The organism is Duganella sp. S19_KUP01_CR8 (assembly GCF_036688705.1).
Classification (GTDB): domain Bacteria; phylum Pseudomonadota; class Gammaproteobacteria; order Burkholderiales; family Burkholderiaceae_D; genus Rugamonas.
The window spans coordinates 1-57229 of sequence record NZ_JAQQPR010000024.1 but is presented as its reverse complement, the minus strand read 5'-3'; the positions used below and the strand labels follow the sequence as shown (position 1 = coordinate 57229).

Below are 57229 nucleotides of genomic sequence, written 5' to 3'. Positions count from 1 at the left end.
TCTTCGTCTTCCTGCATGACCTCAACAGCGGCAGCAAGAACGTCATCCTCGGCGCCACGCTGGTCACCGGCTCGGCCGCCGCGTATTCGGTCTACCTGCTGCTGTCGGGCGAGATGGTGCGGCGGCTGGGCGCGCTGCGGCTGGTGTCGTATGCGATGTGCGTCTCCAGCGCGGCCTGCATCGGCCAGTTCTTCCTGCTGCGGCCGGCGTCCGGGCTGATCCAGCCGCTGCCGGTGTATGGGCTGTCGCTGGTCAACGGCATCGTGTGCACGGTGATGCCGGTGTTTATGACCATGACGGCGGTCCAGCGCATCGGCGCCGGCACCGCCTCGCAGGCTGGTATGATCGGCCCCGTTTCAACGCTGTTCCTGGGCGCGCTGTTGCTGGGCGAGCCTGTCACGTCCTGGCAGTTGGGAGGCACCACGCTGGTGCTGGCCGGGATTTATCTGCTGTCAAAAAAATAGGACCATGACATGAAAACCCGCATTGCCCTGATTGCCCACGACAAGAAAAAAGACGACATGATCGCGCTGGCCGGCGAATACAAGGACTTCCTCGCCACTTGCACGCTGACCGCCACCGGCACCACCGGCGGCCGCCTGATCAACGAGCTGGGGCTGACGGTGGACCGCAAGCATTCGGGCCCGTTCGGCGGCGACTTGCAGATCGGCTCGATGCTGGTCGAGGGCGAGATCGACTGCGTGATCTTCCTGCGCGATCCGATGACGCCGCAGCCGCACGAACCGGACATCAACGCGCTGGTGCGCGCCTGCGACGTGCACAACACGCCGTGCGCCACCAACATCTCGTCGGCGCACCTGGTGCTGTCGCAGTTGCAGCTGCGCGCCGCGTCGACCTGACAGGCGCTACACTTTCCGCATTCCCCACAACGGAGCTCGACATGACCAAGGCAATCCGCATCAACCGCACCGGCGGCCCGGAAGTAATGGAACTGGTGGACGTCGAGCTGGGCCCGCCCGGTCCCGGCGAGGCACAGGTGCGCCACGAGGCGATCGGCCTGAACTATATCGATGTGTATTTCCGCAGCGGCCAGTACACACAGCCGCTGCCGGGCGGCCTGGGCATGGAGGGCGCCGGCGTGGTCGAGGCGGTGGGCGAGGGCGTGACCGAGGTGCAGGTGGGCGACCGCGTGGCCTACGCCGGACGGCCGATCGGCGCCTATGCCGAGGCGCGCAATATGCCGGCCTCGCAACTGCTGGTGCTGCCGGATAAGATCGGCTTCGATACGGCGGCCGCGATGATGCTGCAAGGCCTGACGGTGCAATACCTGTTCCACCGCACGGTGCCGTTGAAGGCCGGCGATACCATCTTGTTCCACGCGGCGGCGGGTGGCGTCGGGCTGATCGCCTGCCAGTGGGCCAAGGTGATGGGCGTGACGCTGATCGGCACCGTGGGCTCGGAAGAGAAGGCGGCGCTGGCCACCGAGAACGGCGCCCACCACGTCATCAACTACAACACGGAAAACTTCACCGAGCGGGTCAAGGAGATCACCGGCGGCAAGGGCGTGTCGGCGGTGTACGACTCGATCGGCAAGGATACCTTCATCGGCTCGCTGGACTGCCTGCAACCGCTGGGCACGATGGTCAGTTTCGGCAGCGCCTCGGGACCGGTGCCGCCGTTCAGCCTGAGCGAGCTGGCCAACCGCGGTTCGCTGTTCATCACGCGGCCTTCGCTGATGTCCTACACGGCCAGCCGCGAGGACCTGGAGGCGGCGGCCAAATCGCTGTTCGGCGTGGTCGCCAGCGGCGAAGTCAAGATCGACATCCGCCAGCGCTACGCCCTGGCCGACGTGGCCCAGGCCCATATCGAACTGGAAGCGCGCAAGACCAGCGGTTCGTCCATCCTGCTGCCGTGATGGCTTTGTGTACGGAAGCGTACTGAGTTAACCGCGCCGCGCCGCTATGCTGTTCTCCATGCCCCAGCTATTCCAGCTTGGGCCCCTCAAGGAGCAACATCATGAACAAAGACCAAGTTGAAGGCAAACTGAAAGACATCGGCGGCAAAATCCAGGAAGAAGTTGGCGATCTGATCGACAGCCCTGAACAGGAAGCCAAAGGCCTGCAGAAGCAGGCTGAAGGCAAGCTGCAAGAGAAAGTTGGCGACCTGAAGGAAGCCGTGCACATCGCCACCAAGTAATTGGCGAGCACAAATGAAAATGCGCCGGCTTTTGCCGGCGCATTTTTTTTGGGGATTTCTTTTTAGCCTGCTTTAGGCGGCGTCGCCTGGACCGTTTCCGTTTTCGGTTCGATCGTCAGGTCGACCCTGCGCGGCACGCCGCTTACGCCGGGGAAGCCGGTGAAGGCGCTTTGCACCAGCGCCGGCATCACGTGCGGCGTGGCCTGCACCCGGCTGGTGTTCTGCACGGTGACGTCGTACAGCTTGCGGCCGTCGATGCTGTTGATGGTCACGCGCAGCTGGCGCTGGTATTCATGCTTGACGCGCTCTTCCACATACATCGGTCCGAAGCGGTAAGGGTCGTAGAAGAACGGACGATAGCCCCAGCGCGAATAACCCCAGCCGTAACGGCCAAAGCCCGGACCCCAATACGGTCCCATGAACGGATCGTCCGCCTCCAGCACCCGCACCGGATGGTCGATGGTGCTGAATTTCATTCCGATGAGCAACTTCGGCTGCTGGCTGTCGGCGACCTGGCGGAAGCCCAGCTTGCCCAGTTCGTTACCCACCAGCACTTGATAGCTGCGGTACTCCAAGGTGTCGTCCGCGCCCTGCGGGGCCTCGAACGCATAGGATTTGTCCTGGATGTCGGCCGGCCAGGCGTTGAAGGCCGTGACATCGCTACGGATGGTGGTGGCGCAGCCGCTCAGCAGTACTACGGCGGCGGTCGCCAGCATGGCAAGGTATTTCATGATAGTGGCCCTCTCAGTTCAGACGGTATTTTTCAGTACTAAGTCTACGACGGTCGCCCGCACCCTGCACGATTATTACAGAATGTTACGGCAAGGTGGAAACCAGCAACTTATATGCGCTAATCGGCCTCCTTTGCCGGCAATTCGCCCGTCCTCCTGCTGCTGGTATTGGTAAAATAGGCTTTTGCTCACGTCACCAGAGTCCTCCAATGCGCACAGACAGCAGTCCTAAGACGATATTCCGCAAAGATTACACCGCGCCAAGCTACCTGGTCGATACCGTAGAACTCGGTTTCGACCTCGATCCCGACCGCACCGTGGTCGCCAACCGCATCACCATGCGGCAGAACCCGGCCAGCCGGGGCCGCGCGAGCCACGACATCGTGCTGCACGGCGAGGAGATCGAACTGGTGGCGCTGCGCCTGAACGGCAAGCCGCTGGCGCCGACGGAATATCAACAGGACGGCAGCACGCTGATCATCCGCAAGGCCCCGGCCAAGGTGGTGCTGGAAATCGAAACGCTGTGCGCGCCGGTGCAGAACACCAGCCTGTCCGGCCTGTACGTCTCGAACGGCAATTTCTTCACGCAGTGCGAGGCCGAAGGCTTCCGCCGCATCACCTACTTCCCGGACCGTCCGGACGTGATGGCCAAGTACACCGTGATGCTGCGCGCCGACAAGGCCGCCTATCCGGTGCTGCTGTCGAACGGCAACCTGATCGAGGAGGGCGACCTCGGCGACGGCCGCCACTACGCCAAGTGGGAAGACCCGTTCAAGAAACCGTCCTACCTGTTCGCGCTGGTGGCGGCGCGCCTGGTGTGCCAGGAAGAAAAATACACGCTGCAGTCCGGCCGCGAAGTGCTGCTGCAAGTGTGGGTGGAAGAGGGCAACCTCGACAAGACCGACTACGCCATGCAGTCGCTGAAGAACTCGATCCGCTGGGACGAGGAACGCTTCGGCCTGGAGCTGGACCTGGACCGCTTCATGATCGTCGCCGTGGGCGACTTCAACATGGGCGCGATGGAGAACAAGGGCCTGAACATCTTCAACACCAAGTTCGTGCTGGCCAACCCGCGCGTGGCGACCGACGTCGACTACGCCGGCATCGAGGCGGTGGTCGGCCACGAATACTTCCACAACTGGACCGGCAACCGCGTGACCTGCCGCGACTGGTTCCAGCTGTCGCTGAAGGAAGGCCTGACCGTGTTCCGCGACCAGGAGTTTTCCGCCGACATGATCGGCACCGACAGCGGTCGCGCCGTCACCCGCATCGACCAGGTGCGCACCTTGCGCCAGGCCCAGTTCCCGGAGGACGCCGGCCCGATGTCGCACCCGGTGCGGCCTGACTCCTTTGTCGAGATCAACAACTTCTACACCGTCACCGTGTATGAAAAAGGCGCCGAAGTGGTGCGCATGTACCAGACCCTGGTGGGCCGCGACGGCTTCCGCAAGGGCATGGACCTGTACTTCAAGCGCCACGACGGCCAGGCCGTCGAATGCGACGACTTCCGCGCCGCCATGGCCGACGCCAACGGCCGCGACCTGCGCCAGTTCGAACGCTGGTACTCGCAGGCCGGCACGCCCATCGTCACCGCGCGCACACGCTACGACGCCGTCAAGCGCAACTTCGACATCATCCTCAGCCAGCGTGCGGCCCCGTCCTCGTCGGCCTCCGCCGGCCAGGCCGACAAGCTGCCGTTCCACATTCCGGTGGCGGTCGGCCTGCTGAGCGCCAGCGGCAAGGACCTGCCGCTGACGCTGGAAGGCGGCAAGCACGCCAAGGGCGCCACCACGGTCGTGCTGGAGCTGACCGAGCAGGAGCAGATCTTCCGCTTCCGCCACGTCGACGAACGGCCGACGCCATCGATCCTGCGCGACTTCTCGGCGCCGGTGATACTCGAATACGACTACACCGACGACGAACTGCTGCACCTGTTCAGCCATGACAGCGACCCGGTCAACCGCTGGGAAGCGGGCCAGCGGCTGGCGATGGAACGCCTGCTGAAGCTGACCGCGCAAGTGGCGCTGGCAGGCGGCAGCGACGCCGGCCTGAAACTGGACGCCACCTTCATCAACGCCCAGCGCGCCGTGCTGACCGACGAGTCGCTCGACCCGGCCTTCCGCGAACTGGCGTTGATACTGCCGTCGGAAATCATCGTCGCCGAGCAGATGGACGTGGTTGATCCGCAGGCGATCCACGTGGCGCGCCAGTTCATGCGCCGCACCATCGGCGCGGCCCTGAAGGCCGAGCTGCTTGCGCAATACCACGCCAACCAGACGCCCGGCGCCTACAGCCCGGACGCGCTGTCGGCCGGCAAGCGCGCGCTGAAGAACCTGTGCCTGTCCTACCTGATGGTGGCGCCGGACATGGCGGAACTGAAGCTCGCGCAGCAGCAGTTCGAAAAGGCCGGCAACATGACCGACCGTTCGGCCGCGCTGGTCTCGATGATCCACAGCGGCGCCGAAGCGGGCCCGTACCTGAAGGCGTTCTACCAGGACTTCGAAAACGAGGCGCTGGTGATCGACAAATGGTTCGCCATGCAAGCGGCCGCGCCGACCACCAACGTCGCCGCCGTGCGCAAGCTGATGCAGCATCCGGCCTTCACGCTGAAGAATCCGAACCGCGCGCGCAGCCTGATCTTCAGTTTCATCAGCGCCAATCCGTCGCAGTTCCACGCGGCGGACGGCAGCGCGTATGAATTCTGGGCCGAGTTCGTGATCAAGCTGGACGCGATCAACCCGCAGGTAGCGGCACGCCTGGCGCGCGGCATGGACCGCTGGCGCCGTTACGCACCGGCGTTGCAGGCAAAGATGAAGCGCGCGCTGGAGAAAGTCGCCGGCCGCGCCAAGCTGTCGAACGACGTGCTGGAAGTGGTAACGAAGGCACTCGCAAACTAACCAACGTCATCCCCGCTAACCAACGTCATCCCCGCTAACCAACGTCATCCCCGCGAAAGCGGGGATCCATGCTGACTATCCGCAGCCAATAAAAACAATCTAAACAGTTTATCTTCACCTCAAGGGAAACCATGAAACGCATCAGCCTCACACAATATCTGGTGGAAGAACAGCGCCAGAACAATACGATCCCGGCCGAACTGCGCCTGCTGATCGAAGTGGTAGCACGCGCCTGCAAAACCATCAGCCACTCGGTAGGCAAAGGCGCGCTGGGTGAAGTGCTCGGCACCGCCGACACCGAAAACATCCAGGGCGAAGTGCAGAAGAAGCTGGACATCATCTCCAACGAAATCCTGCTGGAAGCGAACGAATGGGGCGGCCACCTGGCGGCGATGGCGTCGGAAGAGATGGAGTCGATCCACCCGATCCCGAACCGCTATCCAAAAGGCGAATACATGCTGCTGTTCGACCCATTGGACGGCTCGTCGAACATCGACGTCAACGTCTCGATCGGCACCATCTTCTCGGTGCTGAAGGCGCCGGATGGCATGGGCCAGCCGACCGAAGCGGACTTCATGCAAGCCGGCACCAAGCAAGTGGCCGCAGGCTACGCCGTGTACGGCCCGCAGACCATGCTGGTGCTCACCACCGGCAATGGCGTCAACTGCTTCACGCTGGACCGCGAGATGGGTTCGTGGGTGCTCACGCAGCGCGATATGCAGATCCCGGCCAAGACCAAGGAATTCGCGATCAATATGTCGAACCAGCGCCACTGGCATGCGCCGGTGCAGCGCTACGTGAACGAACTGCTGGCCGGCGACACCGGCCCGCGCGGCACCAACTTCAACATGCGCTGGATCGCCTCGATGGTGGCCGACGTGCATCGCATCCTGAACCGCGGCGGCATCTTCATGTACCCGGCCGACACGCGCGACACGTCGATGCCAGGCAAGCTGCGTTTGATGTATGAGGCGAATCCGATGGCCTTCATCGTCGAGCAGGCGGGCGGCGCGGCCACCGACGGCCAGAACCGCATCATGGAGATCCAGCCGCACAAGCTGCACCAGCGCGTGCCGGTGTTCCTGGGTTCGCGGGATGAAGTGGCGGTGGTGACGGGCTACCACGCAGGCTGAGAAGCTTCAAAATCGCACAAAGCAATGACATTTTTGCAGCATGGCTAAAATTTATCGTGTTGGGACTAGCGTGTAGCAAGAAATATTTGTTAGAATGTGCGACTTCGCCGCTTTAGCTCAGTTGGTAGAGCAGTTCATTCGTAATGAAAAGGTCGCCAGTTCGATTCCGGCAAGCGGCACCAGAACTCAGCAGTAAGAAATACCAAGAAGTACCGAAACCCGCTTTTCCCATAGGAGAAGCGGGTTTTTTGTTGTCCCCGGACGTTTAATGAATTAGCATGAAATACCAACATCTGGTTGGTATTTTTGTTGGTACTTACCTCAGCAGGTAAAAAAGTACCAACACCGGAGTCAACCATGGCACTGACAGACACCTTTATCCGGCACGTCAAGCATAGTGGGGCGGCAGCTGGAGACAAGCATTCCGACGGGCAGGGCATGTTCTTGCTGGTCAAAAAGACGCACAAGTACTGGCGTATGAGCTACAGATGGCTCGGTAAGCAAAAGACGCTGGCGCTTGGTGTTTATCCTGAAGTTTCGCTGGCTCAGGCCCGCAAGCTTCGCACCGAGGCCCGTGAGGCCCTGGCGGCTGGCATCGATCCGAGCCAGCTTAAACGCGAGACCAAAGCAAACAAGGTTCAGGAGGCAGCCAACACCTTTGAAGGACTGGCATTGGCATGGCTGGCGATGATGTCGCATAGCCGCTCGGCCAGCACCCAGGAGAAGGTGGAGGCCTGGTTGAGGCATGACTTGTTTCCCTACCTTGGCAAGCTGTCGGTGACGTTGATCAAACCGCGTGACATCCTTACGGTGGTGCAGAAGGTCGAGGCGCGAGGCGCAATTGATTCTGCCCATCGCATCAAGCAGGTCTGTGGCCAGATCATGCGATACGGTGTGGCGATCGGCGTGGTGGAGCGTGATGTGACGGCGGACCTGAGGGGAGCGCTGATCTCTGTGCCCCGAACTAATTTTGCCGCGATCACGGAGCCGAAGAAGCTCGGGGCCCTTATGCGTTCCATATACGGCTACAACGGCCATTTTGTGGCCGTGGCGGCGCTTAAGCTTTCGCCGCTGCTGTTTGTACGTCCGGGCGAATTGCGGACCGCAGAATGGCGCGAATTCGATCTGGATGCGGCGGAGTGGCGCATCCCCGCAGCGAAAATGAAGATGAAGGTGGAGCACATGGTGCCTCTGGCGCGGCAGGCAGTGGAGATCCTGCGTCAACTGCATCGTGTGACAGGCCATGGAAAATTTGTGTTCCCAAGTTTTCGTACAGGCGACGCTTGTATGAGCGAGAACACCATCAACGCCGCGTTGCGCGGTATGGGCTACGCGAAAGAAGTCATGACCGCGCACGGGTTCCGTGCGACGGCGAGGACCATCCTCGATGAAGTCTTGGGTGAACGCGTCGATCTGATTGAGCATCAACTGGCGCATAGAGTGATCGATCCGAACGGGCGCGCATACAACCGCACCGCACACCTGCCGGCGCGCCACGCGATGATGCAGCGCTGGGCCGATTATCTGGATAAGCTGCGCGTCGATGGCGAAGTCATTCTTTCGAGACCGCAGCATGAGTGAATTTCCGTAACTGCCTATGGTGTGGTGACTCAGATTGGACCTGACAATAAATGTCAGTTGAGTTAGAGTTGCCGGGAGGCCGCTATCGGCCAGAAGGTACACCTGTAATTTCTATTTCGTTCAACCGATGGATGCTTCACTCGGAACCTCAACTTCTTGCTTGGTCATATGCTGAAATCATCGGAATTGTCTACTCGCGCAGCATCGTGGTCGGCCGCTCAATGCGTTCGGCATTTTTGCGTTATGCGCGGCATTTCGGACCCTGATGTCGAAGCGTTCTGTCAGTATTTAGAAGACGTAGTTACAGCAGATTCGATAGTGGAGTGGGACGCACGTTCCAAGGCATTGGTGGTAACAGGGTTGGGTGAAACGCTGCCATCGTCACTCGCATCGGTTCAAGGACTCGAAGATCTTCTATGCTACGCCCACGAGATAACTGCGTCTGAAATGTATGCTGCCTGGACACCGAACGAGGTTATGAAAAATTTGTGCGAAACCGCAGAGCGCGCCGGTCTTGATGCTGCTCTAGTGGTTTCAACGGCATGTTCATTGCACGCGCCGGGTCCTCATGGCTGGGGGCTTCCGGTAACGGAGGCTGAACGGAAAACTTGGCTAGAGCGAATCAGCTATCTAACGGCCGCGCGCTAGTGCATCCGATGTCCGCTACGGGGTGCGGATTCAACCGCACTTTTTACACGTCCTGTCAGAGCTAACTTGAGCTAGCACACCTGTGATGACGATGATGCGTAGCTGTGCTGCTGTCCCGTAGGGGGGGGCTGATGTTACCAGGTGCGCGACTTCGACCGATTCTCCACCCATTCAAGCACCTCGTCCTGGCGCCACCCAATTGATCGAGCGGACAGCTTGACCGGAGCGGGGAATTCATGCGCTTTCATCACGCGATACAGCGATGTTCGGGACAGCCCGCAGATGTGAAGGACTTCGCGTAACCGCATCAATCTGCACGCTGTGGGTTGGTTATCGTTGTTGTTCATGTGGACCTCCACTGGTCGGTATTCAATTCAGAGAAAGTTGGCTTGGCTTGGCCCGGTTGCGTAGCACTTTTTTGTGCATTTGGAGAAAGGCTAGTGCCTGGTCGAAGTTGAGGTGTGCATGGTGCGAGGCCTTGCTGGGGAAAGGCGCCGCGCCGTTGCGGCTACCTGTTGCTATTCTGGTAGGTGGCGTAGTGAAAACGTTGAGCGAGCGCAGCGGCCGTCGAGATTCCACAGCGCATTTGACGTGCCGCAAAGTGGACGTCGCGCAATCTGCCATGGTGCGGCTGTCGTATCGGAAACTTTGCGGCATTGCGTGCTCTGCTGTGGTGGCGCCTTGGGTGCTGCGAACGGTGCGATACCTCCGACGTTTGATTCGGCTCAGCGTGTAACGGCACAGTCCGTTTACAGTGGTAGAGGATGCGCCGTCGGGCTAGGAGCAAGCCATGTTTTCGTTTCACTCAAACGTGGCTTGCCCTGCGGGGCTGCTCTCGCTGCGCTCGCCTGACTGCATTCGCTTCGCTCACCAAAGCCTGGCCGGTCGCGTGATGAATACCGATCTCACTCCTCGCAAGTCCAAGGGCGGCCGCCGCAAAGGCGACCCAGCCGCCGTGCGCACGGCCGTCATCGGCGTGCGCGTCTCCTCCAGCGAATACGCCACGTTGTGCGAACGCGCCGCCGCCATGCACATGAAACCGGCCCAATGGCTGCGGGCCGCCGCGCTATCAAGGCGATTGCCATCGCCGCCTGTCGCCGCGATCAATCGAGAGCAGTACGTCGAACTGGCGCGCCTGGCATCGAACCTGAACCAGCTCACGCGCCTGGCCAACGAAGGGCGCAAGGTGACCGTGGCCGATGCTTTGCTGGCGCGCTTGCTGATGGAGACGCAGCGCTTGCGCCAAGCCTTGCTCGGTGTGGAGGTGGCCGACGATGATCGCTAAGGCAGTCAAAGGAAGGGGCTTTCGTGGCGCCCTCGATTACGACTTGAACAAAGAGCAGGGCCGCGTCATCGACACCAACATGAGCGGCACGACACCGCGTGAACTGGCGAAGGAGTTCGGCGAAGTGCGTAAGCTGCGGCCCAAGCTGGGCAAGGCGGTACTGCATGTGTCGCTGTCGGCGGCACCAGGCGAGCATCTGAGCGACGAACAGTGGCAGCAGGTCGCGCAGCGCTATTTGCACGGCATGGGACTGGAGAACAACCAGTACCTGGTGACGCGGCACACGGACACGGAGCATGAGCATATTCACTTGCTGGTGAACCGCATTCGCTTTGATGGCGGCGTTACCTCCGACAGCCATGACTATCGACGCCAGGAGACGCTGATGCGCGCCATCGAGCGCGAATTCGATTTGCAGCGCGTGACGCCGTCAATCGAGGTGCAGCGCCACGCGCTTACCAAAGGTGAGATCGAGGAAGGCTTGCGCACCGGCGTGCCATCAACGCGCCAGCGCTTGCAGCAGTTGTGCGATGGCGCGGCTGCCCACTGTGACAGCTTCAGTGAGTACGCGGAGCGCCTGGCGGCGGTTGGTGTCGAGCTGGTGCCGGTTACGCAGCTGGAGGGGCGCAAGATGTCGGGCCTGTCGTACCGGCTGGATGGTGTGATGATGAAAGGTAGTGACCTGGGGAAGGGTTACAGCCCGATGGGGCTGGCGAAACGTGGGGTGAGCTATGACAAAGAGCGAGACGGTGCGGCAGTTGGCCGCTGCCTCGAACGCGGCGCGGGTGGAAGCGCTGAACCAGCAGATCGAGAGCCTGCGCCAGGCGAAGCTGACCAGCGCGGAAGAACTTGCGACGCTGTTGGAGCCGCTGGCACAGGCGATGGCTGCGTTGACGGACGAGACGAGGGCAAGCCTGGAGCAGATCGGGCAGCACAGCAAGGAACAGAGAGAACAATTCCGGGCGCAAGTGGAGACGGCGATCACTTCCTGGCGCAACGCGACGGTAGCGGCCGAGAAAGCAGCCGAACGACTGGACCAGGCGGGGCAGCGGATGGAGGTGAGCCATTACCTGCTGGCTCTGCTGACGGGGATAGTGACGGGGCTGCTCGTGAGCGTATTCTGGCTTTGGCTGGCGCCAGCGCCGACCGTCCAGAACACGCTGGATGCAAAGGCGGTAGCGGAGCTACTGCGACCAGAGATCGCAGCACTGAAGCCGCGCAAAGGCAAATGACGGCGATGGGCGTGGATCGCTTCGTGGTGACGCTGGTGGACGCGAAGCAGGGCAAGCAGGAGGAACGGCGATGGCGCAAGGCGGAAGTGCTTAACAGCATGGCATGGCTCAAGCGCATGAATGCGCGAGGCTACGATGTCTGGATACGGCCCGATGGAGAACACGGGTTGGTGCTGCTGGGTGGTTTGAAAAAGAGGGATGTGCAGACGTTGCGCGAACGAGGCTTTGCCCCGGCGACGGTCGTGGAGACGGCGCGTGAGCAATACCAGGCGTGGGTGAAGCTGTCACAGGATGCGTTGGCTGAGTCTTTACGTGGACGGGCTGCAGAGGTGCTGGTTCAAGGGCTTGGTCGTCACGGGGCGAATGCCATCAGCCGCGCTGATGGGCGACTGGCGGGATTCACTAATCAGCAAGTACAACGGATGGGGGGACGACACCCTTATGTGCTGTTAACGGAAGACCAAGGTAAGCTGGCGCCGGCTGCACCGACCTACTTAGATCGCTTTCAACATGAGCAAGCTAGAGTTTTGGCGGTCTACCGCGATAGGTCGCATGGAGAGTGGCGTGGGCCTCAGCGGTGAAGAAATTTGGGCAGTAACGGAACTTGTACGAGCTCTTGAATACCATCAGCACGAGTGTGGCGGGGGAGTGGAATTGCAATTTCTCCCTCCATCGAATGTCCATGTTGCCAACGTCGGTGAGTTTGCAATTCTCTTGGTATTTCGCTGGTACATATTTTTTCTGAATTTTGCAAGAAATCTGCGAGGTTCGGATAGGATGTAGCTGTTGCAGCGGCGTATTTTGGACGTAGACGCAGGTAGATGATTGGGGACTGTGTGCAAAGTCAATAGTGTATTCTTCCTTGGAATCGTTACTCTCCAGAATATTTTAGGCCGATAGCGATGTTTTGATACGTTAATCCAATGCCATTTTTAATAAAAATTATTTTACATTATAATGCCATATATTAAAACTACAGCGTTTATTGACTGGAACTCACAGTTACTTCAATCAGGTTTGTCAATAAAGAAAAATCCTATCGGTGCCGCAGAAATTGCATTTAAAAATATAACAAGAAAAATAATAAGGACCCTAGACGAAATAAATTCTGAGATGCCCTTCAAAGTTAATTTGAGATTTTACCATGGGTGGCATAAGGGATATGAAGAAACGGTGAATAGTAAGGCTATTCGATCAGTAGTCGCAAAAACGGATTTTTCTACTCTCTCCACAAAAAGAAATATAGTTTTTGATGCCGAGGTAGGTTACGGGAGCTGTCTTTTGTCTGCTTTGCCAAGTCGGTTACATGACAAACAGGGTATTCATCTCCCTAATACATTGCGAGACAAAATAGAAGGACGAGGACTTGAGGAGAAGATGGTTGACACGGCGCTTGCGACTGATATTTTAGTAACCGCATATGCAGAACCAACTACGTGGATAATTGCGGCATTCGAGGATGATGACTTGATTCCATCATTATTCTCCGCAGAAGCAGCAATACATCGAAGCGGCTCAAGAATTCTTCTGATAGGTTTGAGGAAACGTTCAAAGAATTTTTTAAAATTAGATAACATCTGCGTATAGGAAGAATTATGGATCGCGCTAAAATATTAGAGGAATTAGGGCCATTTTGTGATATCGGTGACACTCCAAAAATAACTGAAAAAGATGGAAAGTTTACATTGCGGATGAATCGAGATGGTCGTCCGCTTAAAGTAATAATTGATGGCGGCAGTCAGAAAGTTCAGACTACTTGGGGGGTGACGACCCCTCGGAGCCACTCATCCATAGCTGCAATGTTAAGTTCGGAAATATTTAGTAATCTGAAACGGTGGTCAGAAACGCAGTATGACTTACTAAAAAGCATTTCTGTTACAGCTAAAAAATTGATTCCGATTAACGGAAAAACCCATGATAATCGGCACATTTCCAATGTGGAAGAAACCAGTGCCCTGTTGAATTATCTTCCGAGAAACCAGAATAGCACCGAAATTTTGTTGATCGATGGTGCGGCAGGCATAGGAAAGACAAATTTAATTGAACAGCTGGCCTTGTTACGTTCAGAAAATTACAAGACTTCTTTAGCGCCATTAATATTGCATGTTAAGAGTCGCGGCCGCGTCCTGTCGAATATTCAAGATTTAATGGCTTTTAGTTTGCAAACTATTCGATCTAATATCACGTACGATCAATTACCTATACTTGTTCGGTATGGGTTGGTTATAGTCGCAATTGATGGATTTGATGAGCTTGGTGACCCTAATGGTTATGAGCTCGCCTGGACTCAATTGGGTGAGCTGATAAATTTTGTGCGTGGTAATGGAACCATTATTCTGTCTGGACGAGACACATTTATGGGCCGTGAGCGTCTAATGAATGATGTCAAGGAGATAAAGAAGGACATTGATGTTGTTACTGGACTTACTCTCGATTCCCCTAATCCAGATCAAGCGCGAACTTATTTGCGAACCTGTCAATGGAGTGATAGCGATTTTTCTTTACCTGCCGTCTCAGTGCTGCTAGAAGAAGGATCGTTTGCCATGCGCCCAGTCTTTCTTCGGTTGCTTGGCGATGTTATAAAGCCAAAACAATTACGTGAGAAGACCGAAAATTACCTAACTTCGATGCTCGTCACTCATATGGTTGAACGTGAGGCGAAGCTTTTTGGTAAGGCGGTCGATGCAGTTATAAGTCCAGATAAAATGGAGAAATTCTTGATGGCTTTTGTTCGGGAAGCCGCTCGCGACATGGCAGATTCGCAGACGGAGTCATTGGATGAAAGTACTTTTAGCTGGATTGCTGAGGCTGCCTTAGAGGAAGGATATCCACAAGAAGTTATCGGATTAATTAAAAATAGAGCTAATGTTGTGGGCTTCTTGATTCCAGATGAACGGGCAAGATATCGGAAATTTATAAATTCTCAGCTAATGAATTTTTTCCTAGCTCAAACTACTATTGATTTAGTACTAAAACTTGAGTTGCCGAAGTATTTGCGCAGAAATCTTCTTGGGTCTGAATATTTGTCAATATTTATTGATGTTATTGCAGAGGAGGGTGCCTCCCCTGAGTCCAGAATGAGTAAGTTTATTGAAAATGCTGTTTGGTTAGCGCAAAATCATTCCTATGTTGATCGAGGGATAAGAAACTTGGGAGCGCTTCTATTTGCATCCCTTCCTTATTTTTCGATGGCGGAAGATGCGGTATTGGAAGATTTTGAAATTGATGAGGCATTAATTCGTGGCACTGCAAGTGCCGTATCAATTAAAGATGTAATGATTAGCCAGCTTGACTCGCGAGGCGGCGACCTCGGGTTGCTTAAATTTACTAACGTAAGTATTGTAAATTTAATAGCCAATAATTCGTCGCGTTTTCCAGAGTCGTTTCCAAATCCGAAATTCATTACCGAAGGAGATGGTAAGCAAATCTCTGATCCAAAAGAGATTGAAGAATGGCTTAATGCACGAGGCCGTAACCATAGTGAAACTTTGAGCCAAGGCCTTGCTTCTGTTGCTGTTAGTCGGCATCCAGTATATAAATTATTAGGAAGGGCTTGCCGAATTCGGCAGTATTGGTTACGTGCGGAAGATGATATTTATGGTGAGCGTGTATTAAAAGATAAAGACTGGCCTCTATTAAGAAACATTTTGGTGAAGAATGATTTGTTAAGAGAGGAAGTGCGCCAGGCGTCTGGGCGGCCTTCTGCTTTCTATCATATTCGGATGCGTGATAGGATTCTGGCTGAAAATCATAATGATGTTGAGATTGCAAAATTCTTTAGCGATTTGTCAGCCAGTATCTAAGCTCTTGATTATTCATGCCTGAAGAATCTAAGATAGATCATTGTTCAGGTGTGCGAACTTGTTTTTGAATAATCTATTGATCTCTAGCGTAGGAAAGTTGCTGGTGGTGCAACTGGCCGGAATCGAACTCAAGAACCAATAGGTTTTGTTGGTACCTATGTTGGTACTTTTTGGCAAATTTGTACCAACATTTCATAGGTAATTCGATTCCGGCAAGCGCACCAGAACTCAGCAGTAAAAAGTATTAAGAAGTCTAAAAACCCGCTCTCCTCATAGGAAAAGCGGGTTTTTTGTTTTCTAGGGGGAATTCGACGTGAGGTACATACATGAACGTCATGCAATGACGACCCGCGTTTGTCCTGGTGCGCTTTCGCCATTCTTCCTCACCACGATGTCGACATTGCAGCCCAGTCGGTTCAGGCACTCGATCATCTTGGCCTGGCTGATGTCTCGGAATTTTCCGCATAGCATATCGGAGAGTTTGGGTTGTGGCATGTCGAGTAGCTCTACTGCGCGTTGCTGTGTCAAGCCTCGACTCTCGAGGACAAGTGTGATCTCATGCGCGAGCCCGGCCTTCACCAGCATTTCGCCGGCATCCGGGTGGGCGAGATCGGCGTAGGGATTGTCGCTGCCTGCTTCGATGGCAATGCTGTCGGTGATTTCAGGCGTTTTCATGTTTAGTGATCACTTTCCAAGTCAGTGATCAGCTTATTTCACGGACGCCTGTTTCGCGCGGATAGTTTGCAGTTCGCCCTTAAGCCATGCGCTGCTAGGCACTGCCTGCGCCGTGCCGCACTTCACCAGGTAATCTTTGCCGGACATGCTGCTGGTGCTGGCCGCCAGGGCAATGAACTGCTCGGTTCCCGCTACCTTCTTCTTGTCGATCAGGTAGTCCAGCTTGCTTGCCAGATGCGCCTTGGCTTCGGTCGAGCTATACCAGCTGCCATTGCGGTTGAACTGGCAACCCGAACTGCCCAACCGGTTCAGCAGCGCATCGATCTCCGCGCGCGATGCGGCCGGCAATTCGGCGGCCATACTGGATGTCATCGCCAACACCAACAGAGGAACGGTAAAACGTAATTTCATATCTGCTCCGGAGCTTCACAAGATCCTCAATGGTACGCCGATTGATTGCATCCTGGCGCCAACTGGAAATGGATGCAGGCGCTCGGCGATCTAACATTCTTGACAGCGGGATGATATCGGCGTTATTCTTCGTTCGTCGATTAACGAATAAGAGTGCAATGACAAGCTGTTGCGATGTGGCGCTCCCGGGCGCGGTACCGGAATTGGATGCCAACGAGATTGCCATGCTGTGCAAGGCGCTCGCGCACCCGGCCCGCGTCCAGCTGCTGCGCTACCTGGCTGCTTACGGCGCCTGCTACTTCGGCAGCCTGGCCGACGTGCTGCCTCTGGCGCCGTCTACCATCTCGCAGCACGTCAGCATCCTCAAGCATGCCGGACTGATCCTGGGCTCTTCGGATGAGCAGCGCGTGTGCTACTGCGTCAATCCCGAACGGATAGCGCAGCTGAAGCAATTGATCGGCGCTTTGTAGTTGATTTTTTTTGCCTGATTATTCGTCATTCGACGAATAACAAATAAAGGAGAAGAGCATGCATAGCAAACATTCCCATCTGCCCATCGCCGTGCTGGGAGCCGGCCCAGTCGGTCTGGCCGCCGCCGCCCATCTGCTGCAACGTGGCTTCACACCGATCGTCTTCGAAAGCGGCGATCAAGTCGGCGCCAATCTGGCCAGCTATCGCCATGTACGGCTGTTTTCGGCTTGGCAGTTCAACATTGACAAGGCGGCGCGCGCGCTGCTGCTGGAGCACGGCTGGACCGCGCCGCCTGATGAGGAGTTGCCCACTGCCGGTGCTTTGGTGGACGCCTATTTGAAGCCGCTGGCGGCGTTGCCTATCCTGGCGCCGCACATCAAGCTGGAACACCGGGTGGTGCAAATCAGCCGCGCCGGCGTCGACAAGGTCAAGACGCGCGACCGGGAGAGCGCGCCGTTCCTGATCCGCGCCGCCTGCATCGACGGTAGCCGCGAATATCTGGCCCGCGCCGTGATCGACGCCACCGGCACCTGGTCGCAGCCGAATCCGTTGGGCGCCAGCGGCCTTCCCGCATTGGGCGAGGCAGAGGCGTCCGCCCGGATCGCCTATGGCATGCCGGACGTGCTCGGAGGCGAGCGTGACGTCTACGCGGGCAAACGCGTGCTGGTGGTTGGTGCCGGTCATTCCGCCGCCGGCACGCTGCTCGCATTGGCCCAACTGGCGGTCGAGGTGCCGGGCACGCGCCTGGTGTGGGCGATGCGCGGCAATCAGCTGGCCAAGGTGTTCGGAGGCGGTGAAGCCGACGGCTTGCCGGCACGCGGCCAACTGGGCATGCGATTCAAGGCGTTGAAGGAGTCAGGCCAGTTGGAGCTACACACCAACTTCCGCATTCAGGCGCTGCAGGCGGGCCTGCACGGCGTTGATGTCGTCGGCGCAGGAGGCGATGGCAGCCGCGTCGTGATCGAGGCGCTGGACCGGATCGTGGCCGGCACAGGTGCTCGACCGGATCTGGCGCTGACGCGCGAACTGCGCGTGCGCCATAATCCATGGCTCGAAAGCACGGATGCGCTGGCCCCGCTGATCGATCCGAACGAACATAGCTGCGGCACGGTGCGTCCGCATGGTCATCGCGAACTGGCGCATCCCGAGCCCGGTTACTACGCCGTCGGCGCCAAGAGCTACGGCCGCGCGCCGAACTTCCTGATGATGACCGGCTATGAACAGGTGCGTTCGGTGGTGGCGGCGTTGGCCGGCGACCTGGCGGCGGCCGACGAAGTGCGGCTGGAGCTTCCGGAAACAGGCGTGTGCAACACCCGGTTCTCCGAGGCTGCTCCCGTCACCGGCGCATGCTGCGGTGGCCCTGCGCCGGTGGGCAGCACCAGCTGCTGCGCACTCGACGTGGCCGAGAAGGCGAAAGGCGCCTCCGGCTGCGCCACGTCGGCGGCATGCCGCCCTAATGTGCCTGCAGCTTCCGGCTGCTGCGCCTGACCACGGGGGGAGGCCACTATGCGATTCATCATTTCCCTTGCGCTGTTGCCAGTGTCGTTGCTCGCCAGCTGCCTGACCTTCTGGCACGCACGAGAAACTGGCGGCGACCTGGAGCTGGCCGTCATCGTCCCGGCCGTCCTGATACTGCTGGCCGGCATGGCGTGTGAACGGCTGCTGCCTTACCGTGACGACTGGAATGTCGCCCGGAACGATACGCGTACCGACGCCACCAGCGCCGCCGTGCTGTTCGGCGTGATAGACCCCCTGATGAAGTGGCTGGTGCCGGTCCTGCTGGCGACGGAGCTGGCCCCGGCGGCGGCGGGGTGGGTCGCTGCTTTGCCGTTCGCCGTGCAGGTGTTGGCGGCGACGTTGCTGGCCGAACTCACCAGCTACTGGGCGCATCGCCTGCACCACGCGCTGCCCGGCTTGTGGTGGCTGCATGCGCTACACCACGGCAGCGAGCGCCTGTACACGCTGAACAATTTCCGGATCCACCCGCTGAACTATGCGATCAACTACCTGTTCGGCATCGGGCCGCTGTTGCTGCTCGGCGTGCCTGCGGACGTGATCCTGGCCTACCTCGCGCTGACCTATCCGGTGCTGATGCTACAGCACGCCAATCTGCCGTTGCGCAACGGCTGGCTGAACCACGTGTTCAGCACCAACGAGGTCCACCGCTGGCACCATGCCGACACGCCAGGTGAAGGCGATCGCAATTTCGGCCGCGCGCTGGTGCTGTGGGACAAAGTTTTCGGGACATTCCGCCATGTGCCAGGCCATAACGATCCGCGCGGCGTCGGGCTGTACCCGGGCGACCGTTACCCGGCCCGCGCGCCGTTCCGCGCGCAGGTGCTGTCGATGTTCCTGCCCGGCTGCTGCCGCGCGGCGGCTTGAGGGGAATGTGATGGCTGTCGGCTCGCTGGCATGGGGAATCGGCCTGCTGTGGCTGGACTCGTTGCCTTGCCTCGTATCGCGATAGTGCGCCAAGGAAATCTTCGACCTTGTCCGCAACAGCTATCGTATCGTGCGCCGCTGTTTCATGACTTAAAAGCGATATGATAGTTATCCGCTGCGTAACTGTTCAGTTTGCGCCACCACGTGAAGATCATTGTCCACCATGAAAAAAACCGAGACGAGTTCCGTTACCCCGGAAGAGCTAGAGATTCTTCGCCGTACAAAGTTCATGGTTGAAAAGGTGGCTGACTACGCCATCTACATGCTCAACGTCGATGGCACCATCGCCACCTGGAACGCTGGCGCCCGCCGTTTCAAGGGTTATCTCGATCACGAGATTATTGGACAGCATTTCTCGCGCTTCTACAGCGAGCAGGACCGGAGTTCAGGCGTTCCGGCGCGTGCCCTGCAGACCGCCCGCGATCACGGCAGCTTCGAAGACGAAGGCTGGCGTGTGCGGAAAGACGGCACCAAGTTCTGGGCGTCGGTCGTCATCGACGCCCTGCGCGATGACGATGGCGAACTGGTGGGCTTTGCCAAGATCACCCGCGATATCGATGAGAAGCGGGCGGCGAGACTAGCCTTGCAGGAAAGCGAAAACCGTTTCCGCCTGCTGGTCCAAGGCGTGACCGACTATGCGATCTTCATGCTCTCGCCAGACGGCGTCATCACCAACTGGAACTCCGGGGCGGAGCGCATCAAAGGCTATGGCGCCGATGAAGTGATTGGCACGCATTTTTCGCGCTTCTATTCGCCTGAAGACCAGGTACGCAACGAGCCCAAGCGCGCGCTGAACACCGCCGCACAATGCGGCCGTTTCGAAGCAGAAGGCTGGCGCGTTCGCAAGGACGGGACGAAGTTCCGCGCACACGTCATCATCGATGCCATCCGCGACGATCAAGGACAGTTGATCGGTTTCGCCAAGGTCACCCGCGATATTACCCAGCGCATCGAAATGGAAAGCATGCAGGCGGCGCTGCAGCATTCACAACGGTTGGAAGCGGTCGGCAAGCTCACGGGCGGCGTGGCGCATGATTTCAACAATATCCTGCAAGTTGTCGGCAGCAATCTGGAATTGTTGATGATCGACGTAGCCGGGCGGCCGCTCGCCCAGCGCCACGTGGAGGCTGCCTTGCAGGCGGTGAAACGTGGTGCCAAGCTTTCCTCGCAGTTGCTTGCCTTCGCCCGCCGCCAGCCGCTGCAGCCGATTGTGCTCAATGTTGGCCGTACGCTGTCCGATAGCGAGGAGCTGATGCAACGCACCTTGGGCGAGGCGACCGCCGTCGAAACGATGATTGCCGATGACCTTTGGAATACGGTCTTGGATCCGCACCAGCTGGAAAATGTGTTATTGAATCTGGCGATCAATGCCCGCGATGCGATGCCCGAAGGCGGCAAGCTGACCATCGAAGCCAGCAATGTCGTACTGGACAAGGCCTATGTCGCGGCGATGCCGGACATTCCTGCCGGCCAGTACGTTGTCATCAGCATCAGCGATACCGGCTGCGGCATGGCGGCGGACGTGATGGAGCGGGCCGTTGAACCCTTCTTCACCACCAAGGCGGAAGGGCGAGGTACCGGACTTGGCCTAAGCATGGTCTTCGGTTTCATCAAGCAAAGCGGTGGCCACTTCCGCCTGTACAGCGAGGTCGGGCATGGCACCACGGTCCGCATGTATTTCGCCCGGTCTCACGCGTCGGACGCTACGGTGCCGGAGCCTGTCAGTAAGGAAGTGCAAGGTGGCAGCGAGACCATCCTGGTGGTGGAAGATGATCCGGCGGTGCAAAGCGTCGTGGTCGATGTCCTGCGCAGTTTTGGCTATCAAGTGTTGAAAGCCGACAATCCGGATACCGCGCTGGCAGTGCTGCGCGCCGGTGTGCGCTGCGATCTGCTGTTCACCGACGTCGTGATGCCGGGCACGATCAAGAGCACCGAACTGGTGCAGCGGGCCAAGGCGCTGCTGCCCGACCTGCAAGTCCTGTTCACCTCCGGTTATACACAGAACGCCATCATTCATGGCGGCCGGCTGGATCCGGGTGTTCATCTGCTGTCCAAGCCTTATCGACGCGAGCAGTTGGCGCACAAGGTTCGCCAACTACTGGGCGAGGCAAATCCGGCCGCGCTGGCGCCTGCAGCACAGACGCCACTTGTTCCCAAGCGCGTCCTGCTCATCGAAGACGATGCGGATGCCTTGCAGGTGACTGTCGACAGCCTTGAAATGTTGGGCTGCGACGTCTGCGCCATCGCCAGCGCGGAAGCGGCCATGCCCTTGCTGGAGACTCGCACATTCGATGTTTTATTGACGGACATACACCTGCCCGGCATGGATGGATTGGCGCTCGCTCACCGGCTGCGCCGGCAGCAACCTGATTTGAGGCTGGTGTTCGCTTCCGGTGACAGCCGGGTTGGAGGAGAGGTGCGCCAACTGGGCGGAAGTTTTCTCTGCAAGCCGTTCACCCTGGCTGCGTTGCGGACGGCGCTCCAATTGCCGTAGTCAGCTGCCGCAGGAATGGAGCACGTTTCCCTGCTTTCTGTCGTCGTTGACGGCTTCGAGCGGCAAGTCGTGCAGCAGGCGGTAGTGCCGAAATGCTTCGCGTATATTGTCGCGCAAGAGAAGGTTTTCCCATGGTTTGGTGTAGAAGCGGTAGATTGCCCCCCGGTTGATCGCTTCCATGATGGATTCGAGGTCGGTATATCCCGACAACACAATCCGCAAAGTGTTCGGGTACAGGTCCTTCACCCGGTCCAGGAAGGTCGTTCCGTTCATGGTTGGCATGCGCTGGTCACACAAAATAACTTCCACCTCATGCAGCGCCAATAATTCAAAACCCTCGGCGGCCGACTGCGCGGCGAGGATGTTGTAGCCATCCGGGCGCAGCAGGCGCTGCAGCGAAGCGATGACCGACGCCTCGTCGTCGACCAGCAACAGCGTCTGGCGCCGCACCGGCGCCGCGCTGCTCGACGCCGGCAGGCATTTCTTGTCGCTCAGGACGGTGTCCGCATCACTCGGGAAAAGTGGACGGCTGAAATAATAGCCCTGGATCTGATCGCAGTGGTGGCGCCGCAGGAACGACAGTTGCGCTGCCGTTTCCACGCCCTCGGCAATCACTTCCAGCTTCAGGCTGTGGGCCATGCTGATAATCGCCAGCACAATGGCCGCATCATCGGGATTGCTGGTTACTTCGCGAATGAAGGCGATGTCGATCTTCAGCTTGTCGATCGGGAAGCGGCGTAGATAGGCCAGGCTCGAATAGCCGGTGCCAAAGTCGTCGATGGAAATCTGAATGCCCAGCTCTTTCAGGTTTTGCAGGGTGGCGATGGTGCGGGCGGTGTTCGTCATCAAGGAACTTTCCGTCAGTTCCAGCTCCAGCAGATCGGGCGCGATATCGTTGTCGCGCAGCGCCTTGATGATGTCCGCATCCAGGTCGCCTTCGACGAACTGGCGGCCGGAGACGTTGACCGACACCTGCACCGGGCCGATTGTCGAGCGCATCCACAGGGCGATCTGGCGGCATGCGGCCTCGATCACCCAGGTGCCTACGCGCACAATCAGGCCGGTCTCCTCCAGCACCGGAATGAACTCACTCGGCGGCACCGGTCCGTGCCCGGGACGCTGCCAGCGCAGCAAGGCCTCAACCCCGGAGATCCGTCCGGTGTCGAGCCGCACCTTGGGCTGGTAGGCCAGCACAAACTCCTCATTCTCGACCGCCTGGCGTAGCGCGATTTCCATGTCGAGCCGCGCCAACGCCTCGACATTCATCTGCGCGGTGAAGAAGCGATAGGTGTCGCGGCCGGATTGCTTGGCCCGATACATTGCCGTGTCCGCGTACTTGATCAGCGTGGCGGGATTGTCGGCGTCGTCCGGATAGACCGTGATGCCTATGCTGGCCGTGATGGTGACCATGTGTCCTTCCAGCGCGATCGGCGTGCGCAGCACATCGCGGATCTTGTTGGCGACGTGAATGGCGCCTTGCTGGCCATCCTGCATGATCAGGATGACGGCAAACTCGTCGCCGCCCATGCGGCCGACGATGTCGCGCGCGCGCACGCACTCGAGCAGCAGCGTGCTGACGTGGCCCAGCAGTTGATCGCCGGCGGCGTGGCCCAGCGTGTCGTTGACGTTCTTGAAATAGTCGAGATCGATGAACAGCACGCCGACTTGCCAGGCGTTCTGTGCGGCCTGGGCCACCGTGCGCGCCAGCGTTTCATAGAACAGTGTGCGGTTGGGCAAGCCGGTGAGCGCGTCGTAGTGCGCCATGTGGTGCAGGCGCTGCTGCACCTCCTTGCGCTCGGTGATATCGCGCAACACGCCAACGATGATCCAGTCGTCGTTGAAGTGTTGCGCCTGCCGGTGCACCTCCACCTGGAGCTCGGAGCCGTCCTTGCGCTTCAACGTGAGTTCGGAATACGTGTTCGCGCCGCGGCCGGCGATGATGGCGTCGTACAGCGCCTCGAGCTGTTCCCGGGTGCCGCCGATCTGCACGGGACCCAGCTGCATCAGTTCCTCGCGCGTGTAGCCGAACATGGTGCAGGCGGTCGCGTTGACCTCGACAAAGCGCATGGTGCTGCGGCTGACCAGCATGATCGCATCGGCGGTCGCATCCATGGCGCTGCGAAAGCGCTGCAGGTCGGCCGTACGGGCTTGCACCTGCTGTTCCAGCATCCAGCTGTGGCCGGCGAGGAAGTCGCTGAAGGCTTTCAGGCGCAGCAGATTGCGCACGCGCAGCCACAACTCGGCCCGGTCCACCGGTTTGGTCAGGAATTCTTCCGCGCCCGCCGTCAAGCCGGCCAGGCGGGCCGTGCGGTCGATTTGCGCGGTCACCATGATGATCGGAATGGTCGCTGTCGCCGGGTTGGCCTTGAGTTGCCGGGCGACTTCGTAGCCGTCCATGCCGGGCATCATGACGTCGAGCAGTATCAGGTCCGGGGCGTGGCGCGCGACTGCCGCCAGCGCCTCGTCGCCGCTGGCGGCGCTTTCGGTCTGGTAGCCTTCGGGATGCAACAATGCTTCGAGCAGCTTGCGGTTCTGCAGCTCGTCGTCGACGATAAGGATGTTGGCAGCCTGGGTACTCATGGCGGTGTTCCAAACGGGTTGGATTGGCCGGCCGCGGTATTTTTCGCGGCGAGCAGGAGGGCGTCGATCGTTGCGTACAATTCCTGGTAACGCAGCGGCTTGGCGATGTAGGCGTCGCAGCCGGCGAGCTGGCTTTTTTCGCGGTCCGCCTTCATCGCCATGGCCGTCAGCGCAATGACGGGCACGGCGGCGGTGGCCGGGTCTTGCTTGAGCAGCGCGGTGGCCGCCAGGCCGTCCATGCCGGGCAACTGGATATCCATCAGGATCAGGTCCGGCATGGCGGTACGCGCCTGCATCAGGCCGTTCTCGGCGTCGACCGCGCACAAGACGGTATGGCCAGCCTTCTGCAACAAGAGCAGGGCCAGTTTCATGTTTGCTGCGTTGTCTTCAATCATCAATATGGTGGCCATCCTCTTCTCCGCCTACGTCGCCAACAGCGCGCGCCTGACTTCCGCCATGAAGCGGATCTGGTTGAAACCCGATTTTTCGATGATGTGGATGACGTGGTCCGGATTTTTGTTGAGCGCCGCGCGGTCTTGCTGGGTTACCATTTTCGCGGTCACCACCAGAATCGGGATATGCGCGGTTTCCTCATTGCGCTGCAGCGCCTCCACCACCTCGAAGCCGTTCACTTCCGGCATCATCAAGTCGAGCAGGATCAGGTTAGGCCGCAAGCGGCTTGCCAGCTCGAGCGCTTCGGCCCCGCCGTAGGCCCGCACCACCGAGTAGGCCGGGTTGGGCAGGAAGGCGGCGATCACTTCGACCGCCTTGGGGTCGTCATCGACCACCAGTACGGTATGTGTGTGTTCCGGCACCGGCTCCAGGCCCAGGCCGCCGAGGGCGCCTTTGAGCTGTTGCCGGCTGACGGGCTTTTGCAGCACGGCCGCAGCGCCGCCCGCCAGCGCCAGATTGCTGTCGACCTTGCTGGAAATGACCACCACCGGCACCCGCGCCAGCGTGCCGTTTTCGCGTATGCGCTGGAGGAATTCCCAGCCATCTATCCCAGGCAACAAGAGGTTGAGGGTGATCAGGCTGAGCGAATACTGGGGGGCGAGTACCAGCGCCTCCTCGGCGCTGGCCGCGATCAGCACGGTAAACCCTTCGGCTTCGAGCAACAGGCGTATCAGGTCCGCGGCCCGCTCGTCGTCCTCGATGATCAGGGCCATGCGTTCGCGCGGCTCGACGGCCGGCCCGGCGCCGGAGTGCAGGGCGCCGACGACATTGAGGTCCAGGCGTATCGGCAGCCAGGCAGCAAAACGCGCGCCTTCGCCTTCGGCGCTGGCGACGGCGACGGTGCCGCCGTGCAGTTCGGTCAACTCCTTGACCATGGCGAGGCCGAGGCCGGTGCCCTGGAATTTTCGCGCCAGGCTGCTGTCGATCTGGCTGAAGGCCTGGAACAGCTTGGCCATATTGCGCTGCGAAATGCCGATGCCGCTGTCGGTGACGCAAATTTCGAGAAAGTCCTTGAATTCATTGTCGGGCCGGGGAAAGCCGTGCACCGGCCACTGTCCGGCCAGCACGCCAACCTGCTGGCCGCCGACCAGGCGCGCGCTCAGCGTCACGCGCGCGCCCTCGGCGCTGAATTTTACGGCGTTCGACAGCAGGTTGTAGACGATCTGCTTGGTCTTGCGCACGTCGAGATGCGGCGTGCCCAGCTCGCCTTCGATCTCGAGCGCGAGGCTGATGCGCTGGGCGGCGGCCTTTTCCTTGACGATCGACAGGCTGTTCGACAATAGACCGGCGACGTCGACGGCGTCGAGGTCGAGCGCCATCATGCCGGCCTCCACCTTGGACAGGTCCAGGATGTCATTGATCAGCGACAGCAGGTGCTGGCCGCTGGAAAAAATGTCGCCGATGTATTCGTGCTGGTTGTCGCTCATCGCGCCGACCAGGCCATCCTTGAGCGCCTCGGAAAAGCCGATGATGGCGTTGAGCGGCGTGCGCAGCTCGTGCGACATGGTGGCCAGGAACTCCGACTTCATCCGGCTCGCGTGTTCGAGTTCGACATTCTTTTCGTGCAGGGCGCGTTCGAAGCGCTTGCGCTCGGTCACGTCGCGCGCGGCGGCAAACACGCCCTGCAATTTGCGGTCGCGGTCATGGAAGGTCGCGGCGTTGTAGGACACCACGGTCTCGTCGCCGTTCAGCGCGCGCACCGTCAGCTCATAGTCGTTGACCCGGCTCTCCTTGAGCACGCGCTGGATGGCGGCGTCGGCCTGGACCGGGTTGGTGAAGAAGTTCTTGCTGGGCGCGCCGATCAGTTCGTCGCGCGTGCGCCCCGTGAGTGCGACCATCTGCTGGTTCACGTCCGAGATGATGCCTTGCGGATCGGTCATCATGAGGGCGTCGATATTCGATTCGATCAGCGAGCGGGTGTAGAACTGCTGGTCGCGCAGGCGCTGGTCCAGCAGCGCCTGTTCGGCCTCGACCTGCTTGCGCGCCGTATTATCGGTGCCGATCAACAGGTAGCCGAGGATGGTGCCGTTGGCGTCGCGCAAGCCGGTGACGGAGACCACGGCGGGAAGGCGGCTGCCATCCTTGCGCACGTAGGTCAGCTCATAGATGTCTTCGATGCCGCGCGCCGCCTTGAATACCAGCGCTTCGAAGCCGGGGCTGATCGGCGTGCCGTATTCCCGGCTCAGGCTGCCGGCGCGCGCGATCAGTTCGGCGGGGTCGGAAATGTCGGCCGGCGTGACCCTGTCTATGATGTCTTCCGCCGCGTAGCCAAGCATGCGCTCGGCGCCTCGATTGAAGATCTGGATTACGCCCTTTTCATCGGTGGCGATGCTGGAGAAGTACACATTGTTGATGATAGCGTCCTGCAAGGCGCTGGTCTTGATCAGTGCATTCTTGCGGGCCGACTCCACATGGACGTCGCTACCATCCGGCCCCGCACCCGGGCCGTCATGGAGGGTATTTGCAGGCATAAGCATCCTCTTGATCGATCACACAACGGAGGCCTCCCAGCACACGGCAAGGCCTGATAGGACGACAAATGTAATGTGCAAATTCCTGCGTTTCTTGAAGATAGTGACGGACCCATTATGGGCGCAATTTCCAAACCGAATTCTCATCAATACTCACAGAAGCAGCGATGACGCTTAAATACAACGGCTGGTAAAATACAGCATCAACTCCAATCCGCGAGCGACCATGAACGACTACATCATCCTCATGCTTGACGATACCGCGCACCCAGATGCCGCCAGCAGCGCGCTGTGGGAATCCTACATCACCGGCCTGCGCCAGAGCGGCCAGTTCGACGGTGGCAGTTCCATCGGCAAGGGGGCGCTGCACCGTAAAGGTGCGCCGGCTGATTCCGCCAGCCTGGACGTCACCGGCTACCTGCGTGTGCGCGCCGCCAACCTCGACGATGCCGCGCGCTTCCTGGTTGGCAATCCGCATTACGAAGCCGGCGGCGGCGTGGAAATCCGCGAATTGCCAACGGATTAATTCGGCTGCCGCATCTCCAGTTGCTCTCGCACGTAACGCGCCGGTGGCAGTCCGACATGGCGGGTGAAGGCAACGCTGAACGCGCTTGCCGAACCGTAGCCGACGCGTCCGGCAACCTCGGCGATGCCGGTCTCTTGCCGTCGCAGCAGGTGCTTCGCCCAAGCCATGCGCCAGGTGAGCAAATACGCCATCGGCGCGACACCCAATGCGCGGCTGAACCGCTCGAAGAACGTCGAGCGCGAAAGGGCTGCCTCTTTCGCCAGTTGCGCGACCGTCCAGGGCTTGGTCATGTTTTCGTGGATGCGCCGTAGTGCGACGGCGAGGCGTTCGTCGGCCAGGCCGCGCAGCAGGCCCGGCGATGCCGCGGTCCCTGCGGCGGAGCGCAGCGCTTCGATCAGCAGCACCTCCAGCAGCCGCGCCAGGATCACCTCCCGCGCTGGCCGTGCCGCCCGCGATTCTTCTCCCACCAGCTGCACGATGGTGGACAGCCGTTTTTCGCCGCGCACGTGCACCAGTTGCGGCAGCAGTGACACCAGCAAGGCCGCATCGGGTGAACCGAAGGTGCAGTAGCCTACCAACAGCTGTGTGTCGGCCGGCACGTCTTGAGCGCCGTGTCTGAACTCGCCGTTCGGCAACTGAGTGGGCGGGATATCCAGGTCCTCCGATGCCGGTGGCTCCAGGCTGGTCATCGTGAATCGGTAAGCCGACGGAATCAGGACAAAGTCGCCTTGCTGCAATTGGATCGGTTCCTGGCCGCTGACTTCGAGGCGACACGAGCCTTCGAGTATCACGCTGTAGAACGGTTGCCCGGATTCCGAACGCCGCACGCGCCATGAGCCGGCAGCGCCGACGAGCTTGGAGAACCGGGCCTGCGGTTGCAGCAACGTGACGACTTCTGCGAGGGGATCGATCATATCTGGACTATCGCTCATTAAATCTGGACTCCTGATTGTAGCAAGTCCGACATCGGCGAACTATAGTTTGCTCACTGCAAACCACTCAACAGGAGTCGCCATGAAAACCGTCCTCATCACCGGATGCTCATCCGGATTCGGCCTCGAAACCGCGCAATACTTTCTCGATCGCGATTGGAAGGTCGTTGCCACCATGCGTACGCCGCGCGAGGACCTGCTGCCGCGTTCCGGGCATCTGCGCGTGCTCGCGCTCGATGTCACCGATCCGGACAGCATCCGCCGTGCAGTGGAGGCGGCAGGGCAGATCGACGTGCTGGTCAACAATGCCGGGATAGGCGTGCTGGGTGCGCTGGAGGGCATTTCCATGGCCACCGCGCGCGAGGTCTTCGAAACGAACACCCTCGGCACCATCGCGATGACCCAGGCGGTGCTGCCGCAGTTCAGGCTGCGGCGCGCGGGTGTCGTCGTCAACGTGACGTCCAGCGTGACGCTGACGCCATTGCCTTTGCTGTCTGTGTACACGGCGAGCAAGGCGGCGGTCAATGCGTTCACCGAGTCGCTTGCGCTGGAACTGCAGCAATTCAATGTGCGGGTGAACCTGGTGCTGCCGGGACGCGCTCCATCGACCAGGTTCGGCGAAAATGCGAAATCGCGCATGCAAGACAGCATTCCCGAAGCCTATGCCAGCTTGGCGCAGAGTGTGTTCGAGGCGTGGGGACAGTCGACTGCGGTCACGCACGCCGTGGATGTGGCGGAAGCGGTGTGGCGTGCGGCGAATGATGCGTCATGCCCGCTTCGCCAGACCGCTGGTGCCGATACTTGATGCACCAATCGACAAAACCGCGCCTCGCTGCCGACATGTGCGCCGTGTCGTTTTCGTTCAATATCCAAAAATAAACGGTTGCTATAGTCACTGCTCCTTCCTGCCTCGGAAAGCAAAACGATGATTACTGTGTATGGTTTCGGCCCGGCTTTCGGACGTTCGGAAGCAAGCCCGTTTGTGAAGAAGACTGAAACGTTATTGAAGCTGGCAAATTTGCCGTATCAAAAACGGACCGGCAAACTCCTTCGGGCGCCGAAGGGAAAGCTGCCGTATATCGATGACCAGGGCGTGATCCTGTCGGACTCGACCTTCATTCGCTGGCACCTGGAAAAAAAGTACGCTATCGACTTCGATGCCGGCCTGTCCAGCCAGCAGCGCGGCGTGGCATGGGCGCTGGAAAAACTGGTTGAAGACCATCTGTACTGGGCCTTGGTGCACCGGGTCTGGCGCGATCCGGTGAATGCCCCGAAAGTCACCGCTTACTTTTTCAGGAAATTGCCGTGGCCGCTGCGTCCGCTGGTGGGGTATCTCGCTCGCCGCCAGGCCGGCAAGAACCTGCGGGCGCAGGGGATGGGGCGGCACGCGCCGGCGGAACTGATGGATCTCGTGCGCAAAACGGTGGCCTCGATTGCGGACATACTCGGCGATCAGCCGTTCATGCTGGGCGCGCAACCGAGCGCCGCCGATGCCGCGGTCTATCCGTTCATGGAGTCGATGGTGGACGCCGAGTTTGACGATGCGTTCAACGATATCGTGAAGTCGCATCCGAACGTGGTCCGCTACGTGGAGGCCATGCATGAGCGGTACTTCGCGAGCGTCTGATTTCGTGGCTGCATCACAATACTCTGTGCTATTCTTTGCATATGAGGCAACTTGGCAATAAATGCAATCTTTTGAAATGGCTGGCCGCCTGCGCGCTGGCCATGCTTTTGGTGCTTGGCGTGCACGCCGAGCCCATGCGCGTTGCCTATCCGCAGCCGCAGATCGAGCTGGACCGGGGCTACTTCGTCAAGATGCTGGAACTGGTGATGCGCAAGTCCGGCGCCAAATACCAATTGCAGACCTGGGATGTGAAGGCGATCAAAGGCCGCGCCGTGCAGGAGCTGGCGCACGGTAGCAACGTCGACGTGATCTGGGCGATGACCACCCGCGAGCGCGAACAGCTGCTGCTGCCGGTGCGCATTCCGCTCGACATGGGGCTGGCCGGCTGGCGCATCGGCGTGGTCAACGCCCAGGACAGCGCCAAGTTCGAGGCGGTGCGCACTGTCGATCAACTACGGCAATACAGGATCGGACAAGGCTACGACTGGGCTGATACCACCGTGCTCAAGGCCAGCGGCTTCGACGTGGTCACCGGCGCCACCGCCGACAATCTGCATGCGATGCTGGCCGTGAAGCGCTTCGATTATTTCCCGCGTTCGATACGCCAGGTGTGGGGCGAGGCGGAGCAGCATGCGGCGCAAGGGGAGGTGGTGGAAATGACGCTGGCCTTGCACTATCCGGCGGCGGTGTACTTCTTCGTCAACAAGAACAACCCGGCGCTGGCCGAGGCGCTGGAGGCGGGATTGAAACGGGCGCGCAGGGACGGTTCGTTCGAGCAGCTATTCCGCTCTTATAATGCGGATCTCATCCGGCGTACCAGGTTGAGCCAGCGCATCGTGCTGGAGCTGCCCAATCCCGACCTGCCGGACGAAACACCGTTGCAGCACAAAGAACTCTGGTACTCGCCGACGCGGTATTAGACTAGGGTGGTTTAGCGCAGGTCTTCGGCGCGGCGCCGGTCCGGTTCCGACAGCACGCGGGCGATCACCGGCAAGGGCACGCCGGCATCTTCGAGGAAGGCGGCGGCGGCTTCGCGGCCGGCGGTTTCAAGCAGGCCCAAGCCGGCGTTGACGGCGATGGCTTTGACCCGGTCCGGGCGCGAACGTCGTTCTACTTGCATGGAGGACTCCCGTTTTTTTTAGGTGTACATCAACGCTCAAGCTTAGCACAACAGCAATTGTTATGGAGCAGGCTCACCTTGAAGAAATGGCGATCGTCACTAAATTGAACAGACATACTCACCAAGGATAGACCATGACAACAACTGAAACCGCCATCCTGGCCGGCGGATGCTTCTGGGGCGTGCAGGACCTGGTGCGCAAGCAAGCCGGCGTGCTGGCGACGCGGGTCGGCTACAGCGGCGGCGACGTGCCGAACGCCACCTACCGCAACCACGGCACCCACGCCGAGGCACTGGAAATCGTCTTCGACCCGGCCGTCATCAGCTATCGCAAGATCCTGGAATTCTTCTTCCAGATCCACGACCCGAGTACCCGCAACCGCCAGGGCAACGACATCGGCACGAGTTATCGATCCGCAATTTACTATACCAACGAGCAACAGAAGGCGACGGCCGAGGACACCATCGCCGACGTTAATGCATCGGGTTTGTGGCCGGGGAAAGTCGTCACCGAAGTGGCGCCGGCCGGCCCGTTCTGGGAGGCTGAACCGGAGCACCAGGACTATCTGGAGCGCATTCCCAACGGCTACACCTGCCATTTCATCCGTCCGGACTGGCAATTGCCCAAGCGTTGAGCTGGAGTAAATATTCATTGTAATCAACCACTTGGAGACCGGAAGGTATTCGGAAGGCAAGGTTTTCGCATCGCCGCTACAGTTTGACTCATGTTTTACTTCTCTTCGTTAGGAAGCACCATGAGTCAATTATTTACAGCAGTGTATGAAGTCACCAGCGCTACCGCCGGTTCGCCAACTTTGTGGTTGAACCTGGTTGTGAATGCGCAAAACGACAGCGTGATCGGCCACGCGCGGGTGGCGTTTGAGGGCGGCGAAACCGCCGGCATTTCGGTGCGCGGACATCACACCCGGATCGAAGGCGAGCATTCTTTGGAGGCCGTGGTGCTGGCCGGCTTGCCGGCGATTTTCCCCTCGGTGGAGGAAGCGCCGAGCGCGTTCCAGCTGCTGATGGTGCTGCCGACCGCCTCCCGGAGTGGCCAGGTTTGCTACAAGATGAGTTTTGGCAATCCGCAACAACCGCGCATTGTCGAGGTGCGTGATGGAAGTGCCCACGCGGTGCAGCCGGAACTGGCTACCGCCACCTGATTCCGGGATTTCAGCGGTTTTGGGCCGCTGTCGTCGTCAGTACCACTTCCAGAGTGCACAAAATTGGTACTCATCAATTAACACGATGTTCAATTTGAGACATTCGAAAGTCAGGGCGCAATTGCGCCCTTTTTGCTTGCTGAAACCGGTTGGTGGGCGCTCACACTCTCTTTCAAGTTCCATATCGATTCTTGCTGTAAAAACTCTTCCTGTGCCGTAACTGGTATTTGATTGGATGTAATTAAATAAAACCACTTGACTACCACTTCTTTGCGTTCCATCCTGAAAAAATAATAAAAGCATAGATTCACCCACCCAAGGAGGAGAAAGCATGGAACGTGCAGTCAAGGGAAACGCGGCCGTACTCGGCCTGATCGCCAGTATGTTGGCGGCTTGCGGCGGGGGCAGCGACAGCCCCACCACCACCACACCACAAATGAAACTGCTGGGCGGCGTGCAAACCGCCGCCGCAGCCGCCGATTGTCCGGCATGGTCGTCCAGCGCGATCTACACGGTCGGCATGTGCGTGACCTACAACGGCTCCACCTACAAGGCCAAGTGGTGGACGCAAAATAACGTGCCAGGCACGGAGCAGTGGGGGCCTTGGGAGCTGCAGGCTGTGACGCCTACTCCTACGCCGACGCCAACGCCGACGCCAACGCCGACGCCAACGCCGACGCCGACCCCAACCCCAACCCCAACCCCGACGCCTACTCCTACGCCTACGCCTACGCCTACGCCGACTCCAACGCCGGTCGGCGGCCGTGAAATCGGCTCCTACTTCGCGCAGTGGGGCGTGTATGGCCGCAGCTACGAAGTGGCCGACATCCACACCACCAAGACCCCGGTCAATGGCGTGCAGACCAGCGTCGCCGACCAGCTCACCTTCATCAACTACGCCTTCGGTAACACCTACGCCAAGAACGGCGGCTACGAATGCGACATGGTCACCCGCGCCGAAGTGGGCAACGACACCCCGACCTCGCCGCAAGCCGGCACCGGCGGCGACGCCTACGCCGACTACCAACGCCAGCCCACGCGCACCGTGGACGGCAAGACCGTCGCCTGGGACGCTCCGCTGACCGGCAACTTCCTGCAACTGAAGCTGCTCAAAGCCGCGCACCCGAACCTGAAAGTGTTCATCTCGCTGGGCGGCTGGAGCTGGTCGAAAAACTTCTCGGCCGCAGCCAAGACCGACGCCCTGCGCAAGCAGCTGGCCAAGTCCTGCGTGAAGATGTTCATCGCCGGCGACCTGCCTGTGCAGGATGGCCGCGGCGGCCCCGGCTCCGCCAAGGGCGTGTTTGACGGTATCGACATCGACTGGGAATATCCGGGCGGTGGCGGCCAGCCGTACAACACCTTTGACACGGTCAACGACAAGCATAACTTCACGTTGCTGATGGCCGAGTTCCGCGCACAGCTGGACGCGCAAGGCGCCATCGACGGCAAGCGTTATGCGTTGACGGCCGCCATCGGCGCCGGCACCGAGAAGATCGCCCAGACCGAACCAACCCTGTATTCGCAGTACATGGACTGGGTCAACCTGATGAGCTACGACTTCCACGGCGCATGGGAAAGCACCACCAACTTCCACGCGCCGCTGTACCACGATCCTGCCGATCCTGCGACCGGCATCCTCGCCAAGTACAACACCAACGACGCCGTGACGGCGCTGGTGGCAGCCGGTATGCCGCGCAATAAGATCCTGCTCGGCGTGCCGTTCTACGGACGCGGATGGAAAGGCGTAGCCGCCGGCCCGAACGCCAACGGCCTGTATCAAACCGCCACCGGCGGCGCGGCAGGCACCTACGAAACCGGCATCGACGACTACAAGGTCCTGGTCAACAAGACCGGCTCGCGCTGGTACCACCCGGTCACCAAGCAGCTGTTCCTGTACACTGGCACCGGAGAATGGTGGAGCTACGACGACCCGACTGTGATCGCGACCAAGATGCAGTACATGCGCGACCAAAGCCTGCGCGGCGCCTTCTCATGGGAGCTCGATGGCGATGCCAGCGGAGCCTTGACTAGCGCAGTGTGGAAAGGACGATAAGCGATGAACCGCCATGACGCCGTACAACAGGTAAACGTTAACGACTCGTGGCGGGGATGGATCGCCGAGAACCTTATTCTCGGCGGCCATCCGGATGCGCTGATCGGGATCATGATCCAGTCTGGAATAGTCGAGGCGTCCGCTCGCACCGAGATGGACGCTGCGCTGCGCAGCCCTTACCTGCGCGGCGTATCGCGGTTGCACAACCGGCTGTCCAAGCGCGATTGGGTGCTGCGCATCCAGTCCCGCCTGAACCGCCTGGGACCGAACGAGGTGCCGCGCCGGGAGCGCCTGTCCGAACAGGAATTCCTGCACGAGCACTATCGCCGCAACCAGCCGGTCATCATCACCGGCATGCTGGACGACTGTGTCGCGCGCGACAAATGGACTTACGACTACCTGATCGAGCAGTTGGGCGAGCGGGAAGTCGAGGTGCAGTTCGGCCGCGAGGCCGATCCGAATTATGAAATGAACAGCAACGCGCACAAGCGCCGCATGCCCTTCGGCGAATATGTGGCGATGGTGCGCGACAGCGGCCCCACCAACGATTTCTACATGACCGCCAACAACGACGGCCAGAATCGGGCGGCGCTGCAGGAGCTGATGGCGGATCTGCCGCCGTTGGCGGAGTACCTGGAGCAGGGGCGCAGCGGTTTCTTCTGGTTCGGACCGGCCGGCACGATCACGCCGTTCCATCACGACCTGACCAACAATTTCATGATCCAGATAGCTGGGCGTAAACGGGTGCGGTTGATCGCTCCCTGCGACACGCCCAGTGTCTACAACCAGCGTCACTGTTATTCGCAGGTCGATGGACGCAACATCGATCTGCAGCGCTTCCCGATGATGGCCAACGTACCGGTCATCGAGTGCGTGCTGGAACCGGGTGAGATCCTGTTCCTTCCAGTGGGCTGGTGGCATTTTGTCGAGGCGCTTGATGTGACCATCACGGTCTCGACGACCCACTTCCGGTGGGATAACGACTTCTATACACATTACCCGAGCAATCAAGACTTCTAACTACGGGATATAAAAATGAGACAAAACCTTTTGATGCTGACCCTGGTCGGCAGTACTCTGGCCGCCTGTGGTGGCGGCAGCGACCCCCAAAACACCGCCACGCCGACCCCGAAACTGCTGGGCGGCGCGGTACGCATGGGCGGCGCGGCCGTCACCTGCGACGCGTGGAGCGCGTCGTCGGTCTACACCGTCGGCATGTGCGTGACCTACAACGGCAAGACCTACACCGCCAAATGGTGGACGCAGAATAACGTGCCGGGCACGGAAGAGTGGGGCCCTTGGGCGGAGCAGACGACCACGCCGACTCCTACCCCGACGCCAACGCCAACGCCAACGCCGACACCGACACCGACACCAACGCCAACGCCAACGCCAACTCCGACGCCGACGCCGACGCCGACGCCAACGCCAACGCCAACGCCAACGCCGGTCGCGTGCCGTCCCGACGGCCTGGCCTCGCCGGTGCCGAACGTGAACTACTGCGGCGTGTATGACGCCAACGGCCGCGAGAAGCTGGCCAATGGCCTGAACCGCCGCATCGTCGGCTACTTCACCAGCTGGCGCACGGGCGCGAACAACACGCCGTCCTACCTGGTCAACAACATCCCGTGGGACAAAATCACCCACGTGAACTACGCCTTCGCCGCAGTGGACGCCAACGCCAAAGTCCAACTGGGCAGCGGCGCCAACAACCCGGACACCGGCATGACCTGGCCGAACATTCCCGCAGCAGCGATGGATCCATCGCTGCCGTACAAAGGCCACTTCAACCTGCTGTCCCAATACAAGAAGCGCTACCCTGGCGTGAAGGTCATGCTGTCGGTAGGCGGCTGGGCAGGCAGCGGCGGCTACTACACCGCCACCACCAACGCCGACGGCTCGCTCAACACCGCAGGCATCAACACGCTGGCCGATTCGATGGTGGCCGTACTCCGTCAATACACCTTCTTCGACGGTATCGACATCGACTACGAGCACCCGACCACCAACAACGAAGCCGGCAACCCGCTCGACTTCGGCGTCTCCAAGCCACGCCTGGCGGGCCTGATGAAGAGCTACAACGTGCTGTTGAAAACCGTGCGTCAAAAGCTGGACACCGCAGCCGTCGCCGACAACAAGTACTACATGCTGACCATCGCCGGCTCCGCGTCGGGCTGGATATTGCGCGGCGAGGAAAACCTCTCCGGCCTGCAGTACCTCGACTACGCCAGCCTGATGTCCTACGATCTGCACGGCGGCTGGAACCAGTACGTCGGTCCCAACGCCGCGCTGTTCGACGACGGTAACGACGCCGAACTCAGGGCCGGCAACGCCTACTCCTACGGCGGCATCGGTTACCTGAACGTCGACTGGGCCTACCACTACTATCGCGGCGCATTGCAGGCTGGCCGCATCAACATCGGCGTGCCTTACTACACGCGCGGCTGGAAGGATGTCACCGGCGGCACCAGCGGCCTGTGGGGAACCACGCCACTGGTGAACGACACCGTCGCCTGCGCCGGCGTCAAAACCTGCGGCACCGGCGCGGTCGGCATCGACAACGTCTGGTACGACCTCGATACCAACGGCAAGCCGGTCCCCGGCGGCGGCAATCCGCTGTGGCACGCGCTCAACCTGCAAAACGCCATCGCGCCGGACTACCTGGATGCCTACGGCGTAACCGAGAAAACCATCACCGGCACGTACGTCGCCAACTACAGCGCCACGATGGCGGCGCCATGGCTATGGAACGCCACGCGCAAAGTCTTCATCTCCACGGAGACCGCGCAATCGATGGCGGCCAAGACCCAGTACGTGATCGACAACGCCATCGGCGGCATCATGATCTGGGAACTGGCCGGCGACTACGCCTGGGACGCCAGCAAGAACGGCGGCAAAGGCGAGTACTTCATGGGCTACACGCTGACCACCAACATCTATAACGCCTTCAAGACCGCCAGCCCATACGGCGCCACGCGGGCGGAATCGGCAATGCCAGCCAGCAGCGCCAAGGTCAGCATCGCACTGGGAGGCTGGAAGCTCGGCGACAGCAACTACCCGATCAACCCTGTGATGACGGTGACGAATAACACCACCGTCACCATACCGGGCGGCTCGGTGGTGGAGTTCGACTATCCGGTATCGGCGCCCGCCAACATGAGCGACCAGTCGGGCTACGGCCTGGTGGTGACCAAGGCCGGCTACTCCGGGCCGAACAACATCGGCGGCTTCAAGGCCAGCTTCAACCACGCCAAGTTCACGATCCCGACGTGGCAGTCGCTGGCGCCGGGCGCTTCGGTGTCGCTGACGCTGAACTACTCGCTGCCGATCTCGGGGCCGTCCGCCTACGTGGTCACGGTGAATGGCGTGCGCTACGCCTTGAGCGATGAGTATCCCGGCTTGCCGGTCGCGCTGAAATAAGGGGACGCGATGAAATCAGTTCACAGCATCGCTGTGCTGAGCGCCACGCTGCTTGCCGCCTGTGGCGGCGGCAGCGACGGCGGCCAGGCCGGCAGCACCGCTCCACGCGTACTCTCCGGCGGCATCAGCACCGCCGCCGCCAGCGCATGCCCGGCATGGACCGCCACGGCGGTCTACACCGCCGGCATGTGCGCGATCTACCAGGGCAAGCAGTACGAAGCCAAATGGTGGGTGCAGGGCACCGCGCCCAATCCCACCGATGCCTGGGGGCCGTGGAAGTACATCACCGACGCCCCCGATCCAACAACGCCAACGGATCCCGGCACGCCGCAACCGGGCGGCGTGCCGACCAAGGCGCAAGCCGAGGCGCGCGAAGCCCAGTTGACCAACAACGACTTCTTCCGCACCGTGAAGGCGTCGATCCGCACGCTGGACAACGCGGCGGTGGACGCGGTATCGTCCGGCGCGGCGGCCAACCCGGCCAATGTCAAGCGGGTGGAGCGTTTGCTGACGTCGGCCAAGTGGGATTACTACTTCGGCATCCGTGAGCCCAGCTACACGTACGGCCGCTTCCTGCAGGCGGTGGCCAAGTTCCCGGCCATCTGCGGCGACTACACCGACGGCCGCGATGCGGACGCCATCTGTCGCCACTCGCTGGCGACCATGTTCGCCCACTTCGCACAGGAGACGGGCGACCACAACGCCAGCATCCCGCTGCCGCAGTGGCGTCAGGGCCTGAAGTACCTGCGCGAGATGGGTTGCGACGAAACCGGCACCAACTGCGGCTACAACGTCGAATGCTCGGACCCGGTGTTCAACACCGTCTGGACCTGCGGTAAAAACGCCGACGGTACGTTCAAGAAGTACTTCGGCCGCGGCGCCAAGCAGCTCTCGTACAACTACAACTACGGTCCGTTCTCGCAGGTGATGTACAACGGCGACCAGTCGGTGCTGCTGAAGAATCCAGACCTGGTGGCGTCGACCTGGTTGAACCTCGCCTCGGCGACGTTCTTCTTCGTCTACCCGCAACCGCCCAAGCCATCGATGCTGCATGTGCTGGACGGAACCTGGGTGCCGAATGCGGCGGACAAGGCGGCTGGCGCGGGTAATAACTTCGCCACCACCATCATGATCATCAACGCCGAATGCGGCACCGGCACCGAGAAGGCGGCAGCGCAGAACCGCATCGACTACTACAAGCAGTTCGCGGCGGACCTGGGTTGGAACGTAGGCAGCGAACAGCTGTCCTGCGCGACGATGCAGCGCTTCAGCGGATCCAGTTCGGCGGCCTACAACATCTACTGGGAGAAGAACTGGAGCAGCGGCGGCGACTATCAATGCCAACTGGTGAGCTATCAAACGCCGTACAGCGCTCTGATCGCGGGCAACTACACCAAGTGCGTGGAGAAGAACTGGAGCGTGACGCTCAAGTGATCTGATGGCATACAATGGTCTGGCCGACAGTAATGAGGAGGCCGACCATGCCTATGCACTACCTGCGGGCCTTAACCAGCCCGCAACGCACCAACATCAGCAACCGCCGCCTTGGCCGTTCGCTGGCCTTCGTGGCTGGCGCGGTCAATGCCGGCGGTTTTTTCGCAGTGGGTCAGTACACATCGCACATGACAGGCATCGTCTCGTCGCTGGCGGATAGCGCCGCGATGGGGGAGACGCGCGTCGTGGTTGCAGGCCTGACGGCGCTGCTGGCGTTCTTGCTGGGTGCCGCCACTTCCGCGATCCTGATCAACTGGGGGCGGCGGCGCGGCGCGCAAAGCCAGTACGCGCTGCCGCTGATTCTGGAGGCGGCGCTGCTGCTGTGCTTTGGCCTGATGGGCGCCAGCCTGGGTGCTTCCGGCCAGGTCGCCGCCATCGTGGCCTTGCTGTGCTTTGTGATGGGGCTGCAGAACGCCATCATCACCAAGGTCTCGCGGGCCGAAATCCGCACCACCCACGTCACCGGGCTGGTGACCGACATCGGCATCGAACTGGGAAAACTGCTTTATTGGAACGCCAGCACCGCATCGGACAGGGTGGCGGCCGACCGTGACAAACTGCTGCTACTGGGTTCCCTGCTGGCGATGTTTCTGCTGGGCGGATTGGTCGGCGCTTTCGGCTTCAAATACCTGGGCTACATCTCCACGGTGCCGTTGGCCGTGGCCTTGCTGTCGCTGGCGATTATTCCCGTCATCGACGACTTCTTGCTTGCTCGGAACTGAAACCGCACCGTTCGTCTATACTTGTCATAAGGAGAACATACCAGATGATGAGGACTTACCACGGCAGCTGCCATTGCGGCGCGGTGCGCTTTGAGGCGGACCTCGATTTGAGCCAGGGCAGCCTGCGCTGCAATTGCTCGTTCTGTTTGAAGATACGCTGCTGGGCCGTGATGGCCAAGCCGGAAGCCTTCCGCCTGCTGGCCGGCGAGGCCGAGATGAACGTCTACCAGTTCGGCGCGAAGAACGAGCATCACTACTTCTGCAAGCATTGCGGCGTGCGTCCTTACGGCATCGGCAACTCTCCGCGCTACGGTGTATTCTATGGTGTCAACGTCGCCAGCCTTGATGGCGTCAGCGACGAGGACCTGGCCGGCACGCCCATCACCTACGTTGATGGACGCGCCGATAACTGGATATCGCCACCCACTGAAACCCGCTATCTTTGAATCCGATGATCAGACCTGTTACGCCAGACGATGCCGCAGCCATCGTCGCCATCTACAACCACTACATCGCCACCACCACCATCAGCTTCGAGGAGCAGGCGGTCACGCCGGAGGACATGGCTGGCCGCATCCGCGACGTCACCGCCGGACTGCCATGGCTGGTGTATGAACAGGACGGCGAAGTGCTGGGATACGCCTACGCGACCAAGTGGCGCGCCCGCAGCGCCTACCGCTTTGCCGCCGAGACCAGCGTCTACGTGGCGTTCGGGCAGGGCGGCAAGGGCATCGGATCGGCGTTGTACAAGGCGTTGCTGGGAGAGCTGCGCGCCCGTGAAATTCACATGGCGATAGGCGGCATCGCCCAGCCCAACGAAGCCAGCGTGGCGCTGCACGAAAGCCTGGGCTTCGAAAAAGTCGCCCACTTCAAGCAGGTCGGCCGCAAGTTCGATCGCTGGATCGATGTCGGCTACTGGGAGTTGCAGTTGTCCAGTTAGCGCACGTTTGGATCCTCAAGAGATTTTAATTTCTTGTATAACTTGAGTGCTTCCTCGTCTGACATATCACCCGGGCTCCGGGCTGCTAGCGTGTATCTGCCATCGTTCGTAGTCCGGGCAATAAATCGACGGGCCTCCTCCGGCGTTACGGAGGTCGGCGCAAGTCGGGTACGTCCAGCTTGTGCTTTCGCAGCCTGAAGAAGATGCACGCCTTTCGCCTGTATCGCAGCAGGATCACAGCCTTCTAATATATGCTCGTCCGGTGTCGCAATCAGTTCATCAACTAAGGTGTTGGTGAAACTTTCGAAATCGCCAGTTACCTTTTTCTTCATGATTTTCTCCGGTCAGGGTCCAGCGCTGAAAGCCTTCGCAGCAACCGTTTTCGAACCGCGTCGTACTTTTTCTTATCCCATCCAAGCTCGTCGCGTGCTTCTGTTCCTCGCATTCCGTCTGCCCATTCGCCGACCAACAATTCTAAGTCCTCATCGCCCCCAAGTGAGGCATAGAGAGCGGCGATTTGCTGCTTGCCGGATATTTCATCTTCTGGCGTTGCCGTCATTGCTCCGTGAGCGATAGGCGTCTTGTCGTCCACATCGATTTCAAACGGGTCCACGACTACATTTGCATCGATGGGGTTTAATTCGTTGCGTTTGCGCGTGTTGCTAGCAATGCTGTGCATGACCGTCTTGAGCACCACCAAGGGGTGAATGTCGCGGGGCCAGACTCGTGCACCAGCGAGCAGCTTGCAAAGTGCTTCCTGCAACAAATCGTCTGCCGTCATGCCGGTCAATCCTGAGCAAAAGATAGACGCAATGATCTTGGCTCGCTGCCAATCAGCCGGTTGAAAGGCCGCGAGGGCAGCCTCCACCTCAGCTCTGGTCAAGCTGTCGCCGGATTCTGAGATGGCTGGCATGGACGGGGCTTCCTTTTAATACTCTCCAGCAGTTCGCCGTGGACGCTTGTGTCAAAAATTTTCTTTCAACAGGCACGTCGTAGTAAAGGATCAGTCACATGCAGATTAGCAGAATAAAAACCACAGGATCAGCTGGTACATCAAGCAGTCGCTAAACCGTCTGCGCCGCGTTGTCCTGCGGCGCCAGCACGCTGCGCTTGCCGCCTTCGGAACGGGCGCGGTACAGCGCCTGGTCGGCCGCCAGCACCAGGTCCTCGGCATTGTCGTCCTGCGCCGCCGGTAGCGACGCCGCGCCGATGCTGACGCTGATGCTGCCCGAGGGCGCTTTCACATTCGGCAGGTTCAATGCGTTGATGGCCGCTTCCATGCGGCGCGCGATCAGCATCGCTTCTTCGCCGCTGGTGCCTGGGGCCAGGAAGGCGAATTGATCGGCGCCGTAGCGCGCCACCAGGTCGCCGGCCCGCTGCACCGCGCCGTTCAGCGCATTGGCCGCCCGTCGCAAGACGTCGTCGGCGGCCTGCTGGCCGTAGTGGTCGCGGTAGGCGCCCAGCTGGTCGATTTCCACCAGCCCAATCGCCATCAGCTTTCCTTCGCGCGCCGCGCGGCGCCATTCGCGCGCCAGCTGGTCGTCGAAGCAGCGGCGGTTGGCGATGCCGGTCAGGCTGTCGGTGGCAGACAGGTTGGCCAGCTTGTGCTGCGTAATCCGCAGCGTCTCGGTGCGCTCCAGCAGCAGCGCCTCAAGCTCGCGCGCCCGCACGCTCAGGCGCCGTACCATCCAGCGGAACAGCAGCACCAGCAGCGCGACTATCAGCGCCGCCACCGCGCTGCGCGCCCACCACGTTTCCCACACCGGCGGCGTGATTGTGATCGGCAGGATAATCTCGTCGCGGCTGGATACGCCCTTGTTGTTGCTGCCCTGCAGATGGAAGTGATACTTTCCGGGCGCCAGATTGGTGTAGGTCGCCACCGGATGTCCGGCATCGGCCTGCACCGGTTGCTTGTCGAAGCCTTCCAGCCAGTAGGAATAAGCGTTCCTGCGCGGTTCGGCGAAATGCAGCGCGGCGAATTCGATCGAGATGGTGTTGGCGATCCACGGCAGGCTCAGTGAACGGGGCTGCGTCAGGCTGCCCTCCAGCACCACGTCCTCCGGCGGGTTCTTGCCGCCCAGCGAACGATTCAACACGCGGATATCGGTGATCGCCAGCTGCGGCGGGCGCGAGGCGCTGCTATGGATGGTCGGGTTGACGGCGGTGACGCCGCTGCTGCTGCCGAAGTACAGGAAGCCGTTGCCGCTGTTGGCGGCGGAGTCCATGTAGAAGCCTTCGGTCAGGCCGTCCTCCACCGAGTATTCGGTGACGGTGCCGGAGACCGGATCGATCTTGCTCAGGCCCGCCGCCGTGGTCACCCAGATCATGCCGTTTTTATCCGAGCGTATCGCTTCGATCAGGCGCGTACCCAGTTCGCCTTTTTCCTGGATGCGGGTGATGGTGAAGGCGCCATCCTTGCCGGCCACCACATGGTTCAAGCCCTTGGATGTGCCGACCCACATGCTGCCGTCCGCATCGAGGTGCAGGCTGCTGACACGGTCGCTGCTCAGGCTTGCGGGATTCTTCGGATCGAGCCGGAAGTGGCGGAATTTTCCTGTGGCCGGATCGAGCATATCGAGCCCGCCGCCACGATAGAACTCGCCGCTCCATACGCGGCCGGCATTGTCTTCCACCACCGTGGTGGCGCCGTTGACGCTGCGGCTGTCCGGGTTCTTGTCGTCGTGGGCGTAGCTCTCGACCGCGCCGCTGGCCGGGTCGTAGCGCAGCATGGCGGTGCCGGTGCCCAGCCACAGCACGCCGCCGCGTCCCGGCGCAATGGTGTTGATGAAGTCCGTGGTCTTGCTGCCGAAGTGGATCACCTTGAACGGCGTATCCGGCGTGTCCAGCCGGTTCAGGCCTTCCGAGGTGCCGATCCACAGCACGCCGTCCGGCGCCTGGTAGGTGCTGTAGATGACGTTGGAGCTCAGGGCGCCCGGCCGCTTGGGCGTGGCGCTCCAGGTGCGCACCATCTCGCGCTTGGCCGGGTCGAACAGCGCCAGGCCGTCGTCCAGCGCGAGCCACAGCTGGTTGTTGGCGGCGGCGCCGACGCTGCGCACGAAATTGCTGGACTTGACGAAGTCGGGATCGATGTCGCGCGGGACGAAACGCTCGAAGCCGTGATAGCCAAGGTTGGCGCGGCTGACGCCATCGGTCAGCGAGCCTACCCACAAGGTGCCGCTGCGGTCGCGCATGGTGGTGTTGATGGCGTCGCTGTTGAGGCTATGCGCGTCCTCGGCGCGGTGGCGGTAGCTCTGGAACTGGCGCAGCTCGCGGTCCCAGCGCAGCAGGCCGCTGGTGCGGGTGCTGATCCACAGGTCGCCGGCGCGGTCTTCGTCGATGTCGGTCACGCGCTTGGCCGGCACGGACAGCGCTTCGCGCTTGTCCCAGGGCTGGCCGGCCTTCCATGTCACCAGGCCGTCGGCCGAACCTATCCACAGCGTGGCGGCGCTGTCGAAGTACAGCGCGCGCACGTCGTTGGCCTTGGGGTTGGGATGCTCCGGGTCGTCGACGCGGAAGTGCTGGAAGCCGGTGGCGCCGGGCGCCATGTAATCCAGGCCGCCGGGCCAGGTGGCGGCCCACACGCCGCCCAGGTTGTCGACGGCGACCGCGTTGACGTCGTTGTAGAGCAGGCTGTCCGGCTTGGCGTCGTCGTGGCGGTAGATGACGAAGCTGCCCTTGCGCGGGTCGAAGCGGTGCAGGCCGCCCCATGTCGCCACCCACATGCCGCCCTTGTTGTCGGCGATGATGCGGCGCACGATGCGGGCATTGTTCGGACCACCGGTCGGCACGTAGCGGGTGAAGTTGTTGGTCACCGGGTCGAAGCGCGCCAGGCCTTCGTCGGTGCCTATCCACAGCTTGCCGGTTTCGTCCTCGTACAGCGCGGTGACGCGGCCGCCCGGCAGGCTATGCGGGTCGGACGGGTCGTTCATGTAGCGCACCTGCTTATGGCCGTCGTGGCGGAACAAGCCGCCCTCGATGGTGCCGATCCAGACGAAGCCCTGGCGGTCCTGCAGGATGGTGAGGATGGCGCGGCTGTCGGCGCCCAGCGAATCGACGGCGGTGAAGGCCAGCGGGCGCGGCGCCGCCTGCAAGGGCGCGGCGTGCAGGCAGGCCAGCGCGCCGCACAGCAGCAGGCGTAGGACGGGGCGGAAGGGCATGCGCTGCATTCGGGGACCTTGGTATTTTGGCTAGCCAAGTAAAGCACATAATCGGCCGCCGGGGAAGCGTTGGAGCGACACTTTTCCGCTATAATCCATTGACAAATCCTTATGCATCGCAAGGCGACATGAACGGATCTTCAGACGGAGTACCCCTGCCACCGGCGCCGCTGTCGCCCAAGCCGCCCCTGCGCACATGGCGCGCGGCATGGGGGCAACTGCGCCAGCGCGGCCTGCCGGGCCGCCAGACCATGCGCTGGGCCACCTTGGCGCTGCTGCTGGCCGGCGGCGCGGTGCTGATCCAGCGCCAGGTGGTGTTCCAGCAGCACAGCCGCGACTTGAAAGCCACTGCGGACGATATCGCACGCCAGATCCAGATCGATTCCACCGACGGCCGCGTGATGGGCGGCGCCATTCTCATGGGACTGGTGGAGGACAGCGTCAAGCTGCTGCTGTCCGGCGAGCTGGCCTTCGACGCCTATCGCCTGCACGTGGACTTCGCCGCCGTCCTCGATCAGTACAGCGCCGACACCGTGTTTGTGCTGAACGGCGAAGGCACGACCGTCGCTTATCTCAACAAAGAGGGCAAGGCCATCGGCGTTGGCCGCAGCCTGCGCTATCGTCCCTACGTCCGCCGCGCGCTGGCCGGCGAGGCCAATGTCTATGCCGCCATCGGCAGCAATTCGCATGAGCGCGGACTGTATTTCGCGGCGCCGGTCTACAGCGGCAATTCGCGCGACACGCCCATCGCCGGCGTCTACACCATCAAGATGCCGGCCTCCGAAATCGACCGCATCCTCGCGCGCAGCAAGGATCCGGTGCTGCTGCTGTCGCCGGACGGCGTGGTGTTCGCCACCAACCGCAACGAGTGGCTGTTCATGCAGTCCCGGAAGATCGCGCCGGCGCGCCTGGCCCAATTGGAAAAGGAAAAGCAGTTCGGCGAGCTGTTCGCCGGTACCGGTCCGCTGCAATTGCCGTTTGAACCGGTCGGCAAGCAGGCCAGCATCCAGGGCCTGACCCACGCGCTGGCCGGCACCGACTTGAACTGGCCGGACGATGGCGGCGCCTGGCGCGTGGTGATCGCGCAGGACAAGGGCGAGTGGCTGCCGCTGTGGAACCAGATGATGCTGGCCGCCGCCTGCATCGGCGCCGTCTGGCTGTGCGCCATGGTGGTGACGGGGCGCACCCGCGCCGCCGAAAGCGCGCGCCGCCTGCGTTTCGAGAACGAGCGCCGCATGCGCGAGATCACCAACAACCTGCCGGTGGCGGTGTACCAGTTCCAGATGGACGCGGCGGGCCAGCCGCGCTTCCGCTTCATGAGTCCCGCCATCACCGCCATCACCGGCCTGCAGGCCAGCGATGTGCTGGAGGACGGCGCCATGCTGTTCGCGCTGCTCGACCCCGACGGCCGCGCGGGCCTGCTGGCGCAGATCGCCGACAGCGCCCGCCAGCATTGGTCGGTCCACCGCCGCCTGGAGTTCGGCGCGCAGGGCATGGTGGCGGCGCGCTGGGTCGACATCCACTGCACCTGCGTGCACCAGCAGGCGGACGAGGAAGTGTGGAACGGCTACCTGGCCGATGTGACAGCCGAGCACACGGCGGCGCAGACGCTGAGCGCCGCCAAGCAGACCGCCGAAGATGCGACGCGCAGCAAGTCGCTGTTCCTGGCGAATATGAGCCATGAGATCCGCACGCCGATGAACGCCATCATCGGCATGAGCCACCTGGCGCTGAAGACCGGCCTGACGCCGCGCCAGCACGACTACGTGCAGAAGATCCAGCGCGCCGGCCAGCACCTGCTGGGCATCATCAACGACATCCTGGACTTCTCCAAGATCGAGGCCGACAAGCTGCAAGTGGAGAACCAGCCGTTCGAGCTTGACCAGCTGCTGGAAAACCTGGCCACGCTGATCGGCGACAAGGTCAACGCCAAGGGGCTGGAGCTGGTGTTCGACGTCGCCCCCGACGTGCCGACCGCGTTGGTGGGCGACGCGCTGCGGCTTGGCCAGATCCTGATTAACTACGCCAACAACGCCGTCAAGTTCACCGAGCAGGGCGAGGTGGCGGTGACGGTGCGCGTGCGCAGCCACGACGAGCAGCGCGTGCTGCTGCACTTCGCCGTGCGCGACACCGGCATCGGCTTGAGCGAAGAGCAGATGCGCCAGCTGTTCCAGAGCTTCCAGCAGGCCGATGCTTCCACCACCCGCAAGTACGGTGGCACCGGCCTGGGCCTGGCGATCTCGAAGAAACTGGCGCAGTTGATGGGCGGCGAGGTTGGCGTCGAGAGCGAATTGGGCCAGGGGGCGACGTTCTGGTTCACCGCCCATCTGGAGATCGGCCACAACGCACGGGTCTCGCTGCTGCCGTCGCCGGACCTGCGTGGCAGCCGCCTGCTGGTGGTGGACGACAACGACAGCGCCCGCAGCGTGATCGCCGAACTGCTGCGCGGCATGCGCTTCAATGTGCAGGTGGCGGCGTCCGGCGCCGAAGCGCTGGCCATCGTGCGCGATGCCGCCGCGGCCGGCGAGCCGCTGGCCGTGGTGCTGCTGGACTGGCAGATGCCGGGCATGAGCGGCATCGAGACCGCCGCCGCCATCAAGGCGCTGGGCTTGCAGCAGACGCCGCGCCTGATGATGGTCACGGCCTATGGACGCGAGGAAGTGCAGCAGCAGGCGCACGCCGCCGGCATCGACGATGTGCTGATCAAGCCGGTCAACGCGTCGGTGCTGCTCAATACCCTGATCCGCCTGCTGGGCGGCGAAGTGGACGACAGCGCGCTGGCGCGTCCGGCGCCGGTCAGCACGCTGGCGGCGCTGGCCACCCTGCGCGGCGCGCGCGTGCTGCTGGCCGAGGACAATGAGCTGAACCAGCAGGTGGCGTCGGAGCTGCTGGCCGATGCGGGCCTGGTGGTGGACATTGCCAACAACGGTGTCGAGGCGGTGGCGATGGCGCAGCGCGACCAGTACGACATCGTGCTGATGGACATGCAGATGCCGGAGATGGATGGCGTCGAAGCCACCCGTGCATTGCGCGCCTTGCCGCAGCTGGACGGCTTGCCGGTGGTGGCGATGACGGCCAACGCCATGCAGGCCGACCGCGACCTGTGCACGCAGGCGGGCATGGTGGACTTTGTGATCAAGCCGATCGAACCGGACGACCTGTGGCGCGCGCTGCTGCGCTGGATACCGCCGCGCCATGCGCTGCCTGCGCACGATGCCGTCAACGGCAATGGCCACGGCCACGGCCAAGACGCCGAGCCGCGGCACGAACTGAGCCCCGAACTGCAAGCCGCGCCGGAAGACGACTTCCCGCACGAGATTCCAGGCCTCGACATGGTGGCCGGCCTGCGCCGCGTGCTGGGCAAGCGGCCGCGCTACCTGGCCATGTTGCGCGGCTTCGTCGCCAACCAGGCTGGCGCCGTGCAGCAGGTGTCCGCGCTGGTCGCGGCCGGCGACCGCGCCGGCGCCGAACGCGGGGCGCACACGCTCAAGGGATTGGCTGGGAATATCGGCGCCAGCGCCTTGCAGGTGCTGGCTGGCGAAGCCGAACATGCGCTGTCGCCGGCGGCGGTGGGGGAGGCCAGCGCCGCCGCGCTGTCGGCGCGCCTGGCGCCGCAGCTGGCGCAGCTTGAATCCGTGCTGGCCGGGCAGGTGGCGGCGATCGTCGCATGCCTGCCGGCGGAAGCGGAACTGGAGAAGGTGGAAGTCGATCCGGAACAGCGCGACGCCGTGGTGCGCGAACTGGGTGCGCTGCTGGCGGACGATGACGCCCGCTCCGAACGGCTGCTGGTGGAACATGGCGCGCTGCTGGCCGCCGCCTTCCCCCAGCACTACCGCAAGCTGGAACAGGCGGTCGGCGATTTCGACATGGAACAGGCGCTGGCTATCTTGGAAAGCGCCACCGCATCGTTGGCGCCCGCCGCCTAGCCGTCGTTCCCGCGCAGGCGGGAACCCATGCCGAGTGTCCTGTCCGGCGAAGTATGGATTCCCGCCTACGCGGGAATGACGAATCAGTAGGTGGTCAGCGGAACCGGCTGGCCGCCCTTGAAGTTGAAGATGGTGACCGGCGACTGCTTCATGTCGCCGCGCTCGTCGAACGAGTAGGTGCCCGCCACGCCCTTGTACGAACCGGCGCTGATGGCTGCCCCAACTTTTTGCGGATCGGTCGAGTTCACCTTCAGCATGGTCTGCGCGTACATCATGGCCGCATCGTAGTAGGCCGCCGCGTAGACGTCAGGGTCCTGCTTGAAGCGCGCCTTGTACCTGGCCTTGAAGGCCGGACCGCTGGCAAACTTGTCGAGGATGGCGCCGCCCTGCGAGCACAGGACGTTTTCGCCGACGGCGTCGCCGCCCAGCTTGCCCATCTCCGCGGTGCAGATGGTGTCGCCGCCCAGCAGCTTGGCGTTGATGCCCAGCTGTTTCATCTGGCGCGCCATCGGTGCGCCCTGCGGCGCATAGCCGCCGAAGAAGATCGCTTCGACCTTCTTGGTTTTCAGCTTGGTCAGGATGGAGGTGAAGTCGAACGCCTTGTCGGTGGTGAACTCGTGGCCGGCCACGGTCATGCCGGCGGCCTTGGCCTGCTTCTTGAATTCTTCGGCCACGCCCTGGCCGAAGGCGGTGCGGTCGTCGATCACGGCCACGGTCTTGAGCTTGAGTTCATTGGCCGCGTACAGCGCCATCTTGGTGCCCAGCTGGGAGTCGCTGGCGTTCACGCGGAACAGGCCCTTGTAGCCCTGCTGGGTGATCTTGGGATTGGTGGCGACGGTGGCGATCAACACGCCGGCGTCGTTGTAGGCGCGCGAAGCGGGAATGGCCACGCCCGAGTTGTACGGGCCGACCACGTACTTGACGCCCTGGTCGATCAGCTTCTGGGCCGCGGCCACGCCGGCTTTCGGATCGCCCTGGTCGTCTTCCGATTGCAGTTCGAATTTGAGCTTCTTGCCGGCCACGGTGATCGGCTTGGCGTTCAGTTCCTCGACCGCCAGGCGCGCGCCGTTCTCGTTGTCCTTGCCCGAAAACGCCTGGGCGCCGGACAGCGGGCCGCTGTGGCCGATCTTGACCACGGTGTCCTGCGCCTGGGCGCCGGCTGCGCCCAGCAAGGCGAGGGTGGCTGCAATATGCTTCAATTTCATGCGATCTCCTGATGTTGTGTTGTGAGGTGATGGCAAGATTATCGCCAAAAACGCAAAATATTATCGTGTGACTTGGGCTTTCGATTGGCCTGTTTTGCACGACATCGCCTTTCAAAGGGCCGGTGCTCAAAATTTAATTCGGTGCGCGCTGGCGCCTGGCGTCCTCCTCGCGCTTGCGGATGCGCGCCAGCGCCGCGTTGATGCGGTCGATGATGCCGTCGTCCTTGGCGCGGGCGATGGCGAAGAACTGGCCGCTGTCGGTGGCCAGGGGCTTGGGCAGCACGCTGAAGCCGGCGTTGGCGGCGGCGCCGATGGCCGGCAGGCGCGGCGCCATGAAGGCGCGGATGCTGTCCTCGAGGTCTTTCGCGGTCAGGCCGTCGGGCTGGAACAGCAGCACCACGTCCACGCGCTTGAGCATCAGGCGCGTGAGGCGGGTGCCGCGCGAGGAAATGTCTTCGTCGGTACGGAACAGCTTGCCGCGCGCCGTGTCGAATTCCAGGCCGTAGCTGTAGCCGCGCACCGTGCCGACGGTCTTGCCGCGCAGGTCTTCGAGACGATTGAAGGGGAAGGTGGCGTCGCTGCGGGTGACCAGCCACAGGCTGTTGTGGCTGGCGGTGTCGGAGTAGCGCAGCGCGCGCAGGCGATCGGCGGTTTTCGGCAGGCCGTACACCAGGCCGACGCCGTCGATGGCGTAGCGTTCGGCGCGCGCCCACGGATAGGTGTGCGGCTCGAATGTGACGCCCAGTTCCTGCGCCACCGCATCGAGCACCTTGCGCTTGACCTCCGGCATGGGGCGCGGCTTGCCTTGTTCGTCGAGCGTATCGCCGATCAGCAGCGGCACCACCGGCAGCGCCGGTGCGGCCGCCGCGGCCGCCGCGGCCGCTGCTGCATGCGCAGGCGGAAGGCAGGACAGCACGGCGGCGAGCAGGATACCCGGTATCGGCAATCGTTTCATCGGCAATTGAGCAGTGGCTATCAGCCGATTATTACATGCTTCGGGGTCAGGTCCCCCATTACAGCATGAACCCGGTTGTATTAACCGGGCTCATGCTGTAATGGGGGACCTGACCCCGGGTTATGGCGCGTTGTCCAGGGTGCGTGTGCGGGCAGCCGGTTCCACCGCCGGTACACGCGGTATCGCGCCGGTCGCCGTTTGCGTGGCCGGGCCGTGGGCGCCGGCGAGCTCGGTGTCGTTGATATGGTAGGCGGCGATGGCGGCGGCCAGCGCCGGATTGGCGCGCAGCGGGTCGTTCAGCAGCCGGCTGGCTTGCAGTGCGGCGCTGCTCAGTTGCTGGACAAAGTTGGTCGCCAGCTCGTTGAAACTGTCCAGCGTGGTTTGCAGCGTCTGGGTGGTCGCCTGCTGATTGCTGTCGAAGGCCGCCTGCAACACGCCATTGTCGAGCGCCAGGCCCCGGGACGTCTGCAAGCTGAGGCCGATCGGCGACAGGTTCTGCGCCGTCGCCGGCTGTTGCAGGCTTTGCACCAGGTTGTCGAGCAGCGACGGTTCTTGCGGCTGGGTTTGGTTTAAACCGGCCGGGGGCAGCTGGTTGAAGGCGTTCACCACATTTTGCGTGGCGTTGTTCAAGGTCGTCGCGCTGTCGGCCGGCGCGGCGTTTTGGACGATGGCTGTTTGCAGTTGAGCCAGCTGTTCCCGGGACTGCGACACCGTCAGCAGGAAGTTGGCCACCGGCGACAAGTCTACGGTGACGGACGCGGCCGGCGCATCGGTGGCCGAGCCGGCGGCGGCCACCTGACCGGCCTGTTCGCCTGCCACGGCGGCGGTCTCGGCCGCAGGAGTGACGCCGCCGAGCGCGCTCTGCGCTGTGGATGAGATGGGGAACATGCGGCCCTCCTGAACTGAGTGTATCTGCCAGCATGCTCCCTTCAGGCGTCGTCGTCCGTGTGCCAGTTCACATAGCGGACCGATTGCCTTTCTGTTCGTTTGCGCACGGTCAAGCCGCTGTGTTGCGCCTATCGTGTCCCTTGCAGTTCCAACATTCACCCGAAAAAGGAAAGCATCATGGAAAACAGCATCGACAGCAAAATCAACGCCGCCCGCGACGGCGTCACCCAAATCGGCAACAACCTGCGCGCCGATGCGCACGCGGCCATCGACAAGGTCGCCGATAAAGTTCCGCCCACCACCGACCGCCTGGCCAACAGCGCCCACAACGGCATCGACAAGGTGGCCGATGGCGTCAACAAAGTCGCCGACACGATGGAAAGCGCCTCCGGCCGCCTGATCGCGCGCAGCAAGCAGGTCGGCGAGAGCTACAAGGCGTTGGCCGAATCCGGCCGTGGCCGCGTGCGCGCCAACCCTGCCATTTCCATCCTCCTGGCCGCCGCCGCCGGCTACGGCCTGTCCAAGCTGCTGAGCTCGCGCGGCACTAAATAACGCCAGGCTGTCCGGCCGGTGCAGCTGCCGGGATCAGCGGCGGCCGGTCCGGGCGCCGCTGATCGGAGTACATCTATGGGAAATTCCAAGAAAGCGCCGGCCGCCGTCATGGGGGCCGGTTCGGTTTTGAGTACGGTGGCGGGGCCTTCTTCGGCGCCGCCGCCGGATCAGCTGGGAAACGATTCCCCGCAGCAGCAAGCCTTGCTCGACAAGGTCAAGGGCGGCCAGCAGCTGGCCGCCGGCATGGCGTTCAACGCCAACAAACCCAATGAACACGGCGACGCCGCGCGCGCGCCGCAGGCCGGCCAGAGCTGCCCGGCGCCGCATGCAGTCGCCACCGCCAGCACCGCAGGCGAGACCACGCCGTCCGCCAAGACCGGCGGCGGCGCGCCGCCGCACGGCGTCAATCCGCTCAACGCCTCGCTGGACCGGGTCCGGGTCGACGGCGGCGATCAGCGCCTGACCACCAACCAGGGCGTGCCGGTCGCCGACAACCAGAATTCGCTCAAGGTCGGCCTGCGCGGCCCCACCGCGATGGAAGACTTCATCCTGCGCGAGAAGCTTACGCACTTCGACCACGAACGCATCCCCGAACGGGTGGTGCACGCGCGCGGCTCGGCGGCCCACGGCTACTTCGAAAGCTACGAGGACTTGAGCGGCGTCACGCGCGCCGCGCCGTTCGCAGCGGCGGGCAAACGCACGCCGGTGTTCGTGCGTTTTTCCACCGTGGCCGGCGAGCGCGGCTCGGCCGACACCGTGCGCGACGTGCGCGGCTTCGCCGTCAAGTTCTACACCGACGAAGGCAACTGGGACCTGGTCGGCAACAACATCCCGGTGTTCTTCATCCAGGACGCGATGAAATTCCCGGACCTGGTCCATGCCGTCAAGCCGGAGCCGCACAACGGCATGCCGCAGGCGGCCAGCGCGCACGATACCTTCTGGGACTTCGTCACGCTGATGCCGGAAACGGCGCACATGCTGATGTGGCATTTGTCGGACCGCGCGATCCCGCGCAGCTACCGCACCATGCAGGGCTTCGGCGTGCACACCTTCCGGCTGGTGAACGCCGAAGGCGCGTTGGTGTTTTGCAAGTTCCACTGGAATCCGGTGGCAGGCACCCACTCGCTGATGTGGGACGAAGCGGCCAAGATCTGCGGCGCCGACGCCGACTTCCACCGCCGCGACCTGTGGGAAGCGATCGAAGCGGGCGCCTACCCGGAATGGGAACTGGGCCTGCAGATCTTCACCGAGGAAGAGGCCGAACAATTCCCGTTCGACGTGCTCGACGCCACCAAGCTGGTGCCGGAGGAGCTGGTGCCGGTGCGCGTGGTCGGCAAGATGACGCTGAACCGCAATCCCGACAACTTCTTCGCCGAGACCGAGCAGGTGGCCTTCTGCACTGCGCATGTGGTGCCCGGCATCGACTTCAGCAACGACCCGCTGCTGCAAGGGCGTATCCACTCCTACCTGGACACGCAGATCAGCCGCCTGGGCGGCGCCAACTTCCACGAGATTCCGGTCAACGCCTCGCTGGCGCCGGTGCACAACCACCAGCGCGACGGCATGCACCGCCAGGCCATCGCGCGCGGCCGCGTGGCCTACGAGCCCAATTCGCTCGGCGGCGGCTGTCCGTTCCAGGCCGGCATGGCCGGCTTCACCACGGCCGCCAGCGCCAGGCCGCAGCCGCCGGAGGACAAGGTGCGCGGCAAGCCGGAACTGTTCGCCGACCACTACTCGCAGGCGCGCCTGTTCTGGATCAGCCAGAGTCCGGCCGAGCAGGCGCACATCGTCAACGCCTACCGCTTTGAACTGAGCCGCGTGCAGACGCAGGCGATCCGCGTGCGGCTGCTGGCCATGCTGGCCAATGTCGACCCCATCCTGGCCGAGGGCGTGGCGCAGGGCCTGGGGCTGGAGGTGCCGGCGCCGATGCCGCTGGCCACCGACGCCGAGCCGCCGCACTACAATCCTTCGCCGGCGCTGTCGCTGCTGGCGCGGCCGGGAGCGACCGGCATCGCCACGCGCCGCATCGCCATCCTGGCGGGTCATGGCGTGGAGGGGGCCAGCGTCAAGGCGCTGTACGCCGACCTGCTGGCGGCCGGCGCGGTGCCGCGCATCGTCGCGCCGCAGCTGGGGCAACTGGCTGCGGCCGACGGCGGCAAGCTCGATGTCGAGATCTCCATCGAAGCCGGCCCGCCGGTGCTGTACGATGCGCTGATCGTGGCCGACGGCGCCGCCAGCGCGGCCATGCTGATGCGCGACGCCGACGCGCTCGACTTCGTGCGCCAGCAGTACCGCCACTGCAAGCCTATCCTGGCGGTGGGCGCGGGCGTCGAGCTGCTGTTGAAGGCGGGCCTGCCGGCCACGCTGGAAAACGGCGCGCCGGACCTGGCCCTGTGGCGCGCGGACGCCGCTGGCCTCGATGCGGCGCTGGCGCAGTTCAAGCATGCGCTGGCCGGCCACCGCAACTTCCAGCGGGAGACGGAGGCGGTGGTCCTGTAGGGCTATCCCTTTTGCCGGGGCTGTAATATAGTCAACAATGACGGGCATAGTGATATGCTCGTCATTGTGCATTCTACGCCCGAAAAATAGCACCAGGATCTACTGAACATGGACGTGTACGCCCCACAGGTATGGCTTCCGCACGAGCGTCCCACTTTGCCGGGGTCGCCTTCGACGCCGCTGCACACGGCCGAGCGCCGGCTGGCCTTTCTGGTGATCGGCTTTATCGTCGCCGTCACCGGCGGCCTGGGCAACGCGCTGGTGTCGGTCAACCTGCCTTACCTGCAAGGCTCGCTGGGCGTGTACTCGGCCGAGATCCAGTGGCTGCCGGCCGCCTACGTGATGGCCAATGTGTCGATGAACCTGCTGCTGGTGAAGTTCCGCCAGCAGTACGGCCTGCGTCTGTTTACCGAACTATTCCTGGTGCTGTACGCGCTGGCCACCGTGGCCCACTTGTTCGTGCACGGCCTGGCCTCGGCCATCGCGGTGCGCGCGGCGCACGGCATGAGCGGCGCGGCGCTGACCACCCTCGGCCTGTACTACACCTTGCAGGCCTTTCCGGCGCAGCACCGGCTCAAGGCGGTGGTGTTCGGCATCGGTTTCTCGCAACTGGCGCTGCCGATGGCGCGGCTGTTCTCGTCGGAGCTGATGGAGTTCGGCGAATGGCGCGGCCTGTACTTCTTCGAGCTGGGCCTGGCCCTGCTGTCGCTGGCCTGCGTGATGGTGCTGAAACTGCCGCCGGGCGATCGCGTCAAGGCTTTCGAGAAAATGGACTTCCTCACCTTCGGCCTGTTCGCGCCCGGCGTGGCCTTGCTGTCGGCGGTGCTGGCGCTGGGCCGCACCGTGTGGTGGTTCGAATCGCGCTGGCTGGGCCTGTGTCTGGCCGGCGCCATCGTGCTGATCGCCGCCGCGCTGCTGGTCGAGCATAACCGCGCGCGGCCGCTGCTCAACACGCGCTGGCTCAGCAACGGCAATATCGCGCGGCTGGCCTTGTCGGTGCTGCTGATCCGCGTGGTGCAGTCGGAGGCCAGCGGCACCGTGGGCTTCCTGCAGGCGCTGGGCCTGAACAACGACCAGATGCAGATGTTGTGGATCGTCGTCATGATCGGCACCGTGGCCGGGCTGGTGGCCAGCGCGCTGACCATCACGCCGGCGCGCATCCCCTTGCAGCTGATGTTCTCGCTGGCGGTGATGGCGGCCGGCGCCTACATGGATTCCGACGCCACCAACCTGACCCGGCCCGCCGACCTGTATGTCAGCCAGTTCCTGCTGGCCTTCGGCGGCGCCTTCTTCATCGGGCCGACGTTCGTCTCTGGCTTCGGCGCGGTGATCGCGGCGCCGAATAACCTGGTCAGCTTCTCGGTCATGTTCAGCATCACGCAGACGCTGGGCAGCCTGCTGGGTTCTGCGGCGGTCGGCACGTTCCAGGTGGTGCGCGAGAAATTCCACTCCAGCATATTGGTCGAGCATCTGACCCTGCTCGATCCGATGGTGGCGGCGCGCATCCAGAGCGGCGGCGCCAGCGTGGGCGCGGCGCTGGCCGATCCCGCCGCCCGCAGCGCGACCGGCGTGGCGGCGCTGGGCGC

49 protein-coding genes, 1 tRNA gene and 1 pseudogene (1 of these 51 cut by a window edge) are annotated in these 57229 nt (G+C 61.8%); 35 read left to right on the top strand and 16 right to left on the bottom strand.

What is annotated here, in order from left to right; genetic code table 11:
* The 4 genes from V6M89_RS22265 to V6M89_RS22250 all read left to right on the top strand — a co-directional run.
* Positions 1-464 carry the 3' portion of a DMT family transporter gene (locus tag V6M89_RS22265; RefSeq protein ID WP_332855230.1) on the top strand. The gene continues 445 nt to the left of window position 1, outside the view, so 464 of the gene's 909 nt are visible here — the last part of the coding sequence; its start codon lies beyond the left edge, outside the window; it ends in the stop codon at positions 462-464.
* Positions 465-473: 9 nt separating this feature from the next.
* Positions 474-860, top strand: coding sequence for a methylglyoxal synthase (locus tag V6M89_RS22260; RefSeq protein ID WP_332855229.1), 387 nt, complete (start codon positions 474-476; stop codon positions 858-860).
* A 41-nt stretch (positions 861-901) separates the two neighbouring features.
* Entirely contained in the window at positions 902-1876 is a 975-nt protein-coding gene (locus tag V6M89_RS22255) for a quinone oxidoreductase family protein (protein ID WP_332855228.1), read from the top strand.
* 101 nt (positions 1877-1977) lie between these two features.
* A complete protein-coding gene (locus V6M89_RS22250) occupies positions 1978-2157 on the top strand; it encodes a CsbD family protein (RefSeq protein ID WP_332855227.1) in 180 nt (59 codons plus the stop codon).
* Between the two features lie 62 nt (positions 2158-2219).
* On the opposite strand, the gene V6M89_RS22245 is transcribed toward V6M89_RS22250, so the two are convergent.
* The gene (locus V6M89_RS22245) at positions 2220-2888 is read right to left on the bottom strand and encodes a DUF4136 domain-containing protein (protein ID WP_332855226.1); all 669 of its coding nucleotides are present in this window, start codon (positions 2886-2888) and stop codon (positions 2220-2222) included.
* A 209-nt stretch (positions 2889-3097) separates the two neighbouring features.
* Between V6M89_RS22245 and pepN the strand changes: the two genes are divergently transcribed.
* From pepN to V6M89_RS22225, 4 genes are all read left to right on the top strand, one after another.
* Positions 3098-5785 carry an aminopeptidase N gene (gene pepN / locus V6M89_RS22240; protein ID WP_332855225.1) on the top strand — a complete coding sequence of 896 codons (2688 nt, stop codon included), beginning with the start codon at positions 3098-3100 and terminating at the stop codon, positions 5783-5785.
* Between the two features lie 131 nt (positions 5786-5916).
* Complete coding sequence (locus V6M89_RS22235) at positions 5917-6918, top strand: class 1 fructose-bisphosphatase (protein WP_332855224.1); 1002 nt, start codon at positions 5917-5919, stop codon at positions 6916-6918.
* A 106-nt stretch (positions 6919-7024) separates the two neighbouring features.
* Positions 7025-7100, top strand: a tRNA-Thr gene (locus tag V6M89_RS22230).
* 175 nt (positions 7101-7275) lie between these two features.
* Positions 7276-8499 (top strand): tyrosine-type recombinase/integrase, encoded by a 1224-nt coding sequence (locus tag V6M89_RS22225; protein WP_332855223.1) that lies wholly within the window; start codon positions 7276-7278, stop codon positions 8497-8499.
* A 782-nt stretch (positions 8500-9281) separates the two neighbouring features.
* Here the strand turns inward: V6M89_RS22225 and V6M89_RS22220 are convergent.
* The gene (locus tag V6M89_RS22220; RefSeq protein WP_332855222.1) at positions 9282-9494 is read right to left on the bottom strand and encodes a helix-turn-helix transcriptional regulator; all 213 of its coding nucleotides are present in this window, start codon (positions 9492-9494) and stop codon (positions 9282-9284) included.
* A 545-nt stretch (positions 9495-10039) separates the two neighbouring features.
* Here V6M89_RS22220 and V6M89_RS22215 point away from each other — a divergent pair.
* The 6 genes and pseudogenes from V6M89_RS22215 (at position 10040) to V6M89_RS22190 (ending at position 15467) form a co-directional block, all read left to right on the top strand.
* Positions 10040-10432, top strand: a complete 393-nt coding sequence (locus tag V6M89_RS22215) for a plasmid mobilization protein (RefSeq protein ID WP_332855221.1) — start codon at positions 10040-10042, stop codon at positions 10430-10432.
* Positions 10422-10835, top strand: a pseudogene (locus V6M89_RS30435) (relaxase/mobilization nuclease domain-containing protein); the annotation flags it as partial. The gene V6M89_RS22215 and the pseudogene V6M89_RS30435, both read left to right, overlap by 11 nt.
* A gap of 328 nt (positions 10836-11163) precedes the next feature.
* Positions 11164-11664, top strand: coding sequence for an IncQ-type mobilization protein MobB (locus V6M89_RS22205; protein WP_332855269.1), 501 nt, complete (start codon positions 11164-11166; stop codon positions 11662-11664).
* Positions 11661-12245, top strand: coding sequence for a DNA-primase RepB domain-containing protein (locus tag V6M89_RS22200; protein ID WP_332855268.1), 585 nt, complete (start codon positions 11661-11663; stop codon positions 12243-12245). The genes V6M89_RS22205 and V6M89_RS22200 overlap by 4 nt, the downstream gene beginning before the upstream one ends.
* A 376-nt stretch (positions 12246-12621) precedes the next feature.
* A complete protein-coding gene (locus tag V6M89_RS22195) occupies positions 12622-13251 on the top strand; it encodes a hypothetical protein (protein WP_332855220.1) in 630 nt (209 codons plus the stop codon).
* An 8-nt stretch (positions 13252-13259) separates the two neighbouring features.
* The gene (locus V6M89_RS22190; RefSeq protein ID WP_332855219.1) at positions 13260-15467 is read left to right on the top strand and encodes a hypothetical protein; all 2208 of its coding nucleotides are present in this window, start codon (positions 13260-13262) and stop codon (positions 15465-15467) included.
* A 333-nt stretch (positions 15468-15800) separates the two neighbouring features.
* Here the strand turns inward: V6M89_RS22190 and V6M89_RS22185 are convergent, their stop codons facing one another.
* Both V6M89_RS22185 and V6M89_RS22180 read right to left on the bottom strand, forming a co-directional pair.
* Positions 15801-16142: a helix-turn-helix domain-containing protein gene (locus V6M89_RS22185; RefSeq protein ID WP_332855218.1), complete on the bottom strand. Its 342-nt coding sequence runs from the start codon at positions 16140-16142 to the stop codon at positions 15801-15803.
* A 33-nt stretch (positions 16143-16175) separates the two neighbouring features.
* Entirely contained in the window at positions 16176-16553 is a 378-nt protein-coding gene (locus tag V6M89_RS22180; RefSeq protein WP_332855217.1) for a DUF5329 domain-containing protein, read from the bottom strand.
* A gap of 224 nt (positions 16554-16777) precedes the next feature.
* On the opposite strand from V6M89_RS22180, the gene V6M89_RS22175 reads away from it, so the two are divergent.
* From V6M89_RS22175 to V6M89_RS22160, 4 genes are all read left to right on the top strand, one after another.
* Entirely contained in the window at positions 16778-17023 is a 246-nt protein-coding gene (locus V6M89_RS22175) for an ArsR/SmtB family transcription factor (protein ID WP_332855216.1), read from the top strand.
* 58 nt (positions 17024-17081) lie between these two features.
* Positions 17082-18512 carry an NAD(P)-binding domain-containing protein gene (locus V6M89_RS22170; RefSeq protein ID WP_332855215.1) on the top strand — a complete coding sequence of 477 codons (1431 nt, stop codon included), beginning with the start codon at positions 17082-17084 and terminating at the stop codon, positions 18510-18512.
* A gap of 51 nt (positions 18513-18563) precedes the next feature.
* Complete coding sequence (locus V6M89_RS22165; protein WP_332855214.1) at positions 18564-19406, top strand: sterol desaturase family protein; 843 nt, start codon at positions 18564-18566, stop codon at positions 19404-19406.
* A gap of 223 nt (positions 19407-19629) precedes the next feature.
* Entirely contained in the window at positions 19630-21960 is a 2331-nt protein-coding gene (locus tag V6M89_RS22160) for a hybrid sensor histidine kinase/response regulator (RefSeq protein WP_332855213.1), read from the top strand.
* Here V6M89_RS22160 and V6M89_RS22155 read toward each other — a convergent pair whose 3' ends face one another.
* Genes V6M89_RS22155 through V6M89_RS22145 form a run of 3 tightly spaced genes read right to left on the bottom strand, consistent with a single transcriptional unit; the run spans position 21961 to position 27464 of the window.
* Positions 21961-24540 carry an EAL domain-containing protein gene (locus V6M89_RS22155; RefSeq protein ID WP_332855212.1) on the bottom strand — a complete coding sequence of 860 codons (2580 nt, stop codon included), beginning with the start codon at positions 24538-24540 and terminating at the stop codon, positions 21961-21963.
* Entirely contained in the window at positions 24537-24950 is a 414-nt protein-coding gene (locus tag V6M89_RS22150; RefSeq protein WP_332855211.1) for a response regulator, read from the bottom strand. Before V6M89_RS22150 ends, V6M89_RS22155 begins: the two co-directional genes overlap by 4 nt.
* A 12-nt stretch (positions 24951-24962) precedes the next feature.
* A complete protein-coding gene (locus tag V6M89_RS22145) occupies positions 24963-27464 on the bottom strand; it encodes a response regulator (RefSeq protein WP_332855210.1) in 2502 nt (833 codons plus the stop codon).
* A gap of 226 nt (positions 27465-27690) precedes the next feature.
* Between V6M89_RS22145 and V6M89_RS22140 the strand changes: the two genes are divergently transcribed.
* A complete protein-coding gene (locus V6M89_RS22140) occupies positions 27691-27990 on the top strand; it encodes a hypothetical protein (RefSeq protein ID WP_332855209.1) in 300 nt (99 codons plus the stop codon).
* Here the strand turns inward: V6M89_RS22140 and V6M89_RS22135 are convergent.
* Positions 27987-28904, bottom strand: a complete 918-nt coding sequence (locus V6M89_RS22135) for an AraC family transcriptional regulator (RefSeq protein ID WP_332855267.1) — start codon at positions 28902-28904, stop codon at positions 27987-27989. The two genes, V6M89_RS22140 and V6M89_RS22135, sit on opposite strands and share 4 nt — an antisense overlap.
* Positions 28905-29004: 100 nt before the next feature.
* Between V6M89_RS22135 and V6M89_RS22130 the strand changes: the two genes are divergently transcribed.
* The 3 genes from V6M89_RS22130 to V6M89_RS22120 all read left to right on the top strand — a co-directional run bounded on the left by V6M89_RS22130 (position 29005) and on the right by V6M89_RS22120 (position 31469).
* Positions 29005-29727: an SDR family oxidoreductase gene (locus V6M89_RS22130; RefSeq protein ID WP_332855208.1), complete on the top strand. Its 723-nt coding sequence runs from the start codon at positions 29005-29007 to the stop codon at positions 29725-29727.
* A 120-nt stretch (positions 29728-29847) separates the two neighbouring features.
* Positions 29848-30549: a glutathione S-transferase family protein gene (locus V6M89_RS22125; RefSeq protein ID WP_332855207.1), complete on the top strand. Its 702-nt coding sequence runs from the start codon at positions 29848-29850 to the stop codon at positions 30547-30549.
* Between the two features lie 71 nt (positions 30550-30620).
* Positions 30621-31469 (top strand): substrate-binding periplasmic protein, encoded by an 849-nt coding sequence (locus tag V6M89_RS22120; RefSeq protein ID WP_332855206.1) that lies wholly within the window; start codon positions 30621-30623, stop codon positions 31467-31469.
* Between the two features lie 11 nt (positions 31470-31480).
* On the opposite strand, the gene V6M89_RS22115 is transcribed toward V6M89_RS22120, so the two are convergent.
* Complete coding sequence (locus V6M89_RS22115) at positions 31481-31669, bottom strand: hypothetical protein (protein WP_332855205.1); 189 nt, start codon at positions 31667-31669, stop codon at positions 31481-31483.
* 134 nt (positions 31670-31803) lie between these two features.
* Between V6M89_RS22115 and msrA the strand changes: the two genes are divergently transcribed.
* Positions 31804-32304, top strand: a complete 501-nt coding sequence (gene msrA, locus V6M89_RS22110) for a peptide-methionine (S)-S-oxide reductase MsrA (RefSeq protein WP_332855204.1) — start codon at positions 31804-31806, stop codon at positions 32302-32304.
* A 120-nt stretch (positions 32305-32424) separates the two neighbouring features.
* Positions 32425-32832 (top strand): DUF1842 domain-containing protein, encoded by a 408-nt coding sequence (locus tag V6M89_RS22105; RefSeq protein ID WP_332855203.1) that lies wholly within the window; start codon positions 32425-32427, stop codon positions 32830-32832.
* A 36-nt stretch (positions 32833-32868) separates the two neighbouring features.
* Here V6M89_RS22105 and V6M89_RS22100 read toward each other — a convergent pair whose 3' ends face one another.
* The gene (locus V6M89_RS22100; protein ID WP_332855202.1) at positions 32869-33180 is read right to left on the bottom strand and encodes a hypothetical protein; all 312 of its coding nucleotides are present in this window, start codon (positions 33178-33180) and stop codon (positions 32869-32871) included.
* On the opposite strand from V6M89_RS22100, the gene V6M89_RS22095 reads away from it, so the two are divergent.
* Genes V6M89_RS22095 through V6M89_RS22065 form a run of 7 tightly spaced genes read left to right on the top strand, consistent with a single transcriptional unit; the run spans position 33164 to position 41461 of the window.
* Positions 33164-34885: a glycosyl hydrolase family 18 protein gene (locus V6M89_RS22095; protein ID WP_332855201.1), complete on the top strand. Its 1722-nt coding sequence runs from the start codon at positions 33164-33166 to the stop codon at positions 34883-34885. The two genes, V6M89_RS22100 and V6M89_RS22095, sit on opposite strands and share 17 nt — an antisense overlap.
* 3 nt (positions 34886-34888) lie before the next feature.
* Positions 34889-35905, top strand: a complete 1017-nt coding sequence (locus V6M89_RS22090; RefSeq protein WP_332855200.1) for a cupin-like domain-containing protein — start codon at positions 34889-34891, stop codon at positions 35903-35905.
* Positions 35906-35920: 15 nt separating this feature from the next.
* On the top strand, positions 35921-38305 hold the full coding sequence (locus V6M89_RS22085) for a chitinase C-terminal domain-containing protein (protein ID WP_332855199.1): 2385 nt from the start codon (positions 35921-35923) through the stop codon (positions 38303-38305).
* A 9-nt stretch (positions 38306-38314) separates the two neighbouring features.
* Positions 38315-39739, top strand: coding sequence for a glycoside hydrolase family 19 protein (locus V6M89_RS22080; RefSeq protein ID WP_332855198.1), 1425 nt, complete (start codon positions 38315-38317; stop codon positions 39737-39739).
* Between the two features lie 47 nt (positions 39740-39786).
* Entirely contained in the window at positions 39787-40521 is a 735-nt protein-coding gene (locus V6M89_RS22075; RefSeq protein ID WP_332855197.1) for a YoaK family protein, read from the top strand.
* Between the two features lie 44 nt (positions 40522-40565).
* Positions 40566-40967: a GFA family protein gene (locus V6M89_RS22070; protein ID WP_332855196.1), complete on the top strand. Its 402-nt coding sequence runs from the start codon at positions 40566-40568 to the stop codon at positions 40965-40967.
* A gap of 5 nt (positions 40968-40972) precedes the next feature.
* Entirely contained in the window at positions 40973-41461 is a 489-nt protein-coding gene (locus V6M89_RS22065) for an arsinothricin resistance N-acetyltransferase ArsN1 family B (protein ID WP_332855195.1), read from the top strand.
* Here the strand turns inward: V6M89_RS22065 and V6M89_RS22060 are convergent.
* From V6M89_RS22060 to V6M89_RS22050, 3 genes are all read right to left on the bottom strand, one after another.
* Positions 41458-41793: a hypothetical protein gene (locus V6M89_RS22060; RefSeq protein WP_332855194.1), complete on the bottom strand. Its 336-nt coding sequence runs from the start codon at positions 41791-41793 to the stop codon at positions 41458-41460. The genes V6M89_RS22065 and V6M89_RS22060 overlap by 4 nt on opposite strands.
* The gene (locus V6M89_RS22055) at positions 41790-42374 is read right to left on the bottom strand and encodes a hypothetical protein (protein WP_332855193.1); all 585 of its coding nucleotides are present in this window, start codon (positions 42372-42374) and stop codon (positions 41790-41792) included. The genes V6M89_RS22060 and V6M89_RS22055 overlap by 4 nt, the downstream gene beginning before the upstream one ends.
* A gap of 151 nt (positions 42375-42525) precedes the next feature.
* Positions 42526-45618, bottom strand: coding sequence for a ligand-binding sensor domain-containing diguanylate cyclase (locus V6M89_RS22050; RefSeq protein ID WP_332855192.1), 3093 nt, complete (start codon positions 45616-45618; stop codon positions 42526-42528).
* A 128-nt stretch (positions 45619-45746) separates the two neighbouring features.
* Between V6M89_RS22050 and V6M89_RS22045 the strand changes: the two genes are divergently transcribed.
* The gene (locus V6M89_RS22045) at positions 45747-49544 is read left to right on the top strand and encodes a response regulator (RefSeq protein WP_332855191.1); all 3798 of its coding nucleotides are present in this window, start codon (positions 45747-45749) and stop codon (positions 49542-49544) included.
* A gap of 83 nt (positions 49545-49627) precedes the next feature.
* Here the strand turns inward: V6M89_RS22045 and V6M89_RS22040 are convergent, their stop codons facing one another.
* The 3 genes from V6M89_RS22040 to V6M89_RS22030 all read right to left on the bottom strand — a co-directional run bounded on the left by V6M89_RS22040 (position 49628) and on the right by V6M89_RS22030 (position 52592).
* The gene (locus V6M89_RS22040; RefSeq protein ID WP_332855190.1) at positions 49628-50749 is read right to left on the bottom strand and encodes a branched-chain amino acid ABC transporter substrate-binding protein; all 1122 of its coding nucleotides are present in this window, start codon (positions 50747-50749) and stop codon (positions 49628-49630) included.
* Positions 50750-50882: 133 nt separating this feature from the next.
* Positions 50883-51704 carry a substrate-binding periplasmic protein gene (locus V6M89_RS22035; RefSeq protein ID WP_332855189.1) on the bottom strand — a complete coding sequence of 274 codons (822 nt, stop codon included), beginning with the start codon at positions 51702-51704 and terminating at the stop codon, positions 50883-50885.
* 120 nt (positions 51705-51824) lie between these two features.
* Positions 51825-52592, bottom strand: coding sequence for a hypothetical protein (locus tag V6M89_RS22030; protein WP_332855188.1), 768 nt, complete (start codon positions 52590-52592; stop codon positions 51825-51827).
* Positions 52593-52769: 177 nt separating this feature from the next.
* Between V6M89_RS22030 and V6M89_RS22025 the strand changes: the two genes are divergently transcribed.
* The 3 genes from V6M89_RS22025 to V6M89_RS22015 all read left to right on the top strand — a co-directional run.
* Positions 52770-53144 (top strand): hypothetical protein, encoded by a 375-nt coding sequence (locus V6M89_RS22025; protein WP_332855187.1) that lies wholly within the window; start codon positions 52770-52772, stop codon positions 53142-53144.
* Positions 53145-53219: 75 nt separating this feature from the next.
* Positions 53220-55643, top strand: coding sequence for a catalase (locus tag V6M89_RS22020; RefSeq protein WP_332855186.1), 2424 nt, complete (start codon positions 53220-53222; stop codon positions 55641-55643).
* A gap of 108 nt (positions 55644-55751) precedes the next feature.
* Positions 55752-57229 (top strand): MFS transporter (locus V6M89_RS22015; protein ID WP_332855185.1); only part of this gene is annotated, 1478 nt, incomplete at its 3' end.

What these genes read in the sequence shown, in the direction of transcription:
- V6M89_RS22260 (WP_332855229.1), top strand. Translation starts at nt 474, where the DNA reads ATGAAAACCCGCATTGCCCTGATTGCCCACGACAAGAAAAAAGACGAC.
- V6M89_RS22255 (WP_332855228.1), top strand. Translation starts at nt 902, where the DNA reads ATGACCAAGGCAATCCGCATCAACCGCACCGGCGGCCCGGAAGTAATG.
- V6M89_RS22250 (WP_332855227.1), top strand. Translation starts at nt 1,978, where the DNA reads ATGAACAAAGACCAAGTTGAAGGCAAACTGAAAGACATCGGCGGCAAA.
- V6M89_RS22245 (WP_332855226.1), bottom strand. Translation starts at nt 2,888, where the DNA reads ATGAAATACCTTGCCATGCTGGCGACCGCCGCCGTAGTACTGCTGAGC.
- pepN (WP_332855225.1), top strand. Translation starts at nt 3,098, where the DNA reads ATGCGCACAGACAGCAGTCCTAAGACGATATTCCGCAAAGATTACACC.
- V6M89_RS22235 (WP_332855224.1), top strand. Translation starts at nt 5,917, where the DNA reads ATGAAACGCATCAGCCTCACACAATATCTGGTGGAAGAACAGCGCCAG.
- V6M89_RS22225 (WP_332855223.1), top strand. Translation starts at nt 7,276, where the DNA reads ATGGCACTGACAGACACCTTTATCCGGCACGTCAAGCATAGTGGGGCG.
- V6M89_RS22220 (WP_332855222.1), bottom strand. Translation starts at nt 9,494, where the DNA reads ATGAACAACAACGATAACCAACCCACAGCGTGCAGATTGATGCGGTTA.
- V6M89_RS22215 (WP_332855221.1), top strand. Translation starts at nt 10,040, where the DNA reads ATGAATACCGATCTCACTCCTCGCAAGTCCAAGGGCGGCCGCCGCAAA.
- V6M89_RS22205 (WP_332855269.1), top strand. Translation starts at nt 11,164, where the DNA reads ATGACAAAGAGCGAGACGGTGCGGCAGTTGGCCGCTGCCTCGAACGCG.
- V6M89_RS22200 (WP_332855268.1), top strand. Translation starts at nt 11,661, where the DNA reads ATGACGGCGATGGGCGTGGATCGCTTCGTGGTGACGCTGGTGGACGCG.
- V6M89_RS22195 (WP_332855220.1), top strand. Translation starts at nt 12,622, where the DNA reads ATGCCATATATTAAAACTACAGCGTTTATTGACTGGAACTCACAGTTA.
- V6M89_RS22190 (WP_332855219.1), top strand. Translation starts at nt 13,260, where the DNA reads ATGGATCGCGCTAAAATATTAGAGGAATTAGGGCCATTTTGTGATATC.
- V6M89_RS22185 (WP_332855218.1), bottom strand. Translation starts at nt 16,142, where the DNA reads ATGAAAACGCCTGAAATCACCGACAGCATTGCCATCGAAGCAGGCAGC.
- V6M89_RS22180 (WP_332855217.1), bottom strand. Translation starts at nt 16,553, where the DNA reads ATGAAATTACGTTTTACCGTTCCTCTGTTGGTGTTGGCGATGACATCC.
- V6M89_RS22175 (WP_332855216.1), top strand. Translation starts at nt 16,778, where the DNA reads ATGCTGTGCAAGGCGCTCGCGCACCCGGCCCGCGTCCAGCTGCTGCGC.
- V6M89_RS22170 (WP_332855215.1), top strand. Translation starts at nt 17,082, where the DNA reads ATGCATAGCAAACATTCCCATCTGCCCATCGCCGTGCTGGGAGCCGGC.
- V6M89_RS22160 (WP_332855213.1), top strand. Translation starts at nt 19,630, where the DNA reads ATGAAAAAAACCGAGACGAGTTCCGTTACCCCGGAAGAGCTAGAGATT.
- V6M89_RS22155 (WP_332855212.1), bottom strand. Translation starts at nt 24,540, where the DNA reads ATGAGTACCCAGGCTGCCAACATCCTTATCGTCGACGACGAGCTGCAG.
- V6M89_RS22150 (WP_332855211.1), bottom strand. Translation starts at nt 24,950, where the DNA reads ATGGCCACCATATTGATGATTGAAGACAACGCAGCAAACATGAAACTG.
- V6M89_RS22145 (WP_332855210.1), bottom strand. Translation starts at nt 27,464, where the DNA reads ATGCCTGCAAATACCCTCCATGACGGCCCGGGTGCGGGGCCGGATGGT.
- V6M89_RS22140 (WP_332855209.1), top strand. Translation starts at nt 27,691, where the DNA reads ATGAACGACTACATCATCCTCATGCTTGACGATACCGCGCACCCAGAT.
- V6M89_RS22135 (WP_332855267.1), bottom strand. Translation starts at nt 28,904, where the DNA reads ATGATCGATCCCCTCGCAGAAGTCGTCACGTTGCTGCAACCGCAGGCC.
- V6M89_RS22130 (WP_332855208.1), top strand. Translation starts at nt 29,005, where the DNA reads ATGAAAACCGTCCTCATCACCGGATGCTCATCCGGATTCGGCCTCGAA.
- V6M89_RS22125 (WP_332855207.1), top strand. Translation starts at nt 29,848, where the DNA reads ATGATTACTGTGTATGGTTTCGGCCCGGCTTTCGGACGTTCGGAAGCA.
- V6M89_RS22115 (WP_332855205.1), bottom strand. Translation starts at nt 31,669, where the DNA reads ATGCAAGTAGAACGACGTTCGCGCCCGGACCGGGTCAAAGCCATCGCC.
- msrA (WP_332855204.1), top strand. Translation starts at nt 31,804, where the DNA reads ATGACAACAACTGAAACCGCCATCCTGGCCGGCGGATGCTTCTGGGGC.
- V6M89_RS22105 (WP_332855203.1), top strand. Translation starts at nt 32,425, where the DNA reads ATGAGTCAATTATTTACAGCAGTGTATGAAGTCACCAGCGCTACCGCC.
- V6M89_RS22095 (WP_332855201.1), top strand. Translation starts at nt 33,164, where the DNA reads ATGGAACGTGCAGTCAAGGGAAACGCGGCCGTACTCGGCCTGATCGCC.
- V6M89_RS22090 (WP_332855200.1), top strand. Translation starts at nt 34,889, where the DNA reads ATGAACCGCCATGACGCCGTACAACAGGTAAACGTTAACGACTCGTGG.
- V6M89_RS22085 (WP_332855199.1), top strand. Translation starts at nt 35,921, where the DNA reads ATGAGACAAAACCTTTTGATGCTGACCCTGGTCGGCAGTACTCTGGCC.
- V6M89_RS22080 (WP_332855198.1), top strand. Translation starts at nt 38,315, where the DNA reads ATGAAATCAGTTCACAGCATCGCTGTGCTGAGCGCCACGCTGCTTGCC.
- V6M89_RS22075 (WP_332855197.1), top strand. Translation starts at nt 39,787, where the DNA reads ATGCCTATGCACTACCTGCGGGCCTTAACCAGCCCGCAACGCACCAAC.
- V6M89_RS22070 (WP_332855196.1), top strand. Translation starts at nt 40,566, where the DNA reads ATGATGAGGACTTACCACGGCAGCTGCCATTGCGGCGCGGTGCGCTTT.
- V6M89_RS22065 (WP_332855195.1), top strand. Translation starts at nt 40,973, where the DNA reads ATGATCAGACCTGTTACGCCAGACGATGCCGCAGCCATCGTCGCCATC.
- V6M89_RS22060 (WP_332855194.1), bottom strand. Translation starts at nt 41,793, where the DNA reads ATGAAGAAAAAGGTAACTGGCGATTTCGAAAGTTTCACCAACACCTTA.
- V6M89_RS22055 (WP_332855193.1), bottom strand. Translation starts at nt 42,374, where the DNA reads ATGCCAGCCATCTCAGAATCCGGCGACAGCTTGACCAGAGCTGAGGTG.
- V6M89_RS22050 (WP_332855192.1), bottom strand. Translation starts at nt 45,618, where the DNA reads ATGCCCTTCCGCCCCGTCCTACGCCTGCTGCTGTGCGGCGCGCTGGCC.
- V6M89_RS22045 (WP_332855191.1), top strand. Translation starts at nt 45,747, where the DNA reads ATGAACGGATCTTCAGACGGAGTACCCCTGCCACCGGCGCCGCTGTCG.
- V6M89_RS22040 (WP_332855190.1), bottom strand. Translation starts at nt 50,749, where the DNA reads ATGAAATTGAAGCATATTGCAGCCACCCTCGCCTTGCTGGGCGCAGCC.
- V6M89_RS22035 (WP_332855189.1), bottom strand. Translation starts at nt 51,704, where the DNA reads ATGAAACGATTGCCGATACCGGGTATCCTGCTCGCCGCCGTGCTGTCC.
- V6M89_RS22030 (WP_332855188.1), bottom strand. Translation starts at nt 52,592, where the DNA reads ATGTTCCCCATCTCATCCACAGCGCAGAGCGCGCTCGGCGGCGTCACT.
- V6M89_RS22025 (WP_332855187.1), top strand. Translation starts at nt 52,770, where the DNA reads ATGGAAAACAGCATCGACAGCAAAATCAACGCCGCCCGCGACGGCGTC.
- V6M89_RS22020 (WP_332855186.1), top strand. Translation starts at nt 53,220, where the DNA reads ATGGGAAATTCCAAGAAAGCGCCGGCCGCCGTCATGGGGGCCGGTTCG.